Here is a 48,125-nt window from a genome sequence, read left to right as displayed (position 1 = left end):
TCGATCCGGTTGCGACCAGCCCGTTACCAAAGGGGCCTATCACGGATCCGACATTCAGCAGGCTCAGAAACCAGATCAGCCCGACAGACATGATAATGGCGTCCAGTGGTCCTTCGCCCCCAAAGTTCAACTGTGCCCATCCATTGGACAGCATGGATGGGTCCAGCGCACCGATGAAGGCCACTTGCAGACCAAGGTAGATGAAGGCGCAAAGAACAATCGATAACACCAATGCCGCTGGAATTGCGAATATTGGATTTCGAACTTCGCCAGCCATATCAACCACATGGCGAAAGCCAATGAACGAAAAAATTACGCCCCCGGTGGAAACGGCAGCCATGATACCCTGCGCGCCATAGGGCGCAAACCCATCCGGCTGGGTGAAGTTCTCGATGTTGAACCGGCTTGCGACAAGCAGAACGGACAGGACAACAGGGATGGCGATTTTGGCCCAGGTCAGTGCAGCATTGACGCGCGTGAAGAACTTGACCCCAAGCGCATTCACCGCGACGAACAGCAGCATGAAAACCAGCGCGACGAAAATACCCGCCCCGGTCAAATCACCTGTCTCGGCCGTTTGCAGCCAAGGCGCATACGGCGCCAGGTATTTCAGCATGGCCTCGACTTCGATGGGCGCTGTGGTGTTATAGCCGATCCAGGCAGTCCATCCCATGGCCATCGAAACGATATTGCCATGCGAAAACTGTGGCACGCGCGCGATCCCTCCGGGAATGGGCAGCATGGCGGAAATCTCTGCGAAGGTGATGGCCAAAATGAACATGGCAACCGCGCCGACAATCCACGAGATCGTGGCCGCGGGCCCTGCATGCTGAACGGCCAGAAGGGGGCCGAATAACCAGCCCGAACCGATGATTCCACCGACTGAAATGAAGGTCAGACCCAGCAGGCCAATGTCGCGCTTTAACCCCGTCATGGTGACCTCAGCCTTTGCGTGTGGCCTATAATCGGGCCAAATAGGGCACGATAGCCGTGGAACGCGCGACGTGGCAAGCCCATTGGTTCCAAGCGAAAATCCGAAAAGGGGGTGGTGGGTGATAAGAGATTTGAACTCCTGACATCTTCGATGTGAACGAAGCGCTCTACCACTGAGCTAATCACCCATGACACGCGGTCATATCTTCCCCGGCGAGGCGCCGCAAGCGAAATTGAACAATTTGCGAGGGCAAAAAACAGCGGGCAAACAAAAAACTGGATTCTGACAAAAAACTTCAAAACGCCGCTTGACGCTGCCCGACCGTAGCCATAATACACCCAAACGTTCAGCAATGAACATGCAGCGGGCGGTTGTAGCTCAGTTGGTTAGAGTACCGGCCTGTCACGCCGGGGGTCGCGGGTTCGAGCCCCGTCAACCGCGCCATCGCTGCCTACCTTGGTCCAGGACAAAGGCCACGAAATAGATGCGCGGTTGTAGCTCAGTTGGTTAGAGTACCGGCCTGTCACGCCGGGGGTCGCGGGTTCGAGCCCCGTCAACCGCGCCATTTTCCCCTCAAGATCGTTCGGTTCGCCAGATAGCCAGGTATTGAGCTGTACGATTCCATGCCCACTGTTTGATTTGGTCGGCGAAAACCTGTACGTTCACTAAATGTTCTAACTTTTCTGTTGGAGACTCGGGCAAGCTCGCCTATCTCTAAACCACTTGTTTGTTGGGGGCCGGAAATGGCTGAGCTGAAGAATATAGAGGTGCGCGGCGCGCGCGAGCATAACCTCAAAGGCATCGACGTCGATATCCCTCGGGATCAGCTGGTGGTGATCACCGGGCTGTCCGGTTCGGGCAAGTCGTCGCTGGCGTTCGACACGATTTATGCCGAAGGTCAGCGCCGTTATGTCGAAAGCCTGTCCGCCTATGCGCGGCAGTTTCTCGACATGATGGAAAAGCCCGATGTTGACCATATTAGTGGACTGTCTCCGGCGATCTCCATCGAACAGAAAACGACCTCGAAGAACCCGCGTTCGACTGTTGGAACCGTAACCGAGATCTATGACTATCTGCGCCTGTTGTTCGCGCGCGCAGGCACGCCGTACAGCCCGGCCACCGGCCAGCCGATCGAGGCGCAACAGGTGCAGGACATGGTCGACCGCATCATGGCGATGGAGGAGGGCACGCGGGGTTATCTGCTGGCTCCGATCGTGCGCGACCGCAAAGGTGAGTACCGGAAGGAATTTCTGGAACTGCGCAAGCAGGGGTTCCAGCGCGTGAAGGTGGATGGTGAGTTCCATGAGCTGGATCAGCCCCCGACATTGGACAAGAAGTTCCGTCACGATATCGACGTTGTGGTCGACCGCCTGGTTGTTCGCGAAGGCATGGAAACGCGTTTGGCCGATAGCCTGCGCACCGCTCTGGATCTGGCGGACGGAATTGCGATTCTGGAAACGGCCCCACGGGAAGGAGAGCCGGAACGAATTACTTTCAGCGAGAACTTTGCCTGCCCGGTCAGCGGTTTCACTATCCCCGAGATTGAACCGCGCCTGTTTTCGTTCAATGCGCCATTCGGAGCCTGCCCGGATTGTGACGGCTTGGGGGTCGAGCTGTTCTTTGACGAGCGTCTCGTGGTGCCGGATCAGACGCTGAAACTGTATGACGGCGCCCTGGCGCCGTGGAGGAAAGGTAAGTCGCCGTATTTCCTTCAGACCATCGAGGCCATCGCGCGTCATTATGAGTTTGACAAGAACACGCCCTGGAAAGACCTGCCCGGTAAAGTGCAGCAGGTGTTCCTGCGGGGCTCGGGCGAAGAGGAGATCCAGTTCCGCTATGATGAAGGTGGACGGGTGTACCAGGTGACACGCAACTTCGAAGGCGTGATTCCGAATATGGAACGGCGTTATCGTGAAACTGATAGCGCGTGGATACGCGAGGAATTTGAACGGTACCAAAACAACCGCCCTTGCGGATCCTGCGAAGGGTATCGTCTGCGGGCCGAAGCCTTGGCCGTGAAGATCGCGGGGCTGCATGTCGGCCAGGTGGTGCAAATGTCCATCCGCGAAGCGCTTGCCTGGATCGAGGATGCTCCGAACCATCTGAGCGCTCAGAAGAACGAAATTGCCCGCGCCATCCTCAAGGAAATCCGCGAGCGACTGGGATTCCTGAATAATGTTGGTTTGGAATACCTTACGCTGTCTCGTTCAAGTGGAACGCTGTCAGGCGGCGAAAGCCAGCGTATTCGTCTGGCAAGCCAGATCGGATCGGGCCTGACCGGGGTTCTATATGTATTGGACGAGCCCTCAATCGGCTTGCACCAGCGTGACAATGATCGGTTGCTTGGTACGCTCAAGAATCTGCGGGATCAGGGCAACACCGTGATTGTTGTCGAACATGACGAGGAAGCCATCCGCGAAGCTGATTATGTGTTCGACATTGGCCCCGGTGCGGGTGTGCATGGCGGGCAGGTGGTCAGCCACGGCACGCCCGAGCAGATCGCAGCGGACGCTGCCTCGATCACGGGGCAGTATCTGTCGGGCGTACGTGAGATTCCAGTGCCCGCCGAGCGGCGCAAGGGGAACAAGAAAAAGGTAACGGTCGTAAAGGCTTCGGGTAACAACCTTAAGGATGTGACGGCCGAGTTTCCCTTGGGCAAATTCGTTTGTGTCACGGGGGTATCTGGTGGCGGTAAGTCGACCCTGACGATTGAGACGTTGTTCAAGACCGCCTCGATGCGCCTGAATGGCGCGCGTCAAACGCCTGCGCCGTGTGAAACCATCAAGGGGCTGGAGCACCTCGATAAGGTCATCGACATCGACCAGCGCCCCATTGGGCGAACGCCGCGTTCAAACCCGGCGACTTACACCGGGGCCTTTACCCCGATCCGAGATTGGTTTGCCGGTCTGCCCGAGGCTAAGGCACGCGGGTACAAACCCGGTCGCTTCAGCTTTAACGTCAAAGGCGGGCGGTGTGAGGCATGTCAAGGTGACGGTGTCATCAAGATCGAGATGCACTTTCTGCCGGACGTCTATGTGACTTGCGAAACCTGCAAAGGCGCGCGGTATAACCGCGAAACGCTTGAGATCAAGTTCAAGGGTAAATCCATCGCGGATGTGCTTGATATGACAGTGGAAGATGCGCAGGAGTTCTTCAAGGCCGTGCCCTCAATCCGGGACAAGATGGACGCCCTTGCGCGTGTGGGTCTTGGCTATATCAAGGTGGGTCAACAAGCCACGACGTTGTCAGGTGGCGAGGCGCAGCGGGTGAAGCTGTCAAAGGAACTGTCGAAACGTTCAACCGGACGTACGCTCTATATTCTCGACGAACCGACAACAGGTCTGCATTTCGAAGATGTTCGCAAGCTGTTGGAAGTGCTGCACGAACTTGTCGATCAAGGCAATACGGTCGTAGTGATTGAACATAATCTGGACGTGGTTAAAACCGCGGATCATATCATCGACATTGGACCTGAAGGTGGTGATGGCGGTGGCGAAATTGTCGCCACCGGAACACCGGAAGACATAGCCGATGTTGAACGCAGCCACACCGGGCGATACCTGAAGCCGATGCTGAAAGGGGCGCGTGTCGCGGCAGAATAAGTGCCCAGACGCGGACTCAGTTCAGGATATCTGCGATCGCGCCGATCAGGTTCAATACTTTGCGTGTCTCGGGGTCGACCCGGTACACGTAGTCACCTGCACGGACATATGAGTAGTTTCGGTTCAACCCATAGCGATAAGGGTCATTGATCCAGCGGTAATCGTTGGTAATGAAGTCACCATCGCGATAGATTTTCTTTGCCTGACCCGGCGGCACACAGGGAACGGATTTCTTGGCCAGACCCGGAGGGCAATGCCCGGCCTTGTTTTTTGCAACCGCGGCAACCGGGGAAAGGGCCAAAGCCGCCAGAGTTGCCGTCGTCACCAAAAATCTCGTCATGTCGCCTTCCTTTGCGATTTGGCCAGCCGGGCCTTTTGTTCATGACTGCCTAGATGGTCTCTTGCCCAAGATCTGTCAAATCGTTGGGCAAGATGCCGCCAGTTGTCTTAGTCACGCCTGCGCTTTTCAAACCGTGGCAGCATGGCACTGAAATCGCGTCCCTTGCCATCTTCGTTCTCGACAAATTGCTCATAAAGCGCGGTGGCAACCTGACCCATTGGCGTATCTGCATCTGCACTCTCAGCCGCCTGCTGGCTGAGGCGCAGGTCCTTCAGCATCAGCTCAGCCGCGAATCCGGGGGCATACCCATTGTCCGCAGGGCTTTGCGGGCCGACACCGGGGGCAGGGCAATAGGCGTTCATTGTCCAGCTGTATCCGGACGACGTACTTACCACGTCAAACATCTTCTGCCGGTCCAGACCCAGTTTGTCGGCCAAAGCGAAGGCTTCACAGGTTGCAATCATGGTGACACCAAGGATCATGTTATTGCAGATTTTGGCAGCTTGACCGGCACCGGCCTCACCACAGTGAACAGCTTTCTGCCCCATGATGTCGAACAGAGGGGATGCCTTGGCAAACGCGGCTTCTGATCCGCCAGCCATGAAGGTCAGCGTGCCAGCCGCAGCACCACCGATGCCGCCAGAAACTGGCGCGTCTACGGACAACAGTCCGGCGTTGATGGCCTGATCCGCAACTGCCCGCGCGCTTTCCACATCAACTGTCGAGCAATCGATTAGCACGGCACCTTGTGCCATTGCAGGAATGATCTGATCCGCAACGGCCCTCAGAATCGCACCGTTTGGCAGCATCGTGATGACAGCATCGGCCGCTGCAACAGCTTCCGAAGCGGTTGCGGCTTGAGAAACCCCGTCAACCGTCACGCCTGCTGTGTCAAAGCCAAGTACTTTATGACCGGCTTTTGCAAGATTGGCTGCCATTGGCGCGCCCATGTTTCCCAGTCCGATGAAACCGATTTGCATCTCTTAATCCTCTTCGAATGTCAGGGCGTCCGCACCCAGGGGCTGAAGCATTTTCGACACGGTAACCAGAGGGACGTTCATGTCAGGAAACTGCCAGTTCGGGTTGCGATCCTTGTCGATGATCTGCGCGCGGATGCCTTCCAGAAAATCGCCATGCTCCATCGCGCGGTGGGTGAAACGATACTCCATCTCCAGAGCTCGGCGTATGGTCAGAGAAGGGGAGCGCAGGCGATGAAGAACCTCGATTGTGCAAGCCACGGAAAGCGGCGCGTTTTTCCTCAGCATGCCCAGAGTTTTCGCCGAAAACTCAGTGTCGTTGCTGTGCAGACTGTTCAGAACGTCGCCAAGGGTGTCACCGGAAAAATGCTGATCGATTTGGGCCTGCAAGTTCGCCAATTCACCAACAGGCGGTGTACCGGCATGGTCAGCCAATAGTTCAGCGTTTCCAGAGGCTTCGAGCAACTCGATCAGATCGGACCATTGTGATTGCGGGATGAAAAGGTCGGCAAACCCGGCATAGATCGCATCCGCAGGCCCCATCCGATAGCCGGTTGTTCCCAGAAACTCACCCGCGCGTCCAGGCGCAAGGGCCAGCATCAACGAGCCGCCGACATCCGGCACCAGTCCGATGGAACATTCTGGCATGGCAATCTTTGCGCTTTCTCCAACAACGCGATGGCTGCCATGGCAGCCGATGCCGACACCCCCGCCCATGGTAAACCCCTGAAGAAAACTGATGACCGGTTTTGGATATTCGAAGATCAGCGCATTCAGACGATATTCATCGCGCCAGAACGTCTGACCATACGCATAATCGCCCTTGGTGCCGGTATCATAAAGTTCAGCAATATCACCCCCCGCACAAAAGGCTTTTTCCCCCTCGGCGTCCAGAATGATCAGGTCAACGGCATCGTCTTCCCGCCAGTTGCGCATCGCCGTGTCGATGGCCATGCACATGTCATAGCTCAACGCGTTCAGCGCATGGGGACGGGTCAGGGTGATGCGACCGGCACGGCCTGTGGTGCGGATATCGATATCTGACATCGGGGCCTCAGCGATTGGCGAGCAACTGGCGTGAAACAATCACGCGCATGATCTCGTTCGTGCCTTCCAAAATCTGATGCACGCGAAGATCGCGCACAAGCTTTTCGATGCCGTAATCCGCAAGATATCCGTACCCGCCGTGCAGTTGCAGGCACTGATCCACCACTTTCGACCCGGTTTCGGTTACGAATTTCTTCGCCATGGCACAGAATTTCGTGGCATCGGGCGCGCCGTTGTCCAGTTTCCACGCCGCCTGGCGCAGGAAGGTGCGCGCGGCCTGCAATTCGATCTCCATATCCGCCAGACGGAACTGAAGGGCCTGGAACTGATCGATGGATTGACCAAACGCCTTGCGCTCGGACATGTATTGCAGGGTCATATCCAGCCCGGCCTGAGCAGCCCCAAGAGAACAGGCCGCGATATTGAGCCGCCCGCCATCGAGGCCCATCATAGCGTATTTGAAGCCGTCGCCTTCGGTGCCCACAAGGTTGCCAGCGGGAATTTTGCAGTCGTCGAACTGAACCTGCGCAGTGGGTTGGCTTTTCCAGCCCATTTTCTGTTCCAGCGCCCCAAAACTCAGCCCCGGCGTGCCATCCTCGACATATACGGTCGAGATCCCCTTGGGCCCATCCTGACCGGTGCGTACCATGCAAACATAGGCATCCGAATAGCCACCGCCCGAGATGAACGCCTTGGTACCGTTCAACGTATATCCTTCGTTGGTGCGTTCGGCGCGGGTTTTTAGCGCCGCCGCGTCAGAGCCGGAACCGGGTTCCGTCAGGCAATAGCTCAGAACTGTATTCAGGCTAAGAACATCCGGCATGATGCGCGCCTTTAGATCGTCATCCGCGAAATTGTCCAACATCTTGGCGCACATGTTGTGGATCGACAGGAAGGCGGCGACCGAGGGGCAGGCCATCGACAGGGCCTCGAAAACCAGCGTGGCATCCAGGCGGGTCAGATTTGAGCCTCCGCTTTCCTCGGATACATAAAGCGCGCCGAAACCAAGCTCGCCTATCTGGGGCCACAGGGTTTTGGGAATGGTTCCGTCCGCTTCCCACTGGCGCGCAAAGGGGGCGATGTTTTCCTGCCCGAACGCGTGCGCCATGTCGAATATGGCTGTTTGCTCCTCGCTGAGTGCGAAATCCATGACGCTCCCTCCCGTCGGCAATGAATTGAACGGTTGTTTATTTCTGAATTCTTACAGAAATTTTGCAGGCGCAACAATGAGTCGGTTGAAACGGGTCACAAGCCGGAAACGTTCAGAGATCGGCGTGAAATTCCTCGATCAGGTGGCGCACGACGGCCTGGCCCGGATCGTCACCTCGCGCTGATGCCTCGGCATGAATACGGCGTTGGCGCGTGGCGGAAGTGCCGTTTTCAGCAATCTGCCTGAGCCGTGCAAGCTCGGCCATTGTGCCAAGTGCTTCGGAGTCTTCTGCCAACAACCCCATGAGGTCGCCGATCAGTTCAGACATGGGTTTGACCGAACGGTCGCCGAAATCGATCAGCCCTTCACCCACTCCGTAGCGCTGCGCGCGCCAGCGGTTTTCGCCGATTAGGAAACGATCATATTGCCGCCAGCGCAGGTTGCGATCCTTCAGACGGCACAGCATCCGGGTCAATGCCTGAACCAGTGCCGCCAACGACAAAGTGTGTTCCAGACGGGGTTGAACATCCATGATCCGTGTTTCCAAAGTTGGGAAACGATGTGAAGGGCGCAGATCCCACCAGATCTTTGTGGTGTCTTCGATGACCCCAAGTTCGACCAGAATGCCTGTGGTCCGCTCATACTCGCCCCAACTGGCGAATACGGGCGGCAACCCGGTGCGGGGCAGGTTGTCGAACACCGTCAGCCGGTATGAAGACAGGCCGGTATCCTCGCCGTTCCAATAGGGCGAAGATGTGGACAGCGCCAGAAGATGAGGAAGAAAGTATGACAGTTGCGGCATCAGATCGGCGCGCAGGGCAGGGTCCTCGACCCCGACATGTACATGCATCCCGCAGATCAGCATCCGCCGGGCAACGCCGCCTAATGCATGTTGCAGCGCGTCATACCGTTCTTTCCGGGTGTGGTGTTGATCCTTCCAATTGGCGAACGGGTGGCACGAGACGGCTATAGGCGACAGGTTGTATTCGGCGGCCCGTTTCGAAACGCATGACCGCAGCCGCTTCAGATCTTCGCGCGCCGAAGCGACCGTGGCGTGCGGTCTGGTTCCAACCTCTATCTGGCATTGCAGGAACTCGGGGCTTACCTGACCTTCGAAGTCGCTTTGGCAGGCCGCCATCAGCGCTTCGGGGGCTTCGGACAATTGCAGGCTGTCACGATCCACCAACAGGTATTCTTCTTCGATCCCGAGTGTAAATTCCTGCTGCATGGGGCCTCTCGCAGTTGTCAGTTCCATCAGTGAATACGGAAATTTACGTTTTGCCAAGGGTTTGCCAGGCTGGCCCTTGCAGAGAAACGGTTCGCAACGGTAAGGAACACTGCATCACAGATCGCGGAGCCAGCGCCTTGAAACCCAGAAAATTCCCGAAGATCAACGCCGCCCTTGAAGAATTGGGGGTGAAACTGGTCGACAGAGTTACGGAACAGGATGAACGGGCGCGGCTGGAAGCCTTCGAAGCGGCGGGTGGGCTGACGCGTCCCGCCTATGCGTTGTCGCCGGGGATGGAGGGGTTCGACATCTCTCAACTGGTGGCGGAATACGGGCGTCACAAGGCGGCCCTGGAGGCGCTGAAAGATCCTGCACGCAACCAGACCGGTTATCGTACCGGCAATGGTTACTTTGACAGCCCGGATGCGGATGCATTGTATCTTATGATCCGCCGCTTTCAGCCCAAACGCGTGATTGAGGTCGGATGCGGCAATTCAACCCGTGTGACCCGTCAGGCAATCCTCGACGGCAATCTGGATACCACCATCACCGCGGTTGATCCGTACCCACGCGCCGATATCGCCCATGTGGTCGACCGGTTCGAACAAAAACGTCTCGAAGAAACAGACCCGGCACTGTTCGCAGAGCTGGAGGCCGGAGACATTCTGTTCATCGACTCCAGCCATGTTGTGCGGATGAGCAACGATGTCGCCCATCTGTTCTGTCGCATCATTCCGACACTGAAGCCCGGAGTGGTGATCCATGTGCACGATGTTTTTCTGCCCTACGAATACCCCAAGCGCTTCTTCTATGACTGCCCGGGCTGGGGTGAGCAGTACGTGTTGCACGGCTTGCTGCAATCTGGCGCGTATTCAATGCTTTGGCCGGGATATTACCTGCAACAGGACCGGCCCGATGCCGTTACCGCCTTGCCGTTTCTGGCCGAGGGGCGGGCGCAGAGCATCTGGGTGCAGCTCAAGGAAAACTGAAACCAGAGTGATCCATTGCGGCAAAAGGTCCGTATCCCTTTCCATAACACGCTGGAGAGGAGAAGACAGCCATGTTCCGTCGCACATTCATGGGCGCAGCCGCCGCACTTGCATTCGCCATGCCGCTCAAGGCTCAGGCCGCTGATATCGTCGACACCGCCGTTGCCGCCGGGTCGTTCAACACTTTGGTTGCCGCCGTCCAGGCCGCAGGTTTGGTTGACACGCTGAAAGGGGATGGTCCGTTCACAGTGTTTGCACCCACAGACGAAGCCTTTGCCGCGCTTCCGGAAGGCACTGTCGAGACGCTTTTGAAACCAGAAAACAAGGATCAACTGGTCGCGATCCTGACCTATCACGTGGTTCCGGCCAAGGTCATGTCCGGTGATATCGCTGGCAAACGCGCCAAGGTTCTGACCGTTCAGGGCGACCGGCTGAGCGTTAATGCCAGAAACGGTGTGAAAGTGAACGACGCCAAAGTCGTGCAGGCCGACATTGAAACCAGCAATGGCGTCATCCACGTCGTCGACGCGGTGATCCTGCCGGAATAAACGCCGGGTTCAAAAGACAACAAAGCCCCGGCGATCGACCGGGGCTTTTGCTGGTCAGAAAGGGTGGATCAGACCAGACGAACCTGCGTACCGACTTTGACCAGCGGATACAGTTCTTCGACATGCTGGTTGTACAGGCCGATGCAACCTGACGAGCTTTGACGACCGATCTTACGGGTGTCATGCGTGCCATGAACAAGGTAGGCAGGCCAATCCAGATACATGGCGCGGGTTCCCAGCGGGTTGCCGGGATCGCCACCTTCCATCCGAAGCGGCAGCGAAGGGTCACGTTCGCGCATTGACGGCGTGGGTGTCCAGCTTGGGAATTCCGTTTTGCGCACAACTTTCGTGTACCCGCGTTTGGTAAGCTCTTCGTTCATGGGCACGGAACTTGGGTACAGTTTGTAGGTGCCGTCAGGGTCCCAGTAATGGACGGCGCGGCTGGTGATGTCGGCCAACAGGCAACCAACGCCCAATTCATCGAAATGGTCCTGCCAGTTCTGTTGCGAGAAGGACGATATATTGCGCCGGACTGGTAATTGCGTACTGATCGCGTCTTCCGTTTCCGGGAAAGCATCCGTGCTTTGCGCCCGAACAAGGGCAGGTGTTGCCATCAAAGAGGCCACGCCCAGCAAGGCAGAGCGACGGGTCATGCGGGATTGGGACAAGGTTGCCTCCGATAAGTTCACTGCTCAGTACATTGTTCACGTTAAAATATGGGCGTTGGTTGATTTTTTCCAGAGTGAACCACTTGAATTTCCTGTGACCGGGCGGACGAAAGCAGGTTTTTCGGCGGAAAGATGCAAAAAGCCCGGCCGTTGAACGGGCCGGGCTTCAAGCGTCAGGAAGCTGTAGGGTCAGTCCATGGCCTTGAAGTTGAACTCGCCACCTTCCTTGATGCCCGACGGCCAGCGTGCGGTCACGGTTTTGGTGCGGGTGTAGAACTTGAAGCTGTCCGGGCCGTGCTGATTCAGGTCGCCGAACATTGATTTCTTCCAGCCGCCGAAGGTGTGATAGGCCAACGGAACCGGGATCGGAACGTTGATGCCCACCATGCCGATATTGATCCGGCTGGCGAAGTCACGTGCGGTATCGCCATCGCGGGTAAAGATCGCAGTGCCGTTGCCGTATTCGTGATCCATCGCCAGCTTCAGGGCCTCTTCGTAAGAACCCGCGCGCACGGTGGACAGAACCGGGCCAAAGATTTCCTGTTTGTAGATGTCCATCTCGGGGGTCACGTTGTCGAACAGGTGCGGGCCGACAAAGAAACCGTCCTCATAGCCTTGCAGGCTGAAGTCGCGGTTGTCGACAACCAGTTTCGCACCCTGTTCGACGCCAGAATTGATCAGGCCCAGAATGCGCTGTTTCGCGGCGGCGGTCACAACCGGGCCCATGTCGACGTCATCACCGGCAGTGTAGGGGCCAACCTTCAGCTTTTCGATACGCGGCACCAGTTTCTCGATCAGTGCGTCTGCGGTTTCTTCACCTACGGGAACAGCCACCGAAACGGCCATGCAGCGTTCGCCGGCTGCACCGAAACCGGCGCCAACCAGCGCGTCTGCGGCCTGATCCAGATCGGCGTCGGGCATGACGATCATGTGGTTCTTGGCACCGCCGAAGCACTGTGCTCGTTTCCCATTCGCGGTTGCGCGGCTGTAGATATACTGTGCGATCGGGGTTGAACCCACAAAGCTGACGCCCTGAATGATCTCGCTGTCGAGGATGGTGTCGACCGCTTCCTTGTCGCCATTTACGACCTGGAAAACGCCTTTGGGCAGGCCGGCTTCGACGAACAGTTCAGCCAGCATCAGGGGCACAGACGGGTCGCGTTCGGACGGTTTCAGAACAACGGCGTTACCGCAGGCCAGCGCAGGGCCAACGTGCCAGAGTGGCATCATGGCCGGAAAGTTGAACGGCATAATCGAGCCGACAACGCCCAGAGGCTGGCGCATTGAATACATGTCAATGCCGGGGCCCGCGCTGTCGGTAAACTCACCCTTCAGCATCTGCGGAGCGCCAATGCAGTATTCGATCACTTCCAGACCACGCTGCAAATCACCCTTGGCGTCGGGGATGGTCTTGCCGTGCTCACGGCTCAGCGCTTCGGCCAGTTTGTCCATGTCGCGATTCATCAGGCCGACCATGGCCATCATGACGCGCGCGCGTTTCTGCGGGTTGGTTGCGCCCCATGCGGGCTGGGCGGCGGCGGCGGCCTCGATCGCGGCGGTGGTCTCCGCTGCACTGGCCATCGGGCACTTGTATTGAACTTCACCCGTTGCCGGGTTGTAGACGTCGTCGAAACGACCGGACGTTCCGGCGACCATTTCGCCGTTCAGGAAATGGGTCAGGTCTTGCATCAATAGCTCCTCCGATAGATTTGCGCGCAGAATAGGCTTGCAGGAATCCCGCGAACAGAGGCAATGTCTCAAAAGAGTTTTGCAAAAATGCAAAAGGGATCAAAATGACCCCAAACTGGGATGATATGCGGATTTTTCTGGCTGTCGCGCGCGAGGAAAGCCTGTCTTCGGCAGGCCGCATCCTGAAGATCGACCCTGCCACCGTCGGTCGGCGCATTGCGCGCCTGGAGGCGACGCTGGATTCCACATTGTTCACCAAGTCGCAGCAAGGCTATGTTCTGACCCCGGCGGGACAGCGGCTGTTGGAACACGGGCTGCATGCAGAAGAGGCGATGCGCGCGGCGGCCGGGGCGGTAACAGGACCAACGAAAACCCTGACCGGGCAAATCAGGATTGGCGCGCCGGACGGCAGTGCCAACTATCTGCTGCCGCAGGTTTGCGCCAAAATCAGCGACGCAAACCCTGATCTGGACATTCAGATCCTGGCGCTTCCGCGTGTGATCAACCTGTCCCGTCGCGAGGCGGATATGGCGGTTACGGTCAGTGCGCCGACCGCCGGACAGCTGCTGGTGAAGAAAATCAGCGACTACAAGCTGCACATGGTCGCGACCGAAGAGTATCTGAAGCGACATGATCCGATCCGGAATATCGCTGACCTGAAGGGCCACAGGTTGATCGGCTATATCCCCGACATGATCTTTGACCGGGAACTTGACTACCTGAACGATATTGGCGTTGACCGTGTCGCTCTTGCATCGAATTCGGTATCGGTCCAACTGCGGCAGGTCTGTCTGGGAACAGGGGTTTGCGTGGCGCATGATTTCACGTTGCCGTTTCACCCGGGGCTTCGGAAAATCCTGACGGATCAAGTGAGTTTGACGCGCAGCTTCTATCTGGTCAGGCATCAGGGTGACCAGCGCAACGAGCGGTTGAACCGCTTTGCCGAAGCCCTGACACGCGGTATTCGCGATGAAGTGCTTCGTTTGGAAGCAGGCCCCGACGCTTGACAGGTCGCGGCAATCGCGCAACGCTTTGGAATAAGTGTTATTATTCCGGAGGTATTCTTCATGCTAGTTCAGGCCATCCTGAAGTCCAAAGCGACAGATGGTGTCGTGACCGTGGCGCCATCGGCGACAATCTCAGAGGCCTCGAAGATTCTTGCGGACAAGCGCATCGGTACGGTCGTTGTTTCCGACGATGGCGGCAATACTGCCGTCGGCATCCTTTCGGAACGTGACATCGTCCGGGAATTGGCGGCCAGCGGCAGTGGTTGTCTGAACCAACCGGTAAAGTCTTATATGACGCAGAACCTTGTCACGGCGACTCGTCAGACCACCGTGGAAGACATCATGTCCCGCATGACAGAGGGGCGCTTTCGCCACATGCCGGTGGTTGAAGACGGAAAACTCGTAGGCATTGTCACTTTGGGTGACGTGGTGAAGGCTCAGCTTTCCGAACTTGCGATGGAAAAAGATGCCCTCGAAGGCATGATAATGGGGCACTGACGGCAAGGGTTGCCCAAGCAATCACTTGCACCCGCAGCAAAGTTATGTTTGCTTGCGCAGAAATTTTGTTGCGCAGGAGGGCGCGATGCGGGTTGGATTGTATCCTGGTACCTTTGATCCCATCACCATGGGACACATCGATATCATCCGTCGGGCGGCAGCTTTGGTGGACAAACTGGTTATCGGTGTGGCCATCAACCGGGACAAGGGCCCTCTGTTCTCGTTGGAAGAGCGCGTGGCCATGATCGAAGCGGAATGCGCCCGGCTGTCCGAGCAGACCGGAACCGAAATCATCGCGCATCCCTTTGAAAACCTGCTGATTGATTGTGCGCGGGATGTCGGCGCACAAATCATCGTGCGCGGCCTGCGTGCGGTTGCCGATTTCGAATACGAGTTTCAGATGGTCGGCATGAACCGGGCTCTGGACGATTCGATCGAGACCGTGTTCCTGATGGCCGAAGCGCGCCATCAGGCGATTGCGTCCAAGTTGGTGAAGGAAATCGCCCGGCTGAACGGGGACGTGTCGAAGTTCGTCACGCCCCGTGTCAATGATGCGCTGAAACAAAGGTTAGGCTAGGGCACCCATTGCGGCCGCCGTATCCAGCATCCGGTTCGAAAAGCCCCATTCATTGTCGTACCACGCCAGCACACGAACCAAGGTGCCATCAGTGACTTTGGTTTCAGCCAGTGAAACGGTCGAGCTGTGCGGATCGTGATTGAAATCAATGGAAACCAGAGGGCGGCTTTCCGCGGCAAGCACGCCGGGGATCTTGGCAGCCGCATCGACGAACAGCTGGTTGACCTCTTCTTCGGTCGTGGGGCGTGAAACCTCGGCCACAAGATCAACGACCGAGACATTCGGGGTTGGAACGCGGATGGCCTGACCGGTCAGTTTTCCTTTGAGTTGCGGCAACACCAGGCCCACGGCAGCAGCAGCACCGGTTGTCGTGGGGATCATCGACAGCGCCGCCGCTCGGGACAGGTAGGGATCTTTTCCCACTGTATCATGCACCGGCTGACTGGCAGTGTAAGCGTGGACGGTGGTCATGTTGCCGTGCTTGATACCAAGGCCGGCATCCAGAGCCGCAGCGACCGGCGACAGGCAGTTGGTGGTGCAGGACGCGTTTGAGACCACCAGATCCCCGGCCGTCAGCTCGCCATCGTTGACACCAAAGACGATGGTTTTCACACCGCCGTCACCCCGCGCAGGGGCTGAGATCAGGACTTTCCGGGATCCGTTTTTGAAGTGACGTTCCGCCGCCTCGCGCGTACGAAACACACCCGTACATTCCAGAACGACGTCAATATCCGACCAGGGCAGATCCTCGGGGTTGCGCTCGCTGCTCAGCCGAATTGGACCACGACCCACGTCCAGACCTGCATCGCTGAGCGTAACAGGGTTGGGGTAGCGGCCGTGAACGCTGTCAAATTCGAACAGATGCGCGTTCATTTCGGGTTTGCCAAGATCGTTGATCGCGACGATCTCAACGTCCGTACGTCCGCTTTCCATCACCGCGCGCAGAACCCCGCGCCCGATCCGTCCAAATCCGTTGATCGCCAGTTTCAAGGTCATGGTCTGCTCCGTCCAAATGTCTCAGCAAGATGAGTTAGCGCTAACAATGACAGATCAAGCGAAATGTCAAGGAAAACCTCTGTCACCGCCAGAAAGCGAGCCAGTCCAGAAAGTCGTAAAGCTTCTTTCCTAGGAAAAGCAGATGTTCGGTGCCGTATAGCGCCACATCCAGCATGACACTGCCGAGCAGAAGAAGGCCGAGCCAGATAGCGATTTGGTTGGTCATGGCTGTCCCGAACGTAAAATGCCCGCTCAGATAACCTGAGCGGGCATCAAGGTACAAGCGAAGTCCGAAGGGTCAGTTAAGGCGGCCCATCGCAACAGCTACGTCGGCCATACGAACCGAGAAGCCCCATTCATTGTCATACCAGGCCAGAACGCGGACCATGCGGTCATCGACAACGCGTGTCTGATCCGGTGCAAAGATCGAGCTTTCCTCGGTGTGGTTGAAATCGGTCGACACCAGTGGCGCGGGCTCAAATCCCAGTACGCGCTGCATTGGGCCTTTGGCTGCTTCTTCGACGATTGCGTTGATCTCGGCCACCGAGGTGTCACGCGACGCGCGGAAGGTCAGGTCAACCGCAGAAACGTTCGGGGTAGGGACCCGGATGGCAGACCCGTCCAGACGGCCTTTCAGGTTTGGCAGAACTTCACCCAAAGCTTTGGCAGCACCGGTTGAGGTCGGAATCATCGACATCGCGGCAGCGCGGGCGCGATAGAGGTCACTGTGACGACGGTCAAGCGTGGGCTGGTCTCCGGTATAGGCGTGAATGGTGGTCATGATACCGTGTTCAATGCCGACACCTTCGTCCAGGACCTTGGCCAGCGGGGCCAGGCAGTTGGTGGTGCAAGAGCCGTTCGACACCATGTTGTCGTTCGCGGTCAGGGTGTTGTGGTTCACACCAAAAACGATGGTTTTGTTCACGTTCTTGCCGGGGGCGGACAGCAGCACCTTGCCCGCACCGCGATCCAGATGTGTTTTGGCCTTGGTGCCGTCATTGAATTTACCGGTGCACTCCAGAACGACGTCACAGCCTTCCCAGTCCAGTTCATTCATATCGTAGGTCGAAAACATCTGCATCGGGCCACGACCCAGATCCATCGTGTTGCCTTCGATCGAAACTTCGCGCGGGAACCGCCCATGAACGCTGTCATATTTCAGCAGATGCGCAGAGGTTTCCAATGGGCCGGTTGCGTTGACTTTGATCACTTCGATGTCGTTACGCCCCGACGCGGCGATGTGCGACAGGGTGCAGCGGCCAATACGGCCAAAACCATTGATACCGACCTTGATGGTCATGTGACGTCTCCTGATGCGCTTGCTTTGAGGGCCATATAGCGGCGAATTGGGAATCTCAAAAGGGCAAAAACGGTATATTTTTAAGGTGTTAGCGCAAACCTGCGACGGTTGCGCTAACGCTTGCGCTAGCCGTTGGATCAGGTAGGGTCCAGATGCGGCAGCGAAAGGGAAAGGAAACGCAATGAGTGGTCTTTTGGCCTTGTTGGACGATGTGGCCGGGATCGCCAAGGTTGCGGCGACATCGGTGGATGATGTCGTGGCTGCGGCGGGCAAGGCTGGGGCCAAGACTGCGGGAGTGATCATCGACGACGCCGCAGTGACACCAAAATACGTTCAGGGCTTTGCCCCGGCGCGCGAATTGCCGATCATCTGGCGTATCGCGCGCGGTTCGGTTTTCAACAAAATCATACTCCTGTTGCCGGTGGCCTTGTTGCTGGCCAATTTCGCCCCGTGGCTGATCACCCCCCTGTTGATGCTGGGGGGATCATATTTGTGTTTTGAAGGCGCCGAGAAGATTTTTCACGTCCTGTTTCCTCATGGCAGCCATGTCATTGAAGAGGATATGAAAAACCGGGACCCCGGCCATCTGGAAGAGCAGAAGGTCAAGGGCGCGATCAAAACTGATTTTATCCTCTCAGCCGAGATCATGACCATTGCACTGGCGGCGATCGAAGCCCCGAACCTATGGATGCAGGCCGCGACGCTGGCCGTTGTAGGGATAGGCGTGACGGTGGCCGTCTATGGGTCGGTGGCTCTGATCGTGAAAATGGATGATGTAGGGCTTTTTCTGGCGCAGAACGCGCCGACACCTATCGGTCGCGGTCTGGGCCGAGGGTTGGTCAAGGCAATGCCCGGGGTGATGAAAACCCTTTCGATTGTGGGAACTGCGGCGATGCTGTGGGTCGGTGGGTCAATTGTGATCCACGGGATGGAGGTGTTGGGCTTTGGATGGTTGGGCCATCATATCCATGATTGGGCTTATGCCATTGGGCATTCTGTATCCGCACAATGGACCGGCGCGGTGGAATGGTTGTCCAAGGCGACGATGGATGGGATTTTCGGGTTGGCCTGGGGGTTGGTCCTTATCCCGGTGGCCACGAAGGTGATTGCGCCTCTATTGCCATCCGGCCCCCCCAAAAACGATGACCACTAAAATAGCGAAAGAGAATACCTGTGAACGCAGCACGCACGTCAATTGTTAAGATCCTTTCAGGGCCCAGCCCTAGTCAGCAAGGTGTTAATAGCGCCGCAAGCGATGGGCTGGGCTCAGTGGTTTCGGCGATGAGCGCGGCCGCGGGCCTGATGCCTTTTGATCCAAAAGAGTTGTTCAGTGTATTGCACTTTCGCATTCACTCAGCACAGGAAGCAAAAAAGCGCAGTGGCTGGATGGGTGGGCGAATTTACAATCGCTTCACTGGACAAGCAGCTGAATACATACAACTTTCAGGAACTCATCTTGTGCAGACGTTTTCTGCCGCTGGAATTCAGGCACCGGACTTTGTCACCGCCAGGGGACAATATGAGTTGCGGTTGGACTACGCTCAGCAAGCATATGATGCTTTGAAGGCGCAGTTTGAAGCAGAAGAAAAAAAGGGCGGCTGACACCGCCCTTATTACTGGTTTTCTGTAGCTTAAAGCCCCAGCAATTCCTTGACCTTGGCAACGGTCTCTTCGGCGGTGATGCCGAAATGCTTGTACAGCTCACCGGCAGGGGCCGAGGCACCAAAGCTCGACATACCGATGAAGCCTGACTTGGCTTCGCGGCCACGTTCACCCAGCAGCCAGCGATCCCAGCCACCGGCGCGCACGGCGGCCTCGATGCCGACGCGGACCGGACCGGCGGGCAGTACCCGCTTGCGATAGGCTTCGTCCTGCTCTGCGAACAGTTCCATGCAGGGCATCGAGACGACGCGGGTGCCGATGCCTTCGCCCTCGAGCATCGCTTTGGCTTCCATGGCCAGCGACACTTCGGAACCTGTGGCAATCAGGATCGCCTGACGCTTGCCTTCTGCTTCGGCCAGAACGTAAGCACCCTGCGCGGTCAGGTTCTTGGTCTTGTGATCCTTGCGCACGGTCGGCACGCCCTGGCGGGTCAGCGACAGGACCGAGGGGCTGTCCTTGAAGGTCAGCGCCAGTTCCCAGGCTTCCGCGGTTTCGATCGTATCGGCGGGACGGAACACATAGGTGTTCGGTGTCGCGCGCGAGATGGCCAGATGTTCCACCGGCTGGTGGGTCGGGCCGTCCTCGCCCAGACCGATCGAGTCATGGGTCATCACAAAGACGCTGGGGATCTTCATCAGTGCCGCCAGACGCATCGATGGGCGGGCATAATCGGTGAAGGCCATGAACGTACCGCCATAGGGGCGGATACCGCCATGCAGCGCCATGCCATTCATCGCAGCGGCCATGCCGTGTTCACGGATACCGTAATGGATGTAGCGGCCCTTGCGGTTTTCCGGCAGGAACACGCCCATATCAGCCGATTTTGTGTTGTTCGATCCGGTCAGGTCGGCCGAACCCCCAACAGTCTCGGTCATGATCGGGTTCACAACGTTCAAAACTTTTTCGGACGAGGCGCGGGTGGCCAGTTTCGGCTGTTCTTCAGACATCTGCTTTTTGAACGCACGAATGGCGCCAGCCAGCCGCTTGGGGGCTTCAAACGCATAGGCGCGGTTGAATTCGGCCTGCTTCCTCTCGGAAAGCTGCGCGAAACGTTCTTCCCAAGCAGCACGTTCGTCTGCGCCACGTGCCCCAATCGCTTCCCAAGCGGATTTGACGTTGGCTGGAACTTCAAAAGTGTCGTGCGGCCAGCCATAGGCTTCTTTCGCGGCTTTCAGCTGATCCTGATCTGTCAGTGCCCCATGACCTTTCGAGGTGTCCTGCGCAGCATGACCCAGAGCGATATGGGTTTCACAGGCAATCATGGTCGGTTTCTTCGACTTTTTCGCCTGAACAATGGCCGCATCGATGGCTTTGGGGTCATGGCCGTCGATTTCAATCACATGCCAGCCAGAGGCCGCAAACCGGCGGACCTGATCGGTGCGGTCGGCAATATCGACGGTGCCGTCGATGGTGATGTTGTTGTTGTCCCAGAAGACGATCAGTTTGCTCAGCTCGTGACGACCGGCCAATGTGATCGCTTCCTGACTGACGCCTTCCATCAGACAGCCGTCGCCCGCGATCACGTAAGTATAGTGATCCACGACCTTCTTGCCGTAATGCGCGCACTGGATTTCCTCGGCCATGGCAAAACCCACGGCGTTCGAAATACCCTGACCAAGCGGGCCGGTCGTGGTTTCAATACCGTCGATAAGAAAGTTTTCAGGGTGGCCCGCGGTTTTGGCGCCCAACTGGCGGAAATTCTTGATCTCTTCCAGCGTCACATCGGCATGACCGGTGAGATAGAGCAGCGAATAGACCAGCATCGAACCGTGGCCAGCCGACAGGATGAACCGATCGCGGTCTGGCCAGTTCGGGGCCGAGGCGTCGAATTTCAGGTGCTTTTCGAACAGGACGGTCGCAACATCGGCCATGCCCATGGGCATGCCGGAATGGCCGGAATTTGCGGCGGCGACGGCGTCAAGGGTCAGGGTGCGGATGGCCGCAGCTTTGTCCCAGTGTTCGGGGTTGGCTTTGCGCAGCGCAGTCAGGTCCACGGGCGTTGTTCCTTCGGATAAAAAGCAGATTGCGCGCTCAATACCATTCAGCACCCAAAGTGCAAGCGGAACCGGGCCTTGGCAGCGCCCGATAGGTGAAGAGCGCGGCCCAAGTGATTGAAACCAAACAGTGGGTATTTTCTGTCGCATTCCGTTAGACTGTCGGCAAGCGGGATTCGGTTTTGATTCGGATCACTTCGCGACAGAATGAACCTTGATAAAGAGGTGACAGGGGCATGAGCCAGTTAGAGGAACTACAGCACCGTATTATTGCTGCGATGGATCGTATCAGTGCGGGCGTCGAGGGGTTGGGCGGTGCATCCCGGAATGCTGAGGTAAGTGAGAGGCTTCAGGCCGAACTTGAAGACGAAAGAGTTGCCAATGCGCAGCTTCAGGAACGACTGAAGACCCTGAAAGAGCAGCACGAAAATCAAGTGGACGCGCTGCGTGCCGAACTGGAAGAGCAGCGCACGGAACCAGCGGATGCCGCAGATGCGGATGCACTGCGCGCAGAGCTGGAGGAAGCCAGGGCGAAAATCGCGTCTGTCGAAGCGGCCCGCGCCGAGCTGGCCGAGGCCAAGGCGGCCTTGGACAACAGTGCCGAACTGGACGCATTGAGGGCCGAGAACGAAAGGCTGCGCGCCGGACTTGAGGGCATCGAAGATCCTTCGGCGTTGAAAGCCGAGCTTGAGCAATTGCGTGAATTGCTTGCTCAGGCAAAAGAAGTCGAGGCGGAAAACAGCCGCCTCAAGGCAGAGCTTGAAGATACGGAACGGGTCGATGATCTGAGCGCCGAGCTTGAGATGCTGCGGGCCGAACGGGCCAGCCATGGCGCTGCGATGTCCCGGCTGGATGACGATCTGCAACGTATGCGCAAGGCGAACGAGCAGTTGCGGAATTCGGTCGAAGAATTGCGTTCTGCGGCCGCAGAAGGGCTGACGGATGCCGAATTGCTGAACCGCGCCACTGTTGCCGAGTTGGAGGCGACACGTGCGGCGCAGGCTTCGGACGCCGCCGAAGCGCAGGCCGTTTTGGCACGGTTGGAACCTCTGCTGTCGCAGGCAAAACTTGTAGAAGGTGAGGTAGAGTAATGCCCGAGGTAACCATTCATATTGGCGGGCGCGGTTTTGACGTGTCCTGCCGGGACGGGGAAGAACCCTTTCTGCACGCGGCCGCCAAAATGCTGGATGACGAAGCGCAGGTTCTTTCCGATCAGATTGGGCGGATGCCGGAAGCGCGCATGTTGCTGATGGCGGGTCTGCTGTTGGCTGACAAGACGGCGGCAACGGAAGACAAGGTCAAGTCGCTGGAGACCAGGCTGGCCGAGACCGAGGCCGAGCTGCAATCGCTGCGAAATGCGCCCGCGCCGGAACCTGAACGCATTGAAGTCGCGGTGGTGCCGCCATCCGTCACCGATACGCTGGCCGAGCTGGCAGCGCGTGCGGAAGCATTGGCTTCGGTCGTCGAGGAGAAGAAAGCACAATGACGTATCTGCGCACTTTCTTCTGCGGTGCTTTGCTTGCTTTCCCGGCAACAGCGGCACTCGCCGAAATCGACATTCTGTCTGTCACCTTCACCTGCGAGAACGGCGTGCCGTTGCCGGTGACCTATTTCAACGCGCCCGACGGTTCAGGTGCGGCGGCGACGATGGTGGACAATACTTTGGTCGCGATGCGCCAGGTCGAAAGCGGGTCGGGCATCCGATATGAATCTCTCGGAGCCGAAGGAACCTATATCTTGCGCTCAAAAGGCTGGAACGCGTCGATTAGCTATTTGGCGGCGGGTGCCGCCAATGAGCAGGCGATTTATCAGGATTGTTCCAGCCGATAGACCGCTTTACGCGTTTGCTTCGCGGATTTTGTCGGCTGCTTCCTTGTTGTAGCCGACTTCGTTTTCGTCAAACAACGTGTCCAGTTCACCCGAAAGGGTCATCTCGGTGATGATGTCGCAGCCCCCAACGAACTCGCCTTTGACATAAAGCTGCGGCACGGTTGGCCAGTCGGAATAGTCCTTGATGCCCTGACGCACGTCTTCGTCGGCCAGAACGTTTACGTCGGTGTATTCGACGCCCATATAGTTCAGAACGCCAGCCACGCGGGACGAGAAACCGCATTGTGGCATCTCCTTGGTGCCTTTCATGTACAGCACCACGTCATTGGTTTTGACGGTTTCGTCGATCTGGGTTTTTACGTCGGTCATTTTGCGTTTCCTATTCGTTTCTCCAACGGGAGAGTCATATGTTCGCCTCGAAAGAAGCCGAGAAGCTTATTCTGGCACTTTGGTGGTCAGCGCCAGCGCGTGCAATTCTCCGTCCGGGCCGTCCATCTTGCCTTTCAGCGCGGCATATACGGCACGTTGCTGTTGGACCCGGTTTTTTCCGCGAAAGCTTTCGTCCACCACCATGGCAGACATATGAACACCGTCATTTCCGCCGACCTGAATCTCGGCATCAGGAAAGGCTTCGCGCAGCAGGTGTTCGATTTCGTGGGCGCTCATCGGCATGTAGGTAACTCCAGAAGGTCTTTCCCAAGATGTAGAGCGCATGAACCGGGCGTGCAAGAGCACTGGCACATGCAAAAACAACCAAACCCGCACCGGATCACGACGCGGGTTTCGATTGGCATTCGCGTGGCGTTGTCAGGCGACGGCCTCGGCAAAGCTGTTGCGGTAAATCGCGGCAAGTTCATCAAGCGAGGCTTCCGAGCTGCCGATCTTGACCGTCTCGCCGGTAAAACGACCAACCGCATTCAGTGGAACGCCGGCCTGACCGGCCGCAATCATCAATGCCTCGGCCTGATCGAAATTGCACGCAACCAGATAGCGGGCCTGATCTTCACCGAATAGGAATTCAGTCGGGGCATCGTCCAGACATACGCCAACACCTGTGGCTTCTGCCAACTCAAAAGCTGCCAAGGCGATACCGCCATCGCTGAGGTCGGTGCAGGCCTTGATCATCTCGCGGTTGGCGCGGATGAAATCACCGTTTCGCTTTTCGGCATCCAGATCGACATGCGGGGCGTCGCCGTCTTCCCGGTTGAACACTTCGGCCAGAAGGGCGGATTGACCCAGATGCCCCTTGGTTTCACCGATCACCAGAGCGACGTGGCCTTCGCGCACCTCGTTGCCGATGACCTCGTCCGAGTGCTGCAACAGGCCGACTGCGCCAATGGTGGGGGTCGGTAGAATGGCCTGCCCGTCGGTCTCATTGTACAGAGAGACGTTGCCCGACACGATCGGCATATCCAACGCGCCGACTGCGGCGCCGATGCCCTGAATGGCACCGACAAACTGGCCCATGATCTCGGGCTTTTCGGGGTTGCCGAAGTTCAGGTTGTCCGTGGTGGCCAGCGGCTTGGCTCCGACGGCAGTCAGGTTGCGATAGGCTTCGGCCACGGCTTGTTTGCCGCCCTCAAAAGGGTTTGCGCGCACATAGCGCGGGGTCACGTCGGATGTGAAGGCAAGCACCTTGTCGGTCCCGTGGACGCGGACCATGCCCGCACCCAGACCCGGCGTGCGGACGGAATCTGCCATCACCATGGTGTCGTACTGTTCATAGACCCACTGCTTGCCTGCGTAGTTGGGCGAAGCGAGCAGGGCGCGCAGCCCGTCAATCGGGTCGATCTGGGGCACTTCGGCCAGTTCTTCTGCCTGTGGTGTAGGCTCCCATGGGCGGTCGTATTCCGGCGCGGTAGAAGACAGTTTGGACAGAACCAGATCGGCTTTGACTTCACCGTTATGCATGATCAGAAAGCGGTCTTCGGCAATGGTTTCGCCAACGATCGCGAAATCGAGATCCCATTTTTCGAACACGGCGCGGGCCTCGGCCTCAAGCTCGGGCTTAAGGACCATCAGCATACGCTCCTGAGACTCGGACAGCATCATCTCATAGGCTGTCATGTTTTCTTCGCGCTGAGGAACGTTTTCCAGATCAAGACGTACGCCAAGGCCACCTTTGTCACCCATTTCAACGGCCGAGCAGGTCAGGCCCGCTGCGCCCATGTCCTGGATCGAGATCACGGCACCGGTCTGCATGAGTTCCAGCGTCGCCTCCATCAGGCGTTTTTCGGTGAAGGGGTCGCCGACCTGAACGGTGGGGCGTTTTTCTTCGATTGTGTCGTCGAATTCGGCGGATGCCATTGTCGCGCCGCCCACGCCATCACGCCCGGTTTTTGCGCCCAGATAGACGACGGGCATACCCACGCCCGACGCGGCCGAATAGAAGATCTTGTCACTGTCAGCCAGACCGGCCGCAAACGCATTTACAAGGCAGTTGCCATTGTATGCGGGGTGAAAGCGCACTTCGCCACCGACGCAAGGCACGCCAAAGCAGTTGCCATAGCCGCCGATACCCTCGACCACGCCGTTGACCAGTTGACGGGTCTTGTGGTGGCCGGGTTCGCCAAAGGACAATGCGTTCATGGATGCAATAGGACGAGCGCCCATGGTAAAGACGTCGCGCAGGATGCCCCCTACGCCGGTCGCTGCACCCTGATAGGGTTCGATGTAAGACGGGTGGTTGTGGCTTTCCATCTTGAAAACAACAGCCTGACCGTCGCCAATGTCCACCACACCTGCATTTTCACCGGGTCCGCAGATCACCTGGGGCCCGGAGGTGGGCAGGGTGCGCAGCCATTTCTTGGAAGATTTGTAGGAACAGTGCTCGTTCCACATCGCCGAGAAAATGCCGAGCTCGGTGAAAGTAGGTTCACGCCCGATGATCTCGAGGATCATGTCATATTCCTCGGGCTTGAGCCCGTGTGCGGCAATCAGATCGGGTGTGATGGCGGGCTCTTGCATCTTCTGTCCTGTGTCCAAGTGGGCCGAGATTGCGCGCCTTGTAGGGCAAGCGCGCGCGTGTGGAAAGGGTCAAGACGGCGCAGGTTGCGTCTTTCAAAGAAAAACGGAACCGGCATCACTGCCGGTTCCGGATGTATGCGCCCCGAAATGGGTGCATGCAGCTGGCGTGGACCGCGAAGCTTACGCCGATCCCTGATCCTTGTTGAGCTGCGCTGCGGCTGCGGCGCCAACAGCCGTCTTCTGTTCCGGGGTCAGGTTTTCATTGTCGTCCAGCCCCGGAATCGCAACGCGCACCTCGCGGCGGGCAAAGTCGATGCCGTTTTCCTTGAAGGCCGCCTTGACCCGGTTGAAGATCTCCTTGCGCAGTGTGAACTGCTTGCCGGGCTTGGCCATGAACTTGCCGCGGATGATCATGCCGACATCGTCAAAGTCGAACACACCTTGCGATTTGAACGGTTGCAGGAAGCCATCCTTGTGGGTCTCGTCCTCCATCATCTCAGCACCGATCTTCTTGAAGATCTTCTTGACCTTGTTGGGATCGGTGTCGAACGGCACGGTGAATTTCAGCTTCATGATCACCCAGTCGCGGCTGAAATTTGTCAGCTTCTGAATCTCACCATACGGAATCGTGTGTACGGGGCCGCGATGGTGACGCAACTGCATGGAGCGAACCGAGATTTTCTCGACGGTTCCCATCGTGCCGCCAACATCGACATATTCTCCGACGCGGAAGGCATCGTCGATCAGGAAGAAAACCCCGCCCACGATGTCAGCAACCAGCTTCTGCGCACCAAAACCGATCGCCAGACCCAGAACACCGGCACCAGCCAAAAGCGGCGTGATATTGATGCCCAATGCACCCAGCGCCAGCAGGCCAAAAATCACGGCAATCGTGATCTGGGCCGTGATCCGCATCAGGGGCAGAACCGTCGCCAGACGAGAGCCGCCGGCACCGCCGCCTTCACCGCCTGCTTCTTCGTCCAGCGCCTCGGCCGCAGTCTGTTCCTTGGCCAACCGGCGGTTGATCCAGAGTGAGACGACCTCGTTCAGGATATAGCCAACGGCAATGATCAGCAGGAATTCGATCACAGCACCGCCGACTTCGGCACTGACACCGGCCGACGCGACATTGCGCAGATCAAGATGCCATGCACGTGCAATCATGAAAACCACGACCAAGCCCGCGATAACGCGACCAATCCGGATATAGCTGCGTTTCGCGGAACGGTAGGCGCGTTCGGCAAGAGGACCTTCACCCGACATGGGCGGTTGCAAATGCCGCACGAGACCACGGATCAGCGTATCCAGCGCAGGGGCAATCAACAACCAGAACATCGTCGTGAAATGCGCACCACTGGTCAGCAATCTCAATGTTGCCGGATCACGCTGCGCGACCAGGAACTCGACCAGCAGCCAGATTGCCACCGAAACGCCGATGGCAAAATAGGGGTAATAATGCGCAACTTCTTCATCGAATTTCGTGTGATCCGGGTCTGTCCCCAGCATCATCTGCGACAGTCCTTCACGCGCGGTCCAGGCGATTACGGCGACATAGACGTGAATTGCTGCGTTCAGCCAGAAGCCGATGCGGGTATCGTCACCCGTGATGCCATTGAGCGCGTTGAACCGAACGACGAACAGCGTGAAACCGATCAGGATCAAAAGGCCGATCAGGTTGCGGTGCAGGTACTTTGCCCAGTGGTCGTCGATATTGACCAACCGAAATTGCGGCTTCTCTGGTGCCAGAACAAACCGGGAGGCAGCGGCACCCAAACGCGGCACCCAGATAAGATAGAATACAAACGGTGCAGCATAGGTGATCTGTTCCGTTGTCAAAAGACCGCGGCCAACCGCGCGGATCACGACATAGAAAACGATCAGACCGGCGATTTCCCGGCAGAACCGACGAAACAGGTATCTGACGGCGCCCCAAAGGTCGGCCTCGTCCGCGGCTTCGGTTGCTTCATGCCAGCGGCGGGTCAGGAAGATGAACAGCTTTTCCGCAATGAACCCGACGACAAGCACAGAGAGGACAAGCCCCATAAGTGTAAAGACGCCAGTCGTTCCGAACGTATCGCTAAAATTGCTGAACGCGGTAATCTGCGCGGTCACTATGTTGGGAAGCGTGGTCAGAACATGTGTCCAGGACGCGACCATGGCTGCCCAGATCTCGCTTATCTCGGTCAACGGGTCTTCTACGTTTGCTTTCTCGGCGGCTTGTTTTTCCGCCACGGCATCAAGGCGTTCCAACAGAATTGCGCGAACTTGGTCATCGGACATGCGAGCAACAAGATCGTCGACCTGTTCGGGCGTGAGGTCTTCCGGAATGGTCACTGTAGAAGCTGAACCGGCGTCCTGTGCGTATAGTGGCACTGCCATAAACAATGCAGAGACGAGCGCCAAAACCAGGCGGAGTGGGTGGAACATGTATTTTCCCTCAAACACGAAATTGTATCGTTTTTTGGGGATCATATGCCTATGCGTGTATTTTTCCCAGAGCTTTCGCAGACTTAATGCAGGGTCCAGCCAAAAAAAAGGCCGAGCAATAAGCTCGGCCGTAGTCCAACAGGGAGGTATGAAGATGATGAGCGTTTCAGCATCACCGCCTTCGAGTGCTCATTTAGGGGTCAGATTGTGAACGTTCAAGGCAATTTACCCTGTGATCTATTCATGTCCGATATGCTTTTTACGCATAGCTACAGTTTTCCCATCTGTTTCAGTTGCTTACGCTGTGCGATGATTTCGTCCTGCACGAAATCGCGAAACGCGCCAACGCGCTTTGAATGCCGCAATTCTTCCGGATAGGCCAGATAGACCGGAACATCTGCGGTTTCTATGTCTGACAGGATGGGCACAAGGTGCGGAAAATCCTGCGTGACGTAATCCGGCAGAACACCGATGCCCAGATTGTGCAAAACGCCCTGAAGCACACCAAAATAGTTGTTCACAGTCAACAAGGATGCCGGATTGTAGGTCATCAGGTGGCGCACCATGGCGGCACTGGCCCCAACCTGCGGTGCCGCAGGGGTCTGGCAGATCAGACGGTGGTTCTTGATCTCTTCCAGGGACTGCAACATGCCGCCGTGGCTTTCGATATAGTCCTGCGTTGCATATAGTACCATCTGAACTGTCATCAGGCGCTTGCGCACCAGGTCCGCCTGGCTGGGCTCTTTCATGCGGATGGCGACGTCCGCTTCGCGCATCGGAAGATCCAGAACGCGTTCTTCAAGCATCAGGTCGATGTTCAGATCAGGGTATTGCTCATAGAGTTTGGGCAAGCGCGGTGCCAGCCAGAGTGTACCAAAGCCGAAGGTCGTCGTGACCCGCAAAACACCAAAGACTTCTTCCTCGCTGTCCCGAATACGCGCAGCTGCGGCATCCAGCCGTTTCGACATGGCGGATGTGGCGTCAAACAACAACTCGCCCTGTTCGGTGAGAATCAGCCCCCGCGCGTGACGGTGGAACAGGGTGGCATCCAGAGACTCTTCCAATGCGCGGATCTGTCGGCTTACGGCGGATTGAGACAGGTTCAGCTTGTCTCCGGCGTGCGTAAGGCTGCCCGCATCGGCTACCGCATGAAATATTCTAAGCTTGTCCCAATCCATCACCGCAACTTTCGTTATCTTTCAGAAGCCCTATATGAAATAGGTGACAAGTTCTACATTCAATGGACGAAATCGTTACATATCAGTGGATAAATTCTATACAGGTCAGAAATTATGACCTAAAATGAACCCAAGTAAAGCACACTGATCTGACGAGGGGAGACGTCTGATGAGCCAGCCACAGATAACGCTGAACGACCGGTTCGATCTTGAGAAAAACCCGGTTCTTCTGAATGGAACGCAGGCGCTTGTGCGCTTGATGCTGATGCAAAAGGCCAGAGACCGGCAAGCGGGGCTTAATACAGCGGGATTGGTCACCGGGTACCGCGGGTCTCCTTTGGGGGCAGTCGATCAGCAAATGATGCGGGCGCAAAAGCCACTGGCCGAAAGCGATGTCACGTTTCAGTTCGGCTTGAACGAAGACCTGGCGGCCACCGCGCTTTGGGGCAGCCAGCAGGCGGGTCTGCGCGGCGACGGCAAATTCGATGGGGTATTCGGGCTTTGGTATGGCAAGGGGCCGGGCGTCGACCGGTCCGGTGACGTCATGCGCCACGCAAACATGGCGGGGACAGCCAAACATGGCGGTGTGCTCGTGGCGATGGGCGATGACCATACCGGCGAAAGCTCGACGGTGCTGCATCAGTCGGAATGGTCGCTGGTCGACATGTACATGCCGATCGTCAGCCCTGCTGGCGTTCAAGAAGTCCTCGACTATGGAATTTATGGATTTGCACTCAGCCGTTTCGCGGGGGTCTGGGTGGGCCTGAAGACGATGAAAGACACGATCGAAGTTACCTCGGTCGTGGATGGAAGTCCGGACCGGATGCAAATGGTCATCCCTGAGTTCGACATGCCGGAAGGTGGGTTGAACATCCGGTTGGGGGACACGCCGCATCTGCAGGAAACGCGTGTTATCGATTACAAAAGATTCGCGGCCGAGACGTTTTCGCACGCCAACAAGATGGACAAGCGGATGTGGGGCAATCCCGGCGCCAAGATCGGTTTCGTCGCGGCGGGCAAAAACTGGCTGGACCTGACACATGCGCTTTCGCTTTTGAATATCGACGAAGCCGAGGCCGAGCGTCTGGGGATTACCACATACAAGGTGGGGCAGACTTTCCCGCTGGATATGGCCGGATTCCACGACTGGGCCGAGGGGCTGGACCTGATCGTGATCGTCGAGGAAAAGCGCAAGCTGATCGAGGTTCAGGTCAAGGAGGCCATTTTTGACGACCGGCGCGGACGCCGGGTCTATGGCTGGTACAAAGGCGGTGCCGGGACATTGCACCGCGAAGAACTGTTCCCGACGCGCGGTGCGCTTGACCCGATCATGATCGCTGAAAAGCTTGGCGAGATCCTGGTAGAAGAGGGGCGCGAGACCGATGGTATCCGGGCCGGGCTGGCGTCTTTGTCAGAAGCACGCCGGGCCGACAATGCACAGGAAATCGCGACGCGACTTCCGTATTTCTGTTCCGGCTGCCCGCATAACAGCTCGACCAGGGTACCGGAAGGCAGCCGCGCCTATGCCGGCATCGGCTGTCACTACATGGTTCAATGGATGGATCGCGAGACGACCGGTTTCACTCAGATGGGTGGGGAAGGCGCGAACTGGATCGGCGAGGCTCCGTTTTCGACGACCAAGCACGTGTTCCAGAACCTTGGCGATGGCACGTACAACCATTCGGGCGTTCAGGCGATCCGGGCAGCGTTGTCTGCGGGTACGAACATCACCTTCAAGATCCTGTTCAACGACGCGGTTGCCATGACCGGCGGGCAGGACAACGAAGGCGACCTGACCGCCGAACGGATCGTTGCCGAGGTCCAGGCTATGGGTGTCCGAGAGGTGGCCCTGGTTTACGATGAAAAAGAAGACGTCAACTTCAAGGCTTTGCCCGCCAGCGTTCAGACATACGAGCGGGCCGACCTCATGCAGGTGCAGGAGAAGTTTCGAGAGATCAAGGGCGTATCGGTCATCGTCTATGTACAAACCTGCGCAGCCGAAAAGCGCCGCCGCCGCAAGCGCGGCACATTCCCCGATCCAGACAAGCGTGTGTTCATCAATACTGATGTCTGTGAAGGCTGCGGTGATTGCGGTGTACAGTCAAACTGCGTGTCGATCGTTCCCAAACAGACCGAGCTGGGCCGCAAGCGGGCCATAGATCAATCGAGCTGCAACAAGGATTTTTCGTGCTTGAACGGCTTCTGCCCGTCTTTCGTGACGCTTGAGGGCGCAAAAATTCGCAAAGAGGCGACGACCGAAATTGATCTGCCAGATTTGCCAACACCGGATCTGCCGAAGATCACCGGTACGCACAACGTCGTGATTACCGGTGTTGGCGGTACGGGTGTCGTCACCATTGGCGCCATCCTTGCGCAGGCGGCGCAGATCGACGGAAAAGGCGCGGGTATGATGGAAATGGCGGGCCTGGCGCAGAAAGGCGGCGCAGTCCACATTCACTGTAGATTGGCCAACCGCCCCGAGGACATCAGCGCGATACGCGTCGCCACTGGCGAGGCCCACGCGCTGATCGGCGGCGATCTGGTGGTCTCGGCCGGCGCAAAGACGTTGGGCCTGACGCGCACCGGGCGTACGGGGGCTGTCGTGAACAGCCATGAAACGGTGACGGGCGACTTCACGCGTGATACCGAGTTCCGCATTCCGGCGGACCAGCTGGAACTGGCCCTGCAAGCGCGGCTGAAAGAAGATGTCTCGCTGTTTGACGCGACCGAGTTGGCGCGCGCGGTGATGGGGGATTCAATCTATTCCAACATGATGATCTTCGGCGCGACCTGGCAGCGCGGGCTGTTGCCGGTCAGCCATCAGGCGATCTTTGAGGCCATCGAATTGAACGGCACAGCGGTCGAACGCAACAAACGTGCGTTTGATATCGGACGTTGGGCGGTTCTGCACCCGGAAGATGTGCAATCCATCCTTGCGCCGACCGTGGCAAAAATGCCCAAGACACTGGACCAGATCATCGCGTTTCGCGCGCAGCACCTGACGGAATATCAAAGCACCCGGCTGGCCAGGCGGTACCGCAAGCTGGTGGACAGTGTCGAGGACGCGGATGTGCGCGAAGCGGTGGCAAAAGGGTATCACAAGCTGTTGTCGTACAAGGACGAATACGAGGTTGCGCGCCTTCTGTTGACCAGTCGGGAAAAAGCGGCGGCCGAGTTTGACGGTGACTTCAAGATGACCTTTCACCTTGCCCCGCCGATATTCGGCGGATCGGGCAGCAACGGCAGGCCGAAAAAGCGTGCATTCAGCGAATCCATCCTGACTGCATTGAAGCTGTTGACCAAACTGAAGGCATTGCGCGGCACTCCACTGGACATTTTCGGATATTCATCCGAACGCAAGATGGAGCGCGCCCTGATCCGACAGTATGAAAAGGACATGCGCGAGGTTCTGCCCCTGGTGTCGCAGGACACCCGCGATGCGATTGTCGCCCTGGCCCGTTTGCCGCTGGATATCCGCGGATTTGGGCCGGTATTGCGGGAAAATGAGGCCAAGGCTGCGAAACGGCGAGAGGAGTTGCTGGCGGTCATCCGCAGCGGTGGGCCTGAATTGCAAGCTGCGGCAGAGTAATTCGTCACAAGGGTGTCACGATAGCTGGTCAAACCTGTTGCTTGTACTTATTTTGCGGGCAGCAAAACGGAGCCCTTCATGTCTTCTCGTCGTCATGTCGTTCGTGACATCTCGTATGCGCATTCCGCCGAAACCAAGGGTGGGCGGTTGGTCATCAGGCTGATGGAGAACACCACGGGACGGTTGCGTCTGATCAAACGGGCCGACGGATACGAACAAGAAGTCGCAAAGGGTCGGGATTTTTGGTCGGTCATGGTCGATCGCTATGGATTGACCCTGGATGTCGTCGGTGGCTCGCTGGCGAATATCCCCAAAGAAGGTCCGCTTATCCTGATTGCAAACCATCCGTATGGAATTCTGGATGGGCTGATGATGGGGCATATATTGTCTCAGACCCGTGGTGATTTCCGAATTCTCGCAAATCGCGTTTTCCGCAAGGCCGAAGACCTGAACCGTATCGTTTTGCCTGTTTCGTTCGATGAAACGAAAGAAGCGGTGAAACTGAATCTGGATACGCGGAAAACCGCATTGAACTACCTTGGCGATGGTGGCGCGATCGGAATTTTCCCTGGGGGTACGGTCAGCACCGGCGTTAATCCGTTCGCGTATCCCATGGATCCGGGGTGGCGCGGTTTCACAGCCCGCATGGTGGCGAAATCCAATGCCACTGTCGTTCCGGTGTTCTTCGACGGGCACACGTCACGTCTGTTTCAGATTGCAAGCCATATGCACAACACCCTGCGCATGGGGTTGCTGATCAAGGAGTTCAAAAAGCGTGTCGATACTCCGGTCAAAGTGGTGATTGGCGCGCCGATCAGGCGCGACATTCTGGATCCGTTGGGCAAGGATACGCGCAAGATGATGGATTTCCTGCGCAAAGCGACGTATGAGCTGTCTCCGACACCGCTGAAGTCTTATGACTATGGCTATGAATTTGAGGAACGGCATCGCGCCTGAAGGGGCTAATGGCAGTAGGTATCTTTGATTCCGGATTGGGCGGTCTTACCGTCCTGAGCGCCGCGCAGACACGTCTGTCTGACGTTGATTTCCTGTATTTCGCGGACAGCGCGCATGCCCCATACGGTGTGCGCGATGCCGAGGACATCTATCAGCTGACCCGAAAGGCCGTGCAGGACCTTTGGGATCGCGGCTGCAACTTGGTGATTCTGGCCTGCAACACCGCCAGCGCGGCGGCGCTGCGCCGGATGCAGGAAGAGGGCGTGCCCGAAGGTAAACGTGTGCTTGGTGTCTTTGTTCCCTTGATCGAAGCCCTGACCGAACGGCAATGGGGCGACAATTCCCCACCACGCGAAGTGGCGGTCAAGCATGTCGCCTTGTTCGCCACGCCCGCCACTGTATCCAGCCGGGCCTTTCAGCGCGAGTTGGCGTTCCGGGCAATTGGCGTGGATGTCGAGGCGCAGGCATGTGGTGGCGTCGTGGATGCCATTGAAGACGGTGACATGATCCTGGCCGAGGCGTTGGTGCGCAGCCATGTGGAAGCCCTCAAGCGCAAGATGCCTGAACCGCAGGCGGCTATTCTGGGCTGTACGCATTACCCGCTTTTAGCTGACGTGTTTCAGGCGGCATTGGGACCTGACGTGCAGGTCTACAGCCAGGGGGCGCTGGTTGCGGAAAGCCTTGCAGATTATCTGCATCGCCACCCCAAGATGCTGGGTAACGGCCCTGGAGGGTTCCTGACGACGGGGAAACCCAATGTGGTGAGCGATCGGGCGACACAGTTCCTCCGACGACAAATCACATTCGAGGCCGCCTGACTTAGGTCAAGGACGCGGCCGCTCTGCTTTCATTATTTCAAGACCGTCGCATCGGCGGTCGTAACATGTGACACACGTTGAGAAGAGGTCTGACATGACCCATAAAATCGCAATTCTGGGCGCTTCGGGCTATACCGGCGCAGAACTGGTGCGGCTGATCGCCGAACACCCCAACATGGAAATCACCGCGCTGGCCGCCGAACGCAAGGCGGGGATGACCATGGCGCAGGTTTTCCCGCATCTGCGCCACATGGACCTGCCGGATCTGTGCAAGATTTCCGAAATCGATTTTTCCGGGATCGATCTGTGTTTTTGTGCCCTTCCGCACAAGACCAGTCAGGAAGTGATCAGTGCACTGCCCAAGGATCTGAAGATCATCGATCTGTCTGCTGACTTCCGGCTGACTGACCCGGATGAATATGAAAAGTGGTACGGAAACCCGCATACCGCGCTTGAGCAGCAGGAAGAGGCCGTTTATGGCCTGACCGAGTTCTATCGCGACGAAATCCGGGGCGCGCGGCTGGTGGCGGGCACGGGGTGCAACGCGGCAACCGGTCAATACGTTCTGCGGCCGCTTGTTTCTGCCGGGGTGATTGATCTGGACGATATCGTGCTGGACCTGAAATGTGCTGTATCCGGGGCAGGGCGGTCGCTGAAGGAAAACCTGCTGCACGCCGAACTGAGTGAAGGCGCCAACGCCTATGCCGTCGGCGGGACCCACAGGCATCTGGGCGAGTTCGATCAGGAGTTTTGCAAACTGGCCGGGCGTGCGGTTCATGTGCAGTTCACACCGCACCTGATCCCTGCAAACCGGGGCATTCTGGCCACGACCTACGTGAAAGGTGACCCGAACAGCATCTATGAAACGCTTGCAAAGGCTTATGCGGATGAACCCTTCATTCAGATGCTTCCGATGGGCGAGACACCATCGACCCACCACGTGCGCGGGTCCAACTTCTGTCATATCGGTGTTGTGGCAGACCGGATCGAACGGCGCGCGATCGTGATCGCAGCGCTGGATAACCTGACAAAAGGTAGCAGCGGCCAAGCCTTGCAGAACGCCAACCTGATGTTAGGTGAGATAGAAACCCGGGGCCTGATGATGGCACCGTTATTCCCGTGAGGACGGTATGAAAACGCTCAAGAAACGTCGCCGAGTTCAAGTCATTCTGGTAGCTGTCGTTGCCTTGGTGGCATCGACGGCGTTGATTGGCTATGCCATGCGCGACGGGATCAACTTTTTCCGCTCGCCAAGCCAGGTGGTTGCCGAACCACCCAAGCCAACCGAGGTCTTTCGGATTGGCGGTCTGGTCGAAGAAGGTTCAATCATCCGTGGGCAGGGCGAAACCGTACATTTTGTCGTCACCGACGGCGGCGAAAGCGTCAAGGTTTCTTTCACCGGCGTTCTGCCTGATCTGTTTTCAGAAAATCAGGGCATGGTCGGCACTGGGAGTTACGTGAACGGTGTGTTCGAAGCCACTGAAATTCTTGCCAAACATGACGAAACCTATATGCCGAAGGAAGTCGTGGACGCGTTGAAAGAGCAGGGTGTGTACAAAGAGGCTGAAGAAAGCTGACCTGAGCAATATTTGTATTGAGGGCGTTGCGCGCGGGATGCGGGCAGCGCCCTCGGTCGTTCAGGCTTGTTAATTCTTTTTCGGGATCGTCAGCGCCATTCAACGAAATGAGGGCGCTATGCAAACGGTTCGGCAGATTGCCAATGAAATTGTGCGTCGGGAAGGCGGGTTCGTAAATGACCCGGACGATCCGGGCGGGGCAACCAAATTCGGTGTCACGATCCACACGATGCGCAGGCTTGGACTGGACCTGACCGGGGATGGGCTGGTTGACGTGGCGGATGTCCGGGCGCTTACTCAGCACGAGGCGGTCGATATCTTTGTTCAGCACTACTTTGAAAAGCCACGCATCGCGCTGTTGCCGGATGTTCTGTATGCCTCTGTTTTTGACATGTATGTCAATGCCGGTGCGCAAGCAGTAATAATCCTGCAACGGCTGTTGCGTGATATGGGGTTTGACGTCGTGGCAGATGGCGTGATCGGCGCGCAAACGGCGCAGGCGTGCGAAGACGCGGCCCAACCAGATCCCAACGCGTTGCGCGATGCGTATGGCGTGGCGCGGCGGAACTATTACTTTCGGCTGGCCGACAAACGACCGGCATCCAGAAAATACGCGCGCACCCGATCCGGTGGCAAAGGAGGCTGGATCAAACGGGCCGAAGAGTTTCTGTCGCCACGCTATCGTCTGACGGAAAGTGAATTCAACGAAAGGGTTGCGGCATGGGGTTGATCTCGGGGGTATTGGCGCTGCTGTTCGGGGGCGGTCGCAACGCTGTGCGTGAGACGGTTGAAATATACCGGGAAAACGCCGAGTCCCGTGCTGAGAGAGCGACAGAGTTGCAAAGTCAGGCAATGACGCAGTTCGGCCGAGAGTTCGTGGTTCCTCAAAAAGGCCTGTTCGACCGCGTCATGGATGGCGTGAACCGGTTGCCGCGCCCGGCGTTGGCACTTGGAACGCTGGGATTGTTTGTTGCCGCAATGGTGGATCCGCTGTGGTTCGCTGAACGCATGCAGGGCATTGCGCTGGTGCCGGAACCTCTTTGGTGGTTGCTGGGCGTGATCGTCTCTTTCTATTTTGGTGCGCGCCATCAGAGCAAAATGCAGGATTTTCAGCGGGATATAGGCGCAACCATGCAGCGGTTGCCGACGGTCATGGGGAACATAGAAACGGTACGGGCCATGCGCAGCGACAGCCCGGGCGTCGCCGACCCCGGCCCTGATGCAAACCTGATACAGAACGCCTCGCGCCCTGATGCGAATCCAGCATTGACCGATTGGCGCAAGCTTCGGGGGCTTTGACCCGCGACACTATGTGCCCCCGGATCGTGCGAAAGTTAATGGCCCCCGGTTCGGCCTCGCAGTATATTCCGGGGCATGATTACAGAGCTTGGCCACTTCGCCCTCATCCTCGCCTTTTTCGTCGCCATCGTGCAAAGCGTGGTGCCTCTGATCGGTGCTTCAAAAAACTGGACCGGCTGGATGGCCTTTGCCGAGCCTGCTGCCATCGTCCAGTATCTGCTGACTGCATTTTCCTTCGGTGCGCTGATCTGGGCTTTCATCGTGTCGGACTTTTCGCTGCGGATCGTGGTCGAAAACAGTCATTCGGCCAAGCCGATGATCTACAAGATCAGCGGGACGTGGGGAAACCACGAAGGATCGATGCTGCTCTGGGTGCTGATTGTCACGCTGTTCGGAGCGATGGCGGCGTTCTTTGGGGGCGGGTTGCCCCCAAGCCTGAAAGCGCGTGTGCTTTCGGTTCAATCTGCCATTGCCGTGGCGTTTTTTGGCTTTATTCTGTTTACTTCGAACCCGTTTGACCGGCTGGCAATTGCGCCGTTTGACGGGCGGGATCTGAACCCGCTGTTGCAGGATCCCGGTTTGGCCTTCCACCCGCCATTTCTGTATCTCGGTTATGTGGGGCTGAGCATGGCGTTCAGTTTTGCCATCGCCGCGCTGATCGAAGGGCGTATCGATGCGGCATGGGGGCGCTGGGTTCGCCCATGGACGCTGGCGGCCTGGGTCTTTCTGACCATCGGCATCGCCTTGGGGTCCTGGTGGGCCTATTATGAACTAGGCTGGGGCGGATTCTGGTTCTGGGATCCGGTTGAGAACGCTTCTTTCATGCCGTGGCTCCTGGCCGCAGCGCTGCTGCATTCGGCAATCGTTGTCGAGAAGCGCGAGGCGCTGAAAAGCTGGACCATCCTGCTGGCGATCATTGCCTTCGGGTTTTCGCTGATCGGAACATTCATCGTTCGTTCAGGGCTGCTGACTTCGGTTCACGCCTTTGCCAATGACCCGGAACGCGGGGTGTTCATCCTGTTCATTCTGGTGGTTTTCATCGGCGGGGCGCTGACTTTGTTTGCCGCACGGGCGCAGGCGATGGAGGCCAAGGGTGTCTTCGGCATGGTCAGCCGCGAAAGCGCGTTGGTCGTAAATAATGTTCTGCTGGCGGTCAGCTGTTTCGTGGTCTTTGTCGGTACCATGTGGCCGATGGTGGCCGAGATGATGTTTGATCGCAAACTCTCGGTCGGGGCGCCGTTCTTCAACGCTGCATTCTCTCCTTTCATGGTTTTGCTGGGATTGATCCTTCCCATTGGGGCCATGTTGCCGTGGAAACGCGGGAGGATTGGAAAAACGGCCTGGTCGCTGCGCTATGCCTTTGGTCTGGCCTTGGCGATTGCCCTGCTGGTTTGGGCGATGCAGACCGGCCGCAGCGCTTTGGGGCCGGTGGGCCTGTTCCTTGGGGCGTGGATTACGTTTGGCGCCATCGTTGATTTGTGGAGCCGTACGGGGCGCAATGGCAGCCTGAAACGCTTGTTCCGTCTGCCTGGGGCGGATTGGGGTAAAGCCGTTGCTCATACCGGGCTGGGTGTTACCATCTTTGCCATTGCGGGCCTGACTGCATGGGAGGACGAGGATATTCGCGTCGCCCAACCCAACCAACCTTTCGAAGTGGGACAGTTCACGCTGACGCTGCAAGATGTCCGTCGGGTCGAGGGGCCGAACTATTTTTCGACCACGGCGGATGTTCTGGTTGAAAAGAACGGCCGCCCGATCGGGACATTGCACCCGGAAAAGCGGGATTACCCCGTTGCGCGGATGCCCACCACCGAAGCGGCGATCGATTATCGTTTCCTCGGGGACCTTTACGTCGTGATCGGCGATCAACAGGCAGATGGTGGGTGGGTGATGAGAACCTATATCAAGCCACTGGCAAACTGGATCTGGGGCGGCTGTATCCTGATGGCGCTTGGCGGTGTCCTGAGCCTGTGTGACAGGCGCTTCCGCGTGGCCGCTGGCGCAAGAAAAACCCCGGTCGGCGGAGTACCTGCGGAATGAAACGCCTTGTTCTGATTGTGATGATGCTCGCAACCCCTGTCTTTGCGGTGCAGCCTGACGAAGTTCTGGATGATCCGGTTCTGGAACAGCGGGCGCGGGATCTCAGCGCCGGGCTGCGCTGCCTTGTGTGCCGCAATGAGAGCATCGACGAAAGCAACGCGGATCTGGCGCGTGATCTGCGCGTGTTGTTGCGGGAACGGTTGGTGGCTGGGGATACGGATGAACAGGCGATCGCGTTTATCGTTGATCGGTATGGCGAATACGTACTTCTGAAACCGACTGCCAGCGGCTCAAACCTGTTTTTGTGGCTGGCCGGGCCAATCATGCTGTTGATCGCTGCCGCGGTTGGGTTGAACTTTCTCCGTACCCGGGCCAAGGCCCGTGCGTCGGTGGACTCTGCCGCGTTGAGCGAGGACGAAAAAGAACGTCTGCGTCAAATTCTTGAAGACTGACGCGTGGTTCTGCTTTTCCCGTCCCGTCCGGGCCAGTAAGTGTGCAAAAACACATGGCGCGACGGGAGGGTTTTCATGAAATACGAAACGGTTGCTCTGGAGATTGCAGACGGTCTGGCAGTTCTGACGCTGAACAGGCCGGACAAGATGAACGCGCTGACCACCCAGATGCGGGCAGAGATCACGCACGCTATGAAAGATGCAGCGGTCAAGGCGCGCTGTGTCGTCATCACCGGTTCGGGCCCTGCGTTTTGTTCCGGGCAGGATCTGGGCGATGCGTCTTCGACCGGCAAGATCGATCTGGAACGGTCGCTGCGGGATGAATATGAACCGATGCTGGAGACGATCCACAATTGTCCGGTGCCCACGATTGCCGCGGTGAACGGACCGGCGGCCGGGGCAGGCGCGAACCTTGCCCTTTGTGCCGATGTGGTGATTGCCACGGAAAGCGCCTATTTCCTTCAGGCATTTGCCCGTATCGGTCTGCTTCCCGATGCCGGGGGGACATGGTTCATGCCCCGTCAGATGGGGTTGGCCAAAGCAATGGGCGCGGCCTTGTTTGCCGACAAGATCACCGCAAAGCAGGCGGATGAATGGGGCATGATCTGGGAAGCCGTGCCGGATGACTCCTTCAACGATCATTGGCGCAAGAGGGCAGAGTATCTGGCAAAAGGCCCCACGGCCGCCTATGGCGCAATCAAGCAAGCCGTTCGCGGAACGTATGAAAACACCCTGCAACAGCAGCTTGCGACCGAGGCGCACCTGCAAGGCGAATGTGGCCGCTCGAGGGATTTTGCCGAAGGTGTTGTGGCCTTCATGGAAAAACGCCCTCCGAAATTCGAAGGGCGCTGATCAGGCTGGCATCATGCGCGGCGGCGGCGGCGTGTGCGGCGATCTGGTGCCGCATCGTCGTCCGTCCCGTCCGAGGCGGATGTGAACGGACCCAGCGTATCAGTGATCTGATCGAGCGTCGGGCGTTCGCCACGAGGTGTGGTATCCAGCGCCTCACGCATCTTGCGCAGGTGGTCCGGCATGGTTCCGCAGCACCCGCCAATAATCGTCGCACCGGCATCCCGCGCCATGGCGGCATACTGCCCCATCAGTTCGGGCGTACCGTCATAATGGATGTGACCATCCACGTATTTCGGAATGCCTGCATTGCCCTTCGAAATCAGGGGGCGCTCAGTCCCTTGCGCGGCAAAGCCCAGTACGGTGCGCAGAATGTCGGATGCGCCGGTGCCGCAATTCGCACCAAAGGCGATGGGAGGATTCGGCAGGGTTTCGACCAGCTTGGCCAGATCGGCCGAGGTGACACCCATCATCGTGCGTCCGGCCGTGTCAAAGCTCATTGTGCCGCACCAGGGCATGTCGGCCAGGGCAAAGGCTTCGGCAGCGGCGCGAAACTCTTCGGGGGCGCTGATGGTTTCCACCCACAGAACATCCACCCCACCTTCTTTCAGCGCTTCCGCCTGTTCGTGGAACATTTCCACGGCTTCCGCGTGCGACAGGCTGCCGACCGGCTCCATGATTTCACCAGTCGGGCCGACCGATCCTGCGACGACGACTGGTCGTCCGGCCTTGTCGGCGATTTCGCGCCCCAGCTCGGCGCCGATGCGGTTCAGTTCGCCCACGCGGTTGTGCGCGTCATGCAGTTTCAGCCGTGCCGCTGTGCCGCCGAATGTGTTGGTCAGGAACAGGTCGCTGCCTGCATCAACCGACCCCTGATACAGAGCCCGGATCTTGTCCGGGGCATCCACGTTCCAGAGTTCAGGAGCGTCACCAGATTGCAGTCCCATGTTGAACAGATTCGTTCCCGTGGCACCATCGGCCAGAATGGCGTCATTGGATTCCAGAAGCTTGCTCAGCGCGTTTGTCATAGGGTTGTTCCAGGAAAAGGGGCAAAAACGCCGTTAAAAAAAGAGACGCCCCGTGTCTCATGACCAAGGCGTCAAATCAAATTCATAAAACTCATGAAGATCATGAGTCGGACGCCCTAGGCTCAGTTGGTCTCGCTCAGGACCTGTGCCTTGGCTTCGGGCAGAAGCTCGGCCATTTTTGCGCGGATTTCCTCGTCCGAGGACAGGTTGCCCAGATCGCCCGAAACCTTGCGAACGACATCTTCGTGCCCGGCTTCCTCAAAGTCGGAAATCACAACCGTCTTTGCATATTCTTCGGCGTCGGCACCGGATTTACCCAGTTTTTCAGCAGCCCACAGACCCAAAAGCTTGTTGCAGCGGGCTTGTGCTTTGAACTGCATCTCTTCATCATGGGCAAACTTGGCTTCAAAGGCGTTTTCGCGTTCGTCGAACGTCGTCATAGGGCAAGGACCTCTTGGGTTATGTCTTCTTTCCTGATGATATGACTATACGACGTCCCATGCGCAAGGGATTTGCGCTGCGTCAAAGCCTCTCGGGTACATGAACTTGCGGGAAATGGGTGCTTGGACTATGAGAACGCCAACGTGAGGGGACTCAATCCCTCTGTGCAGAGTGGAAAGGTCGCTTATGGCGCGTCGCAAGAAAATCTACGAAGGCAAGGCCAAGATTCTGTACGAAGGCCCCGAACCGGGCACGATCGTCCAGTATTTCAAGGATGACGCCACCGCTTTCAACGCGGAAAAGAAGGACGTGATCGACGGCAAGGGTGTGCTTAACAATCGCCTGTCGGAATTCTTCATGACCGGCCTGACCCAGATTGGCATTCCGAACCACTTCATTCGCCGCCTGAACATGCGTGAACAGCTGGTTCGCAACTGCGAAATCGTTCCGCTGGAAGTGATCGTGCGCAACTATGCCGCTGGATCGATGTCCAAGCGCCTGGGTATTGCAGAGGGCACGCAACTGCCGCGCCCGATCGTCGAGTACTGCTACAAGGACGATTCGCTGGGTGATCCGCTGGTCACCGAAGAACATATCGCCGCGTTTGGCTGGGCCAGCCAGCAGGACATGGACGATATCCTCAGCCTTGCCTTGCGCGTGAACGATTTCATGAGCGGTGTGATGCTGGCGGTGGGCATTCGTCTGGTCGATTTCAAGATCGAGATCGGCCGCGTGTTTGAAGGCGACTATCAGCGACTGATCGTTGCTGACGAGATCAGCCCTGACAGCTGCCGCCTGTGGGATATCGAAACCGGCCAGAAACTGGACAAGGACGTCTTCCGCCGTGATTTGGGCAGTTTGACCGATGCCTATTCCGAAGTTGCACGCCGGCTAGGCGTCCTGCCCAGCAACAATGTTACCAAGCCGACGTTGATCAACTAGAAACAGTTGGATCAGAAGCTTGCCAAAGCGCCGCAACCGAGTTTGCGGCGCTTTTTCGTTCGCCGTTGAATTTGACAGTTTCCCGTTTCCCCAGCATGTTTGCCACGGGCAGACACAAAAGGTTCAGGTTGGGTGTCAAATGGCGGAACTGTTTGATCAGACAGTATTTCTGAAGTTTCTGGCCGCCGTGCTTGCAATCTTCAATCCGCTTTACAACATCCCGATTTTTCTGAGCATGACAAAGAACTGCACTGCGGCAGAACGGCGGCATGTTGCGGTTGTTGTCATGATCTCGGTTACCGTCATTGCGCTGACCGCTGTCGTGATCGGGGAAGAGGTGCTTGGGGTTTTTGGCATCGATGTGCCGGCTTTCCGGATTGCCGGCGGGATTATCATTTTTGGAATTGGGATGTCGATGTTGAAGGCCGAGGACCGGCCGCAGGGCGATCAGTCCGCGATAGACGACGGGCACGAGCGGAAATTGAATTTTGCGGTCGTACCGCTGGCGATACCTTTGACCATCGGGCCGGGCACGATTGCCATCACGATCGTTTTTTCGCACCAACTGTCGAACGGCGCCGAAATCGTGACGCTGGGTTCGGCGATCCTGATTGCCTGCTCGATCGTGGGGCTGGGATTGTTGTTTGCAGATCAGATCTCGCGCCTGTTGGGTGAGACAATGATCAACGTCCTGACCCGGATCATGGCCATCCTGCTGGTCGCCGTCGCGGTCGAGATGGTTCTGACTGGCACGTTCCATGCAATTGATGCGCATTATCCGGGATTGACCAAAGAAGGCGGATAGTTGGATTGCTGCGGCAAACTGCTTTGCAAACAGGGTTGTCGAAAGCCATTTGGCGCGCTATCCCCCGCGCAACGAAATGGGTCCCGGATTGCGGCCCGCAGGTGGAGTTGCCAAAATGAAAGCACGGGTTCATGTGATGCTCAAGAACGGGGTGCTGGACCCGCAGGGCGAAGCGGTTCGGCACGCATTGGGCGCAATGGGCTTTGATCAGGTCGAAGGTGTGCGTCAGGGCAAGGTGATCGACCTTGAACTGGCCGACGGCGCGACCGAAGCAGATGTGACCGAGATGTGCGAAAAGCTATTGGCCAACACGGTTATCGAACGCTACGAGATCGAACTGGTCTGATGGAATGCGGGCCGCGCGTCTGATCACCTACCGTCAGCCGCTTGAGGTAACGACGATCCCGGATCCCGCACCGGCGGAAGACGGCGTGGTCGTGCGGGTGCTGGCCTGCGGCGTGTGTCGGTCTGACTGGCACGCGTGGTCTGGTTCGGACCCGGACGTCATCCTGCCCATGACCCCAGGGCACGAGTATTGCGGCGAGGTGGTTTCCGTCGGCGCGCGCGTCACCCGGTGGCGTGTCGGGGATCGGGCGATTGCACCTTTCATTCTGGCCTGTGGCCGGTGTCCGGATTGTGCGCAGGGTCATCAGACGATCTGCGCGGATCAGGTTGTGCCGGGGTTCACCTGTGACGGCGCTTTTGCGGAATATGTCGCGGTGGCCCATGCCGATGCGAACCTGACGCCCTTGCCGGACAGCATAGCGCCGGACATCGCAGCCGCGTTGGGATGCCGCGTGACGACAGCGTGGCAGGCATTGGTCGGTCGGGCACAGGTTCAGGGCGGTGAATGGATTGCCGTCTTCGGCGGCGGCGGTGTCGGGATTTCCACATTGCTGCTGGGCAAGGCGCTTGGCGCACGTGTGGTAATTGTCGACATCACGGATGACAAACTGAACTACGCCAAGGCTCTGGGCGCAGATGCGGTGGTCAATGCGGCTGCCTGTGATGCCCCACAGGCGGTGAAGGATATCACCGGTGGCGGTGCCCATGTTGCGATCGAGGCGCTTGGGATCGAAGCAACGACCGTTTCCGCAATGCGTTCCCTGCGCAAGTTGGGGCGCATGGTGCAGATCGGGATGCCTGCCGGCGATCACACCCAGATGGCGTTGCCGATGGATGTGCTCTACTCTGGCCAGCTGTCTGTCTTTGGCACACGTGGAATGCCAAGCTGGCGCTATCCGTCTTTGTTGTCGCTGATCGCGGGCGGGGGGATCGACCTGAACCCGTTGGTCACGCGAAAAATATCTCTGAACCAGGTGAGCGCCGAGCTTGCCGCCTTTGACCACCCAACCCCTCCGGGCGTTGCGGTCGTCACCGATTTTGTCTCGTAGGAGGGCCCGCCATGCGCGCAGCCGTAATCGTTTTTCCCGGATCAAACTGTGACCGAGACCTTGCGGTCGCCTTTGAGCAGGCCGGTTTTCAGGTCGACATGGTCTGGCACAAGGATGCAGCACTGCCGGATGGTATCGATATCGTGGGCGTTCCGGGCGGGTTTTCTTATGGTGACTATCTGCGGTGCGGTGCAATCGCAGCGCAGTCGCCGATCTGCAAGGCCGTGGTCAACCACACCGAACGCGGCGGTTATGCGGTCGGTATCTGCAACGGATTTCAGGTTCTGACGGAAACGGGGATACTGCCGGGGGCGCTGCTGCGCAATGCCGGGCTGAAATACATCTGCAAGACTGTGGGTCTGAAAGTCGAAACCAGCGACAGCGTGTTTACCGGTGGCTATAACGCAGGCGATGTGATCGGTATTCCGATCGCGCATCACGACGGCAACTATTTCGCGGATGACGCAACGCTGGCGACGTTGAGGGACCAGGACAGGATCGCATTCACCTATACCGAGAACCCCAACGGCTCGGTCGGTGATATCGCGGGGATCCTTTCCGAAAACCGTCGTGTTCTGGGCATGATGCCGCATCCCGAACGCGCGGCCGATCAAGGCCATGGCGGCACCGACGGGGTGGCGCTGTTCCGCGCATTGTCAGGTGTGTTTGAAGCAGCGTGACTTGAGGTCGCGCGCGCCCGCGCGTAACGTCTGATCATGAACTCGGACGTGCGATCAGGCTGGTCAAAGCTGCTGAAACCGTTTCGCGGCGCCCCGTTGGGGTGGCGGCTGCGGCTGGCTGTTATTGTATTGATGGTGGCAACAATCGCAACGGTTTGGATCACCAACCGCTTGTTGACCGACAGGTTCACCGAATCCACCCGCAACCGGGCCGAGCTGCGCCTTGCGCTGTATTCCGGCAATTTGCTGAGCGAACTGCGCCGCAACTCGATCGTGCCCCAATTGCTGGCACGGGACCCGACACTGATTTCGGCGCTGCAATCCAGGGACTATTCGTTATCGACGCAGCGTTTGATTTCGTTCGTGGAAGAAATCGGCGCGGCGTCGTTGATGCTGTTGGATGGTGACGGGCGGACGGTTGCGGCGACGGATCGGAACAGACTGGGCGAGGCGCACAGGAATATTCCGTATTTTGTGGATGCAATCCGGTCAAATGCGACGATCTTTTCCGTTATTCCCAAGGAATCCGGCGGATACAGCTTTGTCTATTCCCGCCGGCTGGAAAACGGCGCCGAAATTCTGGGCGTGATCGTTGTCGAAGTTGATCTGCAAAAGTTTGAACAGGCATGGGCCGGTATTTCGGATGCGGTGATGGTCACTGACAGCACCGGAACCATTATTCTGTCCACCGAGCCACGCTGGCGGGGTCTGGATGAGGGGGCGGCCCTGCTGCGTCAACCGCCGCAAGGGGCGATCCAACGGGCCATTCGCGCGACGACCGATTGGACCGCTTTGCCACCTGACGCCTACCTGCAAGGCGAGGCCGTGATGCGTCTGGAAACGCGCATCCCGTTCCGTGGCTGGCAAATGACGTCATTCACGACCTATGCCTCGATCCGCGAGAAAGTGAACAGTGTTCTGGCCCTCGAGATCATGGGCTTTGCGATTCTTCTGGCGCTGGCGTTCTACGCGCTGAGCCGACGCGCGACGCTGCGCATGACCCTGTTTCAGCGCGAGTCGGCAGAGCTTCGCGCATTGAACGCCAGGCTACAGCGGGAAATCGCTGAACGCGAACGGGTTGAAAAGACGTTGGATTTGGCCGAACAGACCCTTGCCCAAAGCTCGAAACTGGCGGCTTTGGGTGAGATGTCAGCGGCGGTCAGTCACGAGCTGAATCAACCGCTGGCTGCAATGAAAACCTATCTGGCCGGTGCCCGTCTGCTGTTGCGTCGAAACCGGCCGGAAGAAGCGCTGGCAAGTTTCGGTCGCATCGATGGTCTGATCGAGCGGATGGGGGCGATTACGCGACAGCTCAAATCTTACGCTCGCAAGGGGGCGGATGCGTTTTCACCTGTAAATCTTGGCGAAGCGCTGGCATCGTCCTTGTCGATGATGGAACCGCAGCTGCGACAGCGCCATGTGAAGATCACCCAGATCCTGCCAGAAGAGCCGGTGGTGGTGATGGGGGACCGGATGCGGATCGAGCAGGTGATGGTCAACCTCTTGCGCAATGCGCTGGACGCCACCAAATCAGTGGCAGAGCCGGATGTGGAAATCATCCTGGCGGCGGGTGACACGGCTGTACTGACAGTACGCGACAACGGGCATGGGATCGAGGATATCGAGAACCTGTTCGAGCCGTTTTA

At 57.8% G+C, this 48,125-nt stretch carries 46 protein-coding genes and 3 tRNA genes; 29 read left to right on the top strand and 20 right to left on the bottom strand.

Annotation, left to right across the window (positions count from 1 at the left end; all coding sequences use genetic code 11):
• The coding region (locus tag AC2FNN_RS10905; protein ID WP_496758539.1) for an APC family permease at positions 1-934 on the bottom strand (934 nt) is incomplete at its 3' end.
• Between the two features lie 112 nt (positions 935-1,046).
• Positions 1,047-1,121 (bottom strand) — tRNA-Val (locus AC2FNN_RS10900).
• A gap of 180 nt (positions 1,122-1,301) precedes the next feature.
• On the opposite strand from AC2FNN_RS10900, the gene AC2FNN_RS10895 reads away from it, so the two are divergent.
• The 3 genes from AC2FNN_RS10895 to uvrA all read left to right on the top strand — a co-directional run bounded on the left by AC2FNN_RS10895 (position 1,302) and on the right by uvrA (position 4,536).
• Positions 1,302-1,378: transfer RNA gene (locus AC2FNN_RS10895), tRNA-Asp, on the top strand.
• A 44-nt stretch (positions 1,379-1,422) separates the two neighbouring features.
• Positions 1,423-1,499: transfer RNA gene (locus AC2FNN_RS10890), tRNA-Asp, on the top strand.
• A gap of 178 nt (positions 1,500-1,677) precedes the next feature.
• Positions 1,678-4,536 carry an excinuclease ABC subunit UvrA gene (uvrA, locus tag AC2FNN_RS10885; RefSeq protein WP_496758538.1) on the top strand — a complete coding sequence of 953 codons (2,859 nt, stop codon included), beginning with the start codon at positions 1,678-1,680 and terminating at the stop codon, positions 4,534-4,536.
• A gap of 16 nt (positions 4,537-4,552) precedes the next feature.
• Here the strand turns inward: uvrA and AC2FNN_RS10880 are convergent, their stop codons facing one another.
• The 5 genes from AC2FNN_RS10880 to AC2FNN_RS10860 all read right to left on the bottom strand — a co-directional run bounded on the left by AC2FNN_RS10880 (position 4,553) and on the right by AC2FNN_RS10860 (position 9,278).
• Positions 4,553-4,876: a hypothetical protein gene (locus tag AC2FNN_RS10880; RefSeq protein ID WP_209504052.1), complete on the bottom strand. Its 324-nt coding sequence runs from the start codon at positions 4,874-4,876 to the stop codon at positions 4,553-4,555.
• Positions 4,877-4,983: 107 nt separating this feature from the next.
• Entirely contained in the window at positions 4,984-5,856 is an 873-nt protein-coding gene (gene mmsB / locus AC2FNN_RS10875; protein ID WP_496758536.1) for a 3-hydroxyisobutyrate dehydrogenase, read from the bottom strand.
• A gap of 3 nt (positions 5,857-5,859) precedes the next feature.
• Positions 5,860-6,900 (bottom strand): 3-hydroxyisobutyryl-CoA hydrolase, encoded by a 1,041-nt coding sequence (locus AC2FNN_RS10870; protein WP_496758535.1) that lies wholly within the window; start codon positions 6,898-6,900, stop codon positions 5,860-5,862.
• A gap of 7 nt (positions 6,901-6,907) precedes the next feature.
• Positions 6,908-8,050, bottom strand: a complete 1,143-nt coding sequence (locus tag AC2FNN_RS10865; protein WP_171725308.1) for an acyl-CoA dehydrogenase family protein — start codon at positions 8,048-8,050, stop codon at positions 6,908-6,910.
• Between the two features lie 112 nt (positions 8,051-8,162).
• A complete protein-coding gene (locus AC2FNN_RS10860) occupies positions 8,163-9,278 on the bottom strand; it encodes a carboxylate-amine ligase (protein ID WP_496758533.1) in 1,116 nt (371 codons plus the stop codon).
• Positions 9,279-9,415: 137 nt separating this feature from the next.
• Between AC2FNN_RS10860 and AC2FNN_RS10855 the strand changes: the two genes are divergently transcribed.
• Both AC2FNN_RS10855 and AC2FNN_RS10850 read left to right on the top strand, forming a co-directional pair.
• Entirely contained in the window at positions 9,416-10,267 is an 852-nt protein-coding gene (locus tag AC2FNN_RS10855) for a class I SAM-dependent methyltransferase (RefSeq protein ID WP_496758532.1), read from the top strand.
• A gap of 71 nt (positions 10,268-10,338) precedes the next feature.
• Positions 10,339-10,815, top strand: a complete 477-nt coding sequence (locus AC2FNN_RS10850) for a fasciclin domain-containing protein (RefSeq protein ID WP_496758531.1) — start codon at positions 10,339-10,341, stop codon at positions 10,813-10,815.
• A gap of 68 nt (positions 10,816-10,883) precedes the next feature.
• Here the strand turns inward: AC2FNN_RS10850 and AC2FNN_RS10845 are convergent, their stop codons facing one another.
• Together AC2FNN_RS10845 and AC2FNN_RS10840 are read right to left on the bottom strand one after the other, a co-directional pair.
• On the bottom strand, positions 10,884-11,468 hold the full coding sequence (locus AC2FNN_RS10845) for a L,D-transpeptidase (RefSeq protein WP_496758541.1): 585 nt from the start codon (positions 11,466-11,468) through the stop codon (positions 10,884-10,886).
• Positions 11,469-11,672: 204 nt separating this feature from the next.
• A complete protein-coding gene (locus tag AC2FNN_RS10840) occupies positions 11,673-13,172 on the bottom strand; it encodes a CoA-acylating methylmalonate-semialdehyde dehydrogenase (protein ID WP_496758530.1) in 1,500 nt (499 codons plus the stop codon).
• 104 nt (positions 13,173-13,276) lie between these two features.
• Between AC2FNN_RS10840 and AC2FNN_RS10835 the strand changes: the two genes are divergently transcribed.
• From AC2FNN_RS10835 to coaD, 3 genes are all read left to right on the top strand, one after another.
• A complete protein-coding gene (locus AC2FNN_RS10835) occupies positions 13,277-14,179 on the top strand; it encodes a LysR family transcriptional regulator (RefSeq protein ID WP_496758528.1) in 903 nt (300 codons plus the stop codon).
• Positions 14,180-14,239: 60 nt separating this feature from the next.
• Positions 14,240-14,677 carry a CBS domain-containing protein gene (locus AC2FNN_RS10830; RefSeq protein ID WP_496758527.1) on the top strand — a complete coding sequence of 146 codons (438 nt, stop codon included), beginning with the start codon at positions 14,240-14,242 and terminating at the stop codon, positions 14,675-14,677.
• A gap of 85 nt (positions 14,678-14,762) precedes the next feature.
• Positions 14,763-15,254, top strand: coding sequence for a pantetheine-phosphate adenylyltransferase (gene coaD / locus AC2FNN_RS10825; protein ID WP_257600657.1), 492 nt, complete (start codon positions 14,763-14,765; stop codon positions 15,252-15,254).
• On the opposite strand, the gene gap (AC2FNN_RS10820) is transcribed toward coaD, so the two are convergent.
• From gap (AC2FNN_RS10820) to gap (AC2FNN_RS10810), 3 genes are all read right to left on the bottom strand, one after another.
• A complete protein-coding gene (gene gap, locus AC2FNN_RS10820; RefSeq protein WP_496758525.1) occupies positions 15,246-16,250 on the bottom strand; it encodes a type I glyceraldehyde-3-phosphate dehydrogenase in 1,005 nt (334 codons plus the stop codon). The genes coaD and gap (AC2FNN_RS10820) overlap by 9 nt on opposite strands.
• 82 nt (positions 16,251-16,332) lie before the next feature.
• Positions 16,333-16,476, bottom strand: a complete 144-nt coding sequence (locus AC2FNN_RS10815) for a hypothetical protein (RefSeq protein ID WP_496758524.1) — start codon at positions 16,474-16,476, stop codon at positions 16,333-16,335.
• Positions 16,477-16,548: 72 nt separating this feature from the next.
• The gene (gene gap / locus AC2FNN_RS10810; protein ID WP_496758523.1) at positions 16,549-17,550 is read right to left on the bottom strand and encodes a type I glyceraldehyde-3-phosphate dehydrogenase; all 1,002 of its coding nucleotides are present in this window, start codon (positions 17,548-17,550) and stop codon (positions 16,549-16,551) included.
• Positions 17,551-17,731: 181 nt separating this feature from the next.
• On the opposite strand from gap (AC2FNN_RS10810), the gene AC2FNN_RS10805 reads away from it, so the two are divergent.
• Positions 17,732-18,703, top strand: coding sequence for a DUF808 domain-containing protein (locus AC2FNN_RS10805; protein ID WP_496758522.1), 972 nt, complete (start codon positions 17,732-17,734; stop codon positions 18,701-18,703).
• Positions 18,704-18,723: 20 nt separating this feature from the next.
• On the top strand, positions 18,724-19,152 hold the full coding sequence (locus AC2FNN_RS10800; RefSeq protein ID WP_496758520.1) for a hypothetical protein: 429 nt from the start codon (positions 18,724-18,726) through the stop codon (positions 19,150-19,152).
• Positions 19,153-19,181: 29 nt separating this feature from the next.
• On the opposite strand, the gene tkt is transcribed toward AC2FNN_RS10800, so the two are convergent.
• Positions 19,182-21,206: a transketolase gene (tkt, locus tag AC2FNN_RS10795; protein ID WP_496758518.1), complete on the bottom strand. Its 2,025-nt coding sequence runs from the start codon at positions 21,204-21,206 to the stop codon at positions 19,182-19,184.
• A gap of 236 nt (positions 21,207-21,442) precedes the next feature.
• Here tkt and AC2FNN_RS10790 point away from each other — a divergent pair, with 236 nt between their 5' ends.
• The 3 genes from AC2FNN_RS10790 to AC2FNN_RS10780 are packed head-to-tail and all read left to right on the top strand — an operon-like array spanning position 21,443 to position 23,036.
• Positions 21,443-22,297 (top strand): hypothetical protein, encoded by an 855-nt coding sequence (locus AC2FNN_RS10790; protein WP_496758517.1) that lies wholly within the window; start codon positions 21,443-21,445, stop codon positions 22,295-22,297.
• Complete coding sequence (locus AC2FNN_RS10785) at positions 22,297-22,692, top strand: cell division protein ZapA (RefSeq protein ID WP_496758516.1); 396 nt, start codon at positions 22,297-22,299, stop codon at positions 22,690-22,692. Before AC2FNN_RS10790 ends, AC2FNN_RS10785 begins: the two co-directional genes overlap by 1 nt.
• Positions 22,689-23,036, top strand: a complete 348-nt coding sequence (locus AC2FNN_RS10780) for an MliC family protein (RefSeq protein WP_496758515.1) — start codon at positions 22,689-22,691, stop codon at positions 23,034-23,036. The genes AC2FNN_RS10785 and AC2FNN_RS10780 overlap by 4 nt, the downstream gene beginning before the upstream one ends.
• Before the next feature lie 6 nt (positions 23,037-23,042).
• Here AC2FNN_RS10780 and grxD read toward each other — a convergent pair whose 3' ends face one another.
• The 5 genes from grxD to AC2FNN_RS10755 all read right to left on the bottom strand — a co-directional run bounded on the left by grxD (position 23,043) and on the right by AC2FNN_RS10755 (position 29,608).
• Positions 23,043-23,405 (bottom strand): Grx4 family monothiol glutaredoxin, encoded by a 363-nt coding sequence (gene grxD / locus AC2FNN_RS10775; protein ID WP_496758513.1) that lies wholly within the window; start codon positions 23,403-23,405, stop codon positions 23,043-23,045.
• A 66-nt stretch (positions 23,406-23,471) separates the two neighbouring features.
• A complete protein-coding gene (locus AC2FNN_RS10770; RefSeq protein WP_152457878.1) occupies positions 23,472-23,708 on the bottom strand; it encodes a BolA/IbaG family iron-sulfur metabolism protein in 237 nt (78 codons plus the stop codon).
• A 135-nt stretch (positions 23,709-23,843) separates the two neighbouring features.
• Positions 23,844-26,003, bottom strand: a complete 2,160-nt coding sequence (purL, locus tag AC2FNN_RS10765) for a phosphoribosylformylglycinamidine synthase subunit PurL (protein WP_496758511.1) — start codon at positions 26,001-26,003, stop codon at positions 23,844-23,846.
• Positions 26,004-26,183: 180 nt separating this feature from the next.
• Positions 26,184-28,430 (bottom strand): mechanosensitive ion channel domain-containing protein, encoded by a 2,247-nt coding sequence (locus AC2FNN_RS10760; RefSeq protein ID WP_496758510.1) that lies wholly within the window; start codon positions 28,428-28,430, stop codon positions 26,184-26,186.
• A gap of 269 nt (positions 28,431-28,699) precedes the next feature.
• Positions 28,700-29,608 carry a LysR family transcriptional regulator gene (locus AC2FNN_RS10755; RefSeq protein WP_496758508.1) on the bottom strand — a complete coding sequence of 303 codons (909 nt, stop codon included), beginning with the start codon at positions 29,606-29,608 and terminating at the stop codon, positions 28,700-28,702.
• Positions 29,609-29,777: 169 nt separating this feature from the next.
• Here AC2FNN_RS10755 and AC2FNN_RS10750 point away from each other — a divergent pair, with 169 nt between their 5' ends.
• The 10 genes from AC2FNN_RS10750 to AC2FNN_RS10705 all read left to right on the top strand — a co-directional run bounded on the left by AC2FNN_RS10750 (position 29,778) and on the right by AC2FNN_RS10705 (position 41,192).
• Positions 29,778-33,197, top strand: coding sequence for an indolepyruvate ferredoxin oxidoreductase family protein (locus tag AC2FNN_RS10750; protein WP_496758507.1), 3,420 nt, complete (start codon positions 29,778-29,780; stop codon positions 33,195-33,197).
• 78 nt (positions 33,198-33,275) lie between these two features.
• Positions 33,276-34,154 (top strand): lysophospholipid acyltransferase family protein, encoded by an 879-nt coding sequence (locus AC2FNN_RS10745; RefSeq protein WP_496758505.1) that lies wholly within the window; start codon positions 33,276-33,278, stop codon positions 34,152-34,154.
• A gap of 8 nt (positions 34,155-34,162) precedes the next feature.
• Entirely contained in the window at positions 34,163-34,972 is an 810-nt protein-coding gene (locus AC2FNN_RS10740) for a glutamate racemase (protein ID WP_496758503.1), read from the top strand.
• A 94-nt stretch (positions 34,973-35,066) separates the two neighbouring features.
• Positions 35,067-36,095 (top strand): N-acetyl-gamma-glutamyl-phosphate reductase, encoded by a 1,029-nt coding sequence (argC, locus tag AC2FNN_RS10735; RefSeq protein WP_496758501.1) that lies wholly within the window; start codon positions 35,067-35,069, stop codon positions 36,093-36,095.
• A gap of 7 nt (positions 36,096-36,102) precedes the next feature.
• The gene (gene ccmE / locus AC2FNN_RS10730; protein ID WP_496758499.1) at positions 36,103-36,549 is read left to right on the top strand and encodes a cytochrome c maturation protein CcmE; all 447 of its coding nucleotides are present in this window, start codon (positions 36,103-36,105) and stop codon (positions 36,547-36,549) included.
• Between the two features lie 118 nt (positions 36,550-36,667).
• Positions 36,668-37,279 (top strand): holin-associated N-acetylmuramidase, encoded by a 612-nt coding sequence (locus AC2FNN_RS10725; protein ID WP_496758497.1) that lies wholly within the window; start codon positions 36,668-36,670, stop codon positions 37,277-37,279.
• Positions 37,270-37,848 carry a holin family protein gene (locus AC2FNN_RS10720; protein WP_496758496.1) on the top strand — a complete coding sequence of 193 codons (579 nt, stop codon included), beginning with the start codon at positions 37,270-37,272 and terminating at the stop codon, positions 37,846-37,848. The genes AC2FNN_RS10725 and AC2FNN_RS10720 overlap by 10 nt, the downstream gene beginning before the upstream one ends.
• A gap of 75 nt (positions 37,849-37,923) precedes the next feature.
• Positions 37,924-39,888 (top strand): heme lyase CcmF/NrfE family subunit, encoded by a 1,965-nt coding sequence (locus tag AC2FNN_RS10715; RefSeq protein WP_496758494.1) that lies wholly within the window; start codon positions 37,924-37,926, stop codon positions 39,886-39,888.
• On the top strand, positions 39,885-40,340 hold the full coding sequence (locus tag AC2FNN_RS10710) for a cytochrome c-type biogenesis protein (RefSeq protein WP_496758492.1): 456 nt from the start codon (positions 39,885-39,887) through the stop codon (positions 40,338-40,340). The genes AC2FNN_RS10715 and AC2FNN_RS10710 overlap by 4 nt, the downstream gene beginning before the upstream one ends.
• A 75-nt stretch (positions 40,341-40,415) precedes the next feature.
• Positions 40,416-41,192 (top strand): enoyl-CoA hydratase-related protein, encoded by a 777-nt coding sequence (locus tag AC2FNN_RS10705; protein ID WP_496758490.1) that lies wholly within the window; start codon positions 40,416-40,418, stop codon positions 41,190-41,192.
• 11 nt (positions 41,193-41,203) lie between these two features.
• On the opposite strand, the gene bmt is transcribed toward AC2FNN_RS10705, so the two are convergent.
• Together bmt and AC2FNN_RS10695 are read right to left on the bottom strand one after the other, a co-directional pair.
• Positions 41,204-42,217, bottom strand: a complete 1,014-nt coding sequence (gene bmt / locus AC2FNN_RS10700; RefSeq protein WP_496758489.1) for a betaine--homocysteine S-methyltransferase — start codon at positions 42,215-42,217, stop codon at positions 41,204-41,206.
• Positions 42,218-42,339: 122 nt separating this feature from the next.
• Positions 42,340-42,657 (bottom strand): DUF1476 domain-containing protein, encoded by a 318-nt coding sequence (locus AC2FNN_RS10695; protein ID WP_152457893.1) that lies wholly within the window; start codon positions 42,655-42,657, stop codon positions 42,340-42,342.
• Positions 42,658-42,844: 187 nt separating this feature from the next.
• Here AC2FNN_RS10695 and purC point away from each other — a divergent pair, with 187 nt between their 5' ends.
• The 6 genes from purC to AC2FNN_RS10665 all read left to right on the top strand — a co-directional run.
• On the top strand, positions 42,845-43,600 hold the full coding sequence (purC, locus tag AC2FNN_RS10690) for a phosphoribosylaminoimidazolesuccinocarboxamide synthase (RefSeq protein ID WP_117869044.1): 756 nt from the start codon (positions 42,845-42,847) through the stop codon (positions 43,598-43,600).
• Positions 43,601-43,739: 139 nt separating this feature from the next.
• A complete protein-coding gene (locus AC2FNN_RS10685) occupies positions 43,740-44,405 on the top strand; it encodes a MarC family protein (RefSeq protein WP_496758487.1) in 666 nt (221 codons plus the stop codon).
• 115 nt (positions 44,406-44,520) lie between these two features.
• Positions 44,521-44,751 (top strand): phosphoribosylformylglycinamidine synthase subunit PurS, encoded by a 231-nt coding sequence (purS, locus tag AC2FNN_RS10680; protein WP_117872765.1) that lies wholly within the window; start codon positions 44,521-44,523, stop codon positions 44,749-44,751.
• A gap of 4 nt (positions 44,752-44,755) precedes the next feature.
• Positions 44,756-45,799, top strand: a complete 1,044-nt coding sequence (locus AC2FNN_RS10675) for a zinc-dependent alcohol dehydrogenase family protein (protein ID WP_496758485.1) — start codon at positions 44,756-44,758, stop codon at positions 45,797-45,799.
• 11 nt (positions 45,800-45,810) lie between these two features.
• Complete coding sequence (gene purQ / locus AC2FNN_RS10670; RefSeq protein ID WP_496758484.1) at positions 45,811-46,479, top strand: phosphoribosylformylglycinamidine synthase subunit PurQ; 669 nt, start codon at positions 45,811-45,813, stop codon at positions 46,477-46,479.
• A 132-nt stretch (positions 46,480-46,611) separates the two neighbouring features.
• Positions 46,612-48,125 (top strand): sensor histidine kinase (locus AC2FNN_RS10665; protein WP_496758540.1); only part of this gene is annotated, 1,514 nt, incomplete at its 3' end.

The organism is Ruegeria sp. BHSA118 (assembly GCF_059613405.1).
Note: the sequence above shows the minus strand (reverse complement) of the source record. Positions and strands in the feature narration are given on the sequence as shown.

Coding starts and splice junctions, on each gene's coding strand:
- uvrA (WP_496758538.1), top strand. CDS start 1,678: ATGGCTGAGCTGAAGAATATAGAGGTGCGCGGCGCGCGCGAGCATAAC.
- AC2FNN_RS10880 (WP_209504052.1), bottom strand. CDS start 4,876: ATGACGAGATTTTTGGTGACGACGGCAACTCTGGCGGCTTTGGCCCTT.
- mmsB (WP_496758536.1), bottom strand. CDS start 5,856: ATGCAAATCGGTTTCATCGGACTGGGAAACATGGGCGCGCCAATGGCA.
- AC2FNN_RS10870 (WP_496758535.1), bottom strand. CDS start 6,900: ATGTCAGATATCGATATCCGCACCACAGGCCGTGCCGGTCGCATCACC.
- AC2FNN_RS10865 (WP_171725308.1), bottom strand. CDS start 8,050: ATGGATTTCGCACTCAGCGAGGAGCAAACAGCCATATTCGACATGGCG.
- AC2FNN_RS10860 (WP_496758533.1), bottom strand. CDS start 9,278: ATGCAGCAGGAATTTACACTCGGGATCGAAGAAGAATACCTGTTGGTG.
- AC2FNN_RS10850 (WP_496758531.1), top strand. CDS start 10,339: ATGTTCCGTCGCACATTCATGGGCGCAGCCGCCGCACTTGCATTCGCC.
- AC2FNN_RS10845 (WP_496758541.1), bottom strand. CDS start 11,468: ATGACCCGTCGCTCTGCCTTGCTGGGCGTGGCCTCTTTGATGGCAACA.
- AC2FNN_RS10840 (WP_496758530.1), bottom strand. CDS start 13,172: ATGCAAGACCTGACCCATTTCCTGAACGGCGAAATGGTCGCCGGAACG.
- AC2FNN_RS10835 (WP_496758528.1), top strand. CDS start 13,277: ATGACCCCAAACTGGGATGATATGCGGATTTTTCTGGCTGTCGCGCGC.
- AC2FNN_RS10830 (WP_496758527.1), top strand. CDS start 14,240: ATGCTAGTTCAGGCCATCCTGAAGTCCAAAGCGACAGATGGTGTCGTG.
- coaD (WP_257600657.1), top strand. CDS start 14,763: ATGCGGGTTGGATTGTATCCTGGTACCTTTGATCCCATCACCATGGGA.
- gap (WP_496758525.1), bottom strand. CDS start 16,250: ATGACCTTGAAACTGGCGATCAACGGATTTGGACGGATCGGGCGCGGG.
- AC2FNN_RS10815 (WP_496758524.1), bottom strand. CDS start 16,476: ATGACCAACCAAATCGCTATCTGGCTCGGCCTTCTTCTGCTCGGCAGT.
- gap (WP_496758523.1), bottom strand. CDS start 17,550: ATGACCATCAAGGTCGGTATCAATGGTTTTGGCCGTATTGGCCGCTGC.
- AC2FNN_RS10805 (WP_496758522.1), top strand. CDS start 17,732: ATGAGTGGTCTTTTGGCCTTGTTGGACGATGTGGCCGGGATCGCCAAG.
- AC2FNN_RS10790 (WP_496758517.1), top strand. CDS start 21,443: ATGAGCCAGTTAGAGGAACTACAGCACCGTATTATTGCTGCGATGGAT.
- AC2FNN_RS10785 (WP_496758516.1), top strand. CDS start 22,297: ATGCCCGAGGTAACCATTCATATTGGCGGGCGCGGTTTTGACGTGTCC.
- AC2FNN_RS10780 (WP_496758515.1), top strand. CDS start 22,689: ATGACGTATCTGCGCACTTTCTTCTGCGGTGCTTTGCTTGCTTTCCCG.
- grxD (WP_496758513.1), bottom strand. CDS start 23,405: ATGACCGACGTAAAAACCCAGATCGACGAAACCGTCAAAACCAATGAC.
- AC2FNN_RS10770 (WP_152457878.1), bottom strand. CDS start 23,708: ATGCCGATGAGCGCCCACGAAATCGAACACCTGCTGCGCGAAGCCTTT.
- purL (WP_496758511.1), bottom strand. CDS start 26,003: ATGCAAGAGCCCGCCATCACACCCGATCTGATTGCCGCACACGGGCTC.
- AC2FNN_RS10760 (WP_496758510.1), bottom strand. CDS start 28,430: ATGTTCCACCCACTCCGCCTGGTTTTGGCGCTCGTCTCTGCATTGTTT.
- AC2FNN_RS10755 (WP_496758508.1), bottom strand. CDS start 29,608: ATGGATTGGGACAAGCTTAGAATATTTCATGCGGTAGCCGATGCGGGC.
- AC2FNN_RS10750 (WP_496758507.1), top strand. CDS start 29,778: ATGAGCCAGCCACAGATAACGCTGAACGACCGGTTCGATCTTGAGAAA.
- AC2FNN_RS10745 (WP_496758505.1), top strand. CDS start 33,276: ATGTCTTCTCGTCGTCATGTCGTTCGTGACATCTCGTATGCGCATTCC.
- AC2FNN_RS10740 (WP_496758503.1), top strand. CDS start 34,163: ATGGCAGTAGGTATCTTTGATTCCGGATTGGGCGGTCTTACCGTCCTG.
- argC (WP_496758501.1), top strand. CDS start 35,067: ATGACCCATAAAATCGCAATTCTGGGCGCTTCGGGCTATACCGGCGCA.
- ccmE (WP_496758499.1), top strand. CDS start 36,103: ATGAAAACGCTCAAGAAACGTCGCCGAGTTCAAGTCATTCTGGTAGCT.
- AC2FNN_RS10725 (WP_496758497.1), top strand. CDS start 36,668: ATGCAAACGGTTCGGCAGATTGCCAATGAAATTGTGCGTCGGGAAGGC.
- AC2FNN_RS10720 (WP_496758496.1), top strand. CDS start 37,270: ATGGGGTTGATCTCGGGGGTATTGGCGCTGCTGTTCGGGGGCGGTCGC.
- AC2FNN_RS10715 (WP_496758494.1), top strand. CDS start 37,924: ATGATTACAGAGCTTGGCCACTTCGCCCTCATCCTCGCCTTTTTCGTC.
- AC2FNN_RS10710 (WP_496758492.1), top strand. CDS start 39,885: ATGAAACGCCTTGTTCTGATTGTGATGATGCTCGCAACCCCTGTCTTT.
- AC2FNN_RS10705 (WP_496758490.1), top strand. CDS start 40,416: ATGAAATACGAAACGGTTGCTCTGGAGATTGCAGACGGTCTGGCAGTT.
- bmt (WP_496758489.1), bottom strand. CDS start 42,217: ATGACAAACGCGCTGAGCAAGCTTCTGGAATCCAATGACGCCATTCTG.
- AC2FNN_RS10695 (WP_152457893.1), bottom strand. CDS start 42,657: ATGACGACGTTCGACGAACGCGAAAACGCCTTTGAAGCCAAGTTTGCC.
- purC (WP_117869044.1), top strand. CDS start 42,845: ATGGCGCGTCGCAAGAAAATCTACGAAGGCAAGGCCAAGATTCTGTAC.
- AC2FNN_RS10685 (WP_496758487.1), top strand. CDS start 43,740: ATGGCGGAACTGTTTGATCAGACAGTATTTCTGAAGTTTCTGGCCGCC.
- purS (WP_117872765.1), top strand. CDS start 44,521: ATGAAAGCACGGGTTCATGTGATGCTCAAGAACGGGGTGCTGGACCCG.
- AC2FNN_RS10675 (WP_496758485.1), top strand. CDS start 44,756: ATGCGGGCCGCGCGTCTGATCACCTACCGTCAGCCGCTTGAGGTAACG.
- purQ (WP_496758484.1), top strand. CDS start 45,811: ATGCGCGCAGCCGTAATCGTTTTTCCCGGATCAAACTGTGACCGAGAC.